Origin of the sequence: Kitasatospora sp. NPDC088264 (genome assembly GCF_040685715.1) — a bacterium.
Taxonomy (GTDB): domain Bacteria; phylum Actinomycetota; class Actinomycetes; order Streptomycetales; family Streptomycetaceae; genus Kitasatospora.
Window position 1 is genome coordinate 1 of record NZ_JBFBIR010000013.1, and the last position, 57012, is coordinate 57012.

At 72.4% G+C, this 57012-nt stretch carries 52 protein-coding genes, 6 tRNA genes and 1 pseudogene (1 of these 59 only partly in view); 43 read left to right on the forward strand and 16 right to left on the reverse strand.

The annotated features are described in order from the left end of the window. Positions 1–102 precede the first annotated feature (102 nt). The 4 genes from AB0O82_RS13015 to AB0O82_RS13030 all read right to left on the reverse strand — a co-directional run bounded on the left by AB0O82_RS13015 (position 103) and on the right by AB0O82_RS13030 (position 509). A tRNA-Val gene (locus AB0O82_RS13015) sits at positions 103–174 on the reverse strand. A 41-nt stretch (positions 175–215) separates the two neighbouring features. Further along, positions 216–287: transfer RNA gene (locus AB0O82_RS13020), tRNA-Val, on the reverse strand. Positions 288–325: 38 nt separating this feature from the next. Further along, positions 326–396: transfer RNA gene (locus tag AB0O82_RS13025), tRNA-Cys, on the reverse strand. 40 nt (positions 397–436) lie between these two features. Further along, positions 437–509 (reverse strand) — tRNA-Gly (locus tag AB0O82_RS13030). 321 nt (positions 510–830) lie between these two features. Between AB0O82_RS13030 and AB0O82_RS13035 the strand changes: the two genes are divergently transcribed. Genes AB0O82_RS13035 through AB0O82_RS13045 form a run of 3 tightly spaced genes read left to right on the forward strand, consistent with a single transcriptional unit; the run spans position 831 to position 3659 of the window. After that, positions 831–1892, forward strand: a complete 1062-nt coding sequence (locus tag AB0O82_RS13035) for a chorismate-binding protein (protein ID WP_363583033.1) — start codon at positions 831–833, stop codon at positions 1890–1892. Positions 1893–1930: 38 nt separating this feature from the next. Further along, positions 1931–2761 (forward strand): aminodeoxychorismate lyase, encoded by an 831-nt coding sequence (locus tag AB0O82_RS13040; protein ID WP_363583035.1) that lies wholly within the window; start codon positions 1931–1933, stop codon positions 2759–2761. 55 nt (positions 2762–2816) lie between these two features. Then, the gene (locus AB0O82_RS13045) at positions 2817–3659 is read left to right on the forward strand and encodes a GNAT family N-acetyltransferase (protein WP_363583037.1); all 843 of its coding nucleotides are present in this window, start codon (positions 2817–2819) and stop codon (positions 3657–3659) included. 12 nt (positions 3660–3671) lie between these two features. Here the strand turns inward: AB0O82_RS13045 and AB0O82_RS13050 are convergent, their stop codons facing one another. Continuing rightward, on the reverse strand, positions 3672–4172 hold the full coding sequence (locus AB0O82_RS13050) for a DsbA family protein (protein WP_363583038.1): 501 nt from the start codon (positions 4170–4172) through the stop codon (positions 3672–3674). Between the two features lie 110 nt (positions 4173–4282). Between AB0O82_RS13050 and AB0O82_RS13055 the strand changes: the two genes are divergently transcribed. Beyond that, positions 4283–4747 (forward strand): hypothetical protein, encoded by a 465-nt coding sequence (locus tag AB0O82_RS13055; protein WP_363583040.1) that lies wholly within the window; start codon positions 4283–4285, stop codon positions 4745–4747. Between the two features lie 43 nt (positions 4748–4790). On the opposite strand, the gene AB0O82_RS13060 is transcribed toward AB0O82_RS13055, so the two are convergent. Beyond that, positions 4791–5360: a CGNR zinc finger domain-containing protein gene (locus tag AB0O82_RS13060; protein ID WP_063346822.1), complete on the reverse strand. Its 570-nt coding sequence runs from the start codon at positions 5358–5360 to the stop codon at positions 4791–4793. Between the two features lie 404 nt (positions 5361–5764). Continuing rightward, positions 5765–6178, reverse strand: a complete 414-nt coding sequence (locus AB0O82_RS13065) for an SsgA family sporulation/cell division regulator (protein ID WP_030056266.1) — start codon at positions 6176–6178, stop codon at positions 5765–5767. Between the two features lie 195 nt (positions 6179–6373). Here AB0O82_RS13065 and AB0O82_RS13070 point away from each other — a divergent pair, with 195 nt between their 5' ends. The 3 genes from AB0O82_RS13070 (at position 6374) to AB0O82_RS13080 (ending at position 7243) form a co-directional block, all read left to right on the forward strand. Continuing rightward, positions 6374–6811 carry a TIGR02611 family protein gene (locus AB0O82_RS13070; protein WP_363583042.1) on the forward strand — a complete coding sequence of 146 codons (438 nt, stop codon included), beginning with the start codon at positions 6374–6376 and terminating at the stop codon, positions 6809–6811. A 78-nt stretch (positions 6812–6889) separates the two neighbouring features. Further along, a tRNA-Val gene (locus AB0O82_RS13075) sits at positions 6890–6961 on the forward strand. 210 nt (positions 6962–7171) lie between these two features. Continuing rightward, positions 7172–7243, forward strand: a tRNA-Val gene (locus AB0O82_RS13080). Positions 7244–7321: 78 nt separating this feature from the next. Here AB0O82_RS13080 and AB0O82_RS13085 read toward each other — a convergent pair. Then, on the reverse strand, positions 7322–8089 hold the full coding sequence (locus tag AB0O82_RS13085) for an exonuclease domain-containing protein (protein WP_363583044.1): 768 nt from the start codon (positions 8087–8089) through the stop codon (positions 7322–7324). Between the two features lie 151 nt (positions 8090–8240). On the opposite strand from AB0O82_RS13085, the gene AB0O82_RS13090 reads away from it, so the two are divergent. From AB0O82_RS13090 to AB0O82_RS13105, 4 genes are all read left to right on the forward strand, one after another. Next, positions 8241–8795 carry a DUF4365 domain-containing protein gene (locus tag AB0O82_RS13090; protein WP_363583046.1) on the forward strand — a complete coding sequence of 185 codons (555 nt, stop codon included), beginning with the start codon at positions 8241–8243 and terminating at the stop codon, positions 8793–8795. Between the two features lie 44 nt (positions 8796–8839). Continuing rightward, positions 8840–10027, forward strand: a complete 1188-nt coding sequence (locus AB0O82_RS13095) for a hypothetical protein (protein WP_363583048.1) — start codon at positions 8840–8842, stop codon at positions 10025–10027. Positions 10028–10114: 87 nt separating this feature from the next. After that, a complete protein-coding gene (gene thrS, locus AB0O82_RS13100; protein WP_363583050.1) occupies positions 10115–12094 on the forward strand; it encodes a threonine--tRNA ligase in 1980 nt (659 codons plus the stop codon). 78 nt (positions 12095–12172) lie between these two features. After that, on the forward strand, positions 12173–12733 hold the full coding sequence (locus tag AB0O82_RS13105; RefSeq protein ID WP_363583052.1) for an HIT domain-containing protein: 561 nt from the start codon (positions 12173–12175) through the stop codon (positions 12731–12733). A 69-nt stretch (positions 12734–12802) separates the two neighbouring features. Here AB0O82_RS13105 and AB0O82_RS13110 read toward each other — a convergent pair whose 3' ends face one another. Beyond that, on the reverse strand, positions 12803–14443 hold the full coding sequence (locus AB0O82_RS13110) for a hypothetical protein (protein WP_363583054.1): 1641 nt from the start codon (positions 14441–14443) through the stop codon (positions 12803–12805). A 206-nt stretch (positions 14444–14649) separates the two neighbouring features. Between AB0O82_RS13110 and AB0O82_RS13115 the strand changes: the two genes are divergently transcribed. After that, positions 14650–15075 carry a DUF393 domain-containing protein gene (locus tag AB0O82_RS13115; RefSeq protein WP_363583056.1) on the forward strand — a complete coding sequence of 142 codons (426 nt, stop codon included), beginning with the start codon at positions 14650–14652 and terminating at the stop codon, positions 15073–15075. Here AB0O82_RS13115 and AB0O82_RS13120 read toward each other — a convergent pair. Continuing rightward, positions 15063–17111 (reverse strand): elongation factor G-like protein EF-G2, encoded by a 2049-nt coding sequence (locus tag AB0O82_RS13120; protein WP_363583058.1) that lies wholly within the window; start codon positions 17109–17111, stop codon positions 15063–15065. The two genes, AB0O82_RS13115 and AB0O82_RS13120, sit on opposite strands and share 13 nt — an antisense overlap. Positions 17112–17366: 255 nt before the next feature. Between AB0O82_RS13120 and pgsA the strand changes: the two genes are divergently transcribed. The 16 genes and pseudogenes from pgsA to AB0O82_RS13200 form a co-directional block, all read left to right on the forward strand. After that, a complete protein-coding gene (pgsA, locus tag AB0O82_RS13125) occupies positions 17367–18014 on the forward strand; it encodes a phosphatidylinositol phosphate synthase (protein ID WP_363583060.1) in 648 nt (215 codons plus the stop codon). Between the two features lie 16 nt (positions 18015–18030). Beyond that, positions 18031–19017, forward strand: coding sequence for a phosphatidylinositol mannoside acyltransferase (locus AB0O82_RS13130; protein ID WP_363583062.1), 987 nt, complete (start codon positions 18031–18033; stop codon positions 19015–19017). Positions 19018–19057: 40 nt separating this feature from the next. Further along, positions 19058–20242 (forward strand): glycosyltransferase family 4 protein, encoded by a 1185-nt coding sequence (locus AB0O82_RS13135; RefSeq protein WP_363583064.1) that lies wholly within the window; start codon positions 19058–19060, stop codon positions 20240–20242. Positions 20243–20326: 84 nt separating this feature from the next. Beyond that, complete coding sequence (locus tag AB0O82_RS13140) at positions 20327–20692, forward strand: isomerase (RefSeq protein ID WP_363583066.1); 366 nt, start codon at positions 20327–20329, stop codon at positions 20690–20692. A gap of 74 nt (positions 20693–20766) precedes the next feature. Next, the gene (locus AB0O82_RS13145) at positions 20767–21267 is read left to right on the forward strand and encodes a hypothetical protein (protein ID WP_063350972.1); all 501 of its coding nucleotides are present in this window, start codon (positions 20767–20769) and stop codon (positions 21265–21267) included. A 128-nt stretch (positions 21268–21395) separates the two neighbouring features. Further along, on the forward strand, positions 21396–22307 hold the full coding sequence (gene pdxS, locus AB0O82_RS13150; protein ID WP_063346811.1) for a pyridoxal 5'-phosphate synthase lyase subunit PdxS: 912 nt from the start codon (positions 21396–21398) through the stop codon (positions 22305–22307). A 90-nt stretch (positions 22308–22397) separates the two neighbouring features. Beyond that, the gene (gene pdxT, locus AB0O82_RS13155; protein WP_363583068.1) at positions 22398–23015 is read left to right on the forward strand and encodes a pyridoxal 5'-phosphate synthase glutaminase subunit PdxT; all 618 of its coding nucleotides are present in this window, start codon (positions 22398–22400) and stop codon (positions 23013–23015) included. Between the two features lie 80 nt (positions 23016–23095). Then, on the forward strand, positions 23096–23854 hold the full coding sequence (locus AB0O82_RS13160; protein ID WP_363583070.1) for a YebC/PmpR family DNA-binding transcriptional regulator: 759 nt from the start codon (positions 23096–23098) through the stop codon (positions 23852–23854). Positions 23855–24019: 165 nt separating this feature from the next. Next, complete coding sequence (ruvC, locus tag AB0O82_RS13165; RefSeq protein WP_363583072.1) at positions 24020–24562, forward strand: crossover junction endodeoxyribonuclease RuvC; 543 nt, start codon at positions 24020–24022, stop codon at positions 24560–24562. Continuing rightward, entirely contained in the window at positions 24559–25170 is a 612-nt protein-coding gene (gene ruvA / locus AB0O82_RS13170; protein ID WP_063346808.1) for a Holliday junction branch migration protein RuvA, read from the forward strand. Before ruvC ends, ruvA begins: the two co-directional genes overlap by 4 nt. Before the next feature lie 46 nt (positions 25171–25216). Further along, positions 25217–26293, forward strand: coding sequence for a Holliday junction branch migration DNA helicase RuvB (ruvB, locus tag AB0O82_RS13175; protein WP_363583074.1), 1077 nt, complete (start codon positions 25217–25219; stop codon positions 26291–26293). A 259-nt stretch (positions 26294–26552) separates the two neighbouring features. Continuing rightward, positions 26553–26960, forward strand: coding sequence for a preprotein translocase subunit YajC (yajC, locus tag AB0O82_RS13180; protein WP_363583076.1), 408 nt, complete (start codon positions 26553–26555; stop codon positions 26958–26960). 236 nt (positions 26961–27196) lie between these two features. Continuing rightward, on the forward strand, positions 27197–28897 hold the full coding sequence (gene secD / locus AB0O82_RS13185) for a protein translocase subunit SecD (RefSeq protein WP_363583270.1): 1701 nt from the start codon (positions 27197–27199) through the stop codon (positions 28895–28897). Between the two features lie 4 nt (positions 28898–28901). After that, positions 28902–29999: a protein translocase subunit SecF gene (gene secF / locus AB0O82_RS13190; protein ID WP_363583078.1), complete on the forward strand. Its 1098-nt coding sequence runs from the start codon at positions 28902–28904 to the stop codon at positions 29997–29999. A 25-nt stretch (positions 30000–30024) separates the two neighbouring features. Further along, positions 30025–30576 carry an adenine phosphoribosyltransferase gene (locus AB0O82_RS13195; RefSeq protein WP_363583080.1) on the forward strand — a complete coding sequence of 184 codons (552 nt, stop codon included), beginning with the start codon at positions 30025–30027 and terminating at the stop codon, positions 30574–30576. A gap of 304 nt (positions 30577–30880) precedes the next feature. Beyond that, positions 30881–33184 (forward strand): annotated as a pseudogene (locus AB0O82_RS13200) (bifunctional (p)ppGpp synthetase/guanosine-3',5'-bis(diphosphate) 3'-pyrophosphohydrolase); the annotation flags it as partial. A gap of 62 nt (positions 33185–33246) precedes the next feature. Here AB0O82_RS13200 and AB0O82_RS13205 read toward each other — a convergent pair. Together AB0O82_RS13205 and AB0O82_RS13210 are read right to left on the reverse strand one after the other, a co-directional pair. Continuing rightward, the gene (locus AB0O82_RS13205; protein ID WP_363583082.1) at positions 33247–34476 is read right to left on the reverse strand and encodes a DUF349 domain-containing protein; all 1230 of its coding nucleotides are present in this window, start codon (positions 34474–34476) and stop codon (positions 33247–33249) included. Positions 34477–34741: 265 nt separating this feature from the next. Next, entirely contained in the window at positions 34742–35584 is an 843-nt protein-coding gene (locus AB0O82_RS13210) for a peptidylprolyl isomerase (RefSeq protein ID WP_363583084.1), read from the reverse strand. Positions 35585–35858: 274 nt separating this feature from the next. Here AB0O82_RS13210 and AB0O82_RS13215 point away from each other — a divergent pair, with 274 nt between their 5' ends. The 4 genes from AB0O82_RS13215 (at position 35859) to AB0O82_RS13230 (ending at position 40220) form a co-directional block, all read left to right on the forward strand. Further along, the gene (locus tag AB0O82_RS13215) at positions 35859–36566 is read left to right on the forward strand and encodes an MBL fold metallo-hydrolase (RefSeq protein WP_363583086.1); all 708 of its coding nucleotides are present in this window, start codon (positions 35859–35861) and stop codon (positions 36564–36566) included. A gap of 11 nt (positions 36567–36577) precedes the next feature. Further along, positions 36578–37840: a histidine--tRNA ligase gene (gene hisS / locus AB0O82_RS13220; protein ID WP_063346798.1), complete on the forward strand. Its 1263-nt coding sequence runs from the start codon at positions 36578–36580 to the stop codon at positions 37838–37840. After that, positions 37837–39618 (forward strand): aspartate--tRNA ligase, encoded by a 1782-nt coding sequence (gene aspS / locus AB0O82_RS13225; protein WP_363583088.1) that lies wholly within the window; start codon positions 37837–37839, stop codon positions 39616–39618. The genes hisS and aspS overlap by 4 nt, the downstream gene beginning before the upstream one ends. A gap of 92 nt (positions 39619–39710) precedes the next feature. Beyond that, positions 39711–40220, forward strand: coding sequence for an N-acetyltransferase (locus AB0O82_RS13230; protein WP_363583090.1), 510 nt, complete (start codon positions 39711–39713; stop codon positions 40218–40220). Positions 40221–40224: 4 nt separating this feature from the next. On the opposite strand, the gene AB0O82_RS13235 is transcribed toward AB0O82_RS13230, so the two are convergent. Continuing rightward, positions 40225–41241 carry a LysR family transcriptional regulator gene (locus AB0O82_RS13235; RefSeq protein WP_363583092.1) on the reverse strand — a complete coding sequence of 339 codons (1017 nt, stop codon included), beginning with the start codon at positions 41239–41241 and terminating at the stop codon, positions 40225–40227. 209 nt (positions 41242–41450) lie between these two features. Here AB0O82_RS13235 and ppk2 point away from each other — a divergent pair, with 209 nt between their 5' ends. The 3 genes from ppk2 (at position 41451) to rpsD (ending at position 44629) form a co-directional block, all read left to right on the forward strand. Then, positions 41451–42290 carry a polyphosphate kinase 2 gene (ppk2, locus tag AB0O82_RS13240; protein WP_363583094.1) on the forward strand — a complete coding sequence of 280 codons (840 nt, stop codon included), beginning with the start codon at positions 41451–41453 and terminating at the stop codon, positions 42288–42290. 50 nt (positions 42291–42340) lie between these two features. Beyond that, positions 42341–43690, forward strand: a complete 1350-nt coding sequence (locus AB0O82_RS13245; protein ID WP_363583096.1) for a replication-associated recombination protein A — start codon at positions 42341–42343, stop codon at positions 43688–43690. A 324-nt stretch (positions 43691–44014) separates the two neighbouring features. Continuing rightward, entirely contained in the window at positions 44015–44629 is a 615-nt protein-coding gene (gene rpsD, locus AB0O82_RS13250; RefSeq protein ID WP_063346792.1) for a 30S ribosomal protein S4, read from the forward strand. Between the two features lie 110 nt (positions 44630–44739). Here the strand turns inward: rpsD and AB0O82_RS13255 are convergent, their stop codons facing one another. Beyond that, complete coding sequence (locus AB0O82_RS13255; RefSeq protein WP_063346791.1) at positions 44740–45066, reverse strand: tetratricopeptide repeat protein; 327 nt, start codon at positions 45064–45066, stop codon at positions 44740–44742. A 50-nt stretch (positions 45067–45116) separates the two neighbouring features. Beyond that, on the reverse strand, positions 45117–47345 hold the full coding sequence (locus tag AB0O82_RS13260; RefSeq protein ID WP_363583098.1) for a regulator: 2229 nt from the start codon (positions 47343–47345) through the stop codon (positions 45117–45119). Between the two features lie 252 nt (positions 47346–47597). Here AB0O82_RS13260 and AB0O82_RS13265 point away from each other — a divergent pair, with 252 nt between their 5' ends. The 5 genes from AB0O82_RS13265 to mltG (AB0O82_RS13285) all read left to right on the forward strand — a co-directional run bounded on the left by AB0O82_RS13265 (position 47598) and on the right by mltG (AB0O82_RS13285) (position 53038). Further along, complete coding sequence (locus AB0O82_RS13265; protein WP_363583100.1) at positions 47598–48077, forward strand: DUF948 domain-containing protein; 480 nt, start codon at positions 47598–47600, stop codon at positions 48075–48077. A gap of 4 nt (positions 48078–48081) precedes the next feature. Continuing rightward, a complete protein-coding gene (locus tag AB0O82_RS13270; protein ID WP_363583102.1) occupies positions 48082–48525 on the forward strand; it encodes a DUF6167 family protein in 444 nt (147 codons plus the stop codon). Beyond that, positions 48525–51194 (forward strand): alanine--tRNA ligase, encoded by a 2670-nt coding sequence (gene alaS / locus AB0O82_RS13275; RefSeq protein ID WP_363583104.1) that lies wholly within the window; start codon positions 48525–48527, stop codon positions 51192–51194. The genes AB0O82_RS13270 and alaS overlap by 1 nt, the downstream gene beginning before the upstream one ends. Positions 51195–51211: 17 nt before the next feature. Next, positions 51212–51682 (forward strand): Holliday junction resolvase RuvX, encoded by a 471-nt coding sequence (ruvX, locus tag AB0O82_RS13280; RefSeq protein ID WP_244293307.1) that lies wholly within the window; start codon positions 51212–51214, stop codon positions 51680–51682. Between the two features lie 93 nt (positions 51683–51775). Beyond that, a complete protein-coding gene (gene mltG / locus AB0O82_RS13285) occupies positions 51776–53038 on the forward strand; it encodes an endolytic transglycosylase MltG (protein ID WP_363583106.1) in 1263 nt (420 codons plus the stop codon). 160 nt (positions 53039–53198) lie between these two features. Here the strand turns inward: mltG (AB0O82_RS13285) and AB0O82_RS13290 are convergent, their stop codons facing one another. After that, on the reverse strand, positions 53199–53690 hold the full coding sequence (locus tag AB0O82_RS13290) for a hypothetical protein (RefSeq protein WP_363583108.1): 492 nt from the start codon (positions 53688–53690) through the stop codon (positions 53199–53201). Between AB0O82_RS13290 and mltG (AB0O82_RS13295) the strand changes: the two genes are divergently transcribed. The 3 genes from mltG (AB0O82_RS13295) to aroC form a co-directional block, all read left to right on the forward strand. After that, a complete protein-coding gene (gene mltG, locus AB0O82_RS13295) occupies positions 53679–55172 on the forward strand; it encodes an endolytic transglycosylase MltG (RefSeq protein ID WP_363583110.1) in 1494 nt (497 codons plus the stop codon). The two genes, AB0O82_RS13290 and mltG (AB0O82_RS13295), sit on opposite strands and share 12 nt — an antisense overlap. A gap of 34 nt (positions 55173–55206) precedes the next feature. After that, a complete protein-coding gene (locus AB0O82_RS13300; RefSeq protein WP_363583112.1) occupies positions 55207–56037 on the forward strand; it encodes a shikimate dehydrogenase in 831 nt (276 codons plus the stop codon). A 209-nt stretch (positions 56038–56246) separates the two neighbouring features. Beyond that, positions 56247–57012, forward strand: the 5' portion of a protein-coding gene (gene aroC, locus AB0O82_RS13305; protein ID WP_350877858.1) for a chorismate synthase. 419 nt of this gene lie beyond the right edge of the window; only the first 766 of its 1185 coding nucleotides appear in the window; the start codon lies at positions 56247–56249; its stop codon lies beyond the right edge, outside the window.

Genomic DNA, 57012 nt, shown 5'->3' on the forward strand with positions numbered 1-57012 from the left:
GGGATTGAACCAGTGACCCCTACCGTGTCAAGGTAGTGCTCTCCCGCTGAGCTAATCGCGCCTGGTGTGGCGGTCCTGCAGCAGACCCCGAAGGACCCGACGTGCGCGATACTGGGATTGAACCAGTGACCCCTACCGTGTCAAGGTAGTGCTCTCCCGCTGAGCTAATCGCGCCTGGTGTGGCGGTCCTGCAGCAGACCCCGAAGGATCCGACGTGCGCGATACTGGGATTGAACCAGTGACCCCTACCGTGTCAAGGTAGTGCTCTCCCGCTGAGCTAATCGCGCGGGGAGGTCTTCCGGTCGGAACCGGTCGAACCTCTCGGAGGTGGAGACGGGATTTGAACCCGTGTACACGGCTTTGCAGGCCGTTGCCTCGCCTCTCGGCCACTCCACCAGGCAACACACGAAGAACGATCTTACACTGTTCTCCATCGAGCGGACGACGAGATTCGAACTCGCGACCCTCACCTTGGCAAGGTGATGCTCTACCAACTGAGCCACGTCCGCCTGTCTCCCGGGACCTTCACCGCTTTTCTTCGGCTGCGCTCCCTGGCGACGTGTTGAACTCTAGCGGATTCCCGGGCCAGCTAAAAATCCGTTCCCGCAGCGTGCCGATGGGATGCCCACCGAGCGCCTCCCCGCCGACCCCTCGGCCCGGCCACCGGCCGCCACCTGCGGCGCTTCCGGACGATCATCCGCAGGCCACCCGGCGCACACCCGCGCGACGCCGGGCGCTGCTCACGCCCCTGCGTCACACCCCCGCGCCGGGCCCGCACCCCGGACCTACACTTCAGGCACCGCCGCCCAGCACCACCGCGCAGGAGAACCGTGTCCGGCCCCACCGAACCCAGCACCCCGCTCGCCCGCTTCGGCGGCCGCCTGGCCACCGGGCTGCGCGACGTCACCTCGGACCCGGCCGCCCTGGACTCCACCGGCTACTGGGCCGTCGCCTACGACTTCGAGGGCCGGCTGACCTGCGCCCGCTTCGACGACGTCCGCCCCGCCCCCGCGCCGCCCTCGGGCGCCGGCTGGCGCGGACCGGGGGCCGGCGACTGGCACAGCTCCCTGGACCGCTCCGCCTACACCGCGGGCGTACGCCGCATCCGTGAACACATAGCCGCCGGCGAGGTCTACCAGGCGAACCTCTGCCGCGTGCTGTCCGCACCGCTGCCCGACCCGGCCCGCAGCGACGTCGACGCCCTCACCGGCCTCCTCGCCCACGGCAACCCCGCCCCCTACGCCGGCACCATCCGCCTGCCCGCGTACGGTGTCGAGATCGCCACCGCCTCGCCCGAGCTGTACCTGCGCCGCGCCGGCCGCACCGTCTCCTCCGGCCCGATCAAGGGCACCGGCCGCACCGAGGACGACCTCCTCGACAAGGACCACGCCGAGAACGTGATGATCGTGGACCTGGTCCGCAACGACCTCGGGCAGGTCTGCGCGACCGGCAGCGTCACCGTCCCCGACCTGTGCGCCGTCGAGAAGCACCCCGGCCTGGTCCACCTGGTGTCCACCGTCGAGGGCACCCTGCGCGAGGGCGCCGGCTGGCCCGAGCTGCTCGCCGCCACCTTCCCGCCCGGCTCCGTCACCGGCGCCCCCAAGTCCAGCGCCCTGCGGATCATCGACGCCCTGGAGACCGCCCCGCGCGGCCCGTACTGCGGCGCCGTCGGCTGGGTCGACGCCGACCGCGGCGAGGGCGAACTCGCCGTCGGCATCCGCACCTTCTGGCTCGACCGGACCGACCCCGAGGCGCCCGTGCTGCGCTTCGGCACCGGCGCCGGCATCACCTGGGGCTCCGACCCCGACCGCGAGTGGGCGGAAACCGAACTGAAGGCCGCCCGCCTGGTCGCGATAGCGTCGGGCAGCGATATCGACCCGACGGGCGCATGAACCGCCCCGCCCCCACCTCGTCCTAGGAGCAGCCCTCGATGCAGAACCCGACCACGAGCTGGGTCAACGGGGCGCTCGTCGACTCCGCCGACGCCGCCGTCTCGGTCCTCGACCACGGACTCACCACCGGCGACGGGGTGTTCGAGACCATGAAGGCCACCGACGGCCGGGCCTTCGCGGTCACCCGGCACCTCGACCGGCTCACCCGCTCCGCCCGCGGCCTCGGCCTGCCCGACCCGGACCACGACCTGGTCCGCGAGGCCTGCGCCCAGGTCCTCGCCGCCAACCCGGCCCCGCTCGGCCGCCTGCGCGTCACCTACACCGGCGGCACCTCACCGCTCGGCTCCGAGCGCGGCACCGCAGGCCCCACCCTCGTCGTCGCCCTCGGCGCGATCAACCGCCGCCCCGACGAGACCGCCGCCGCCGTCGTCCCGTGGCGCCGCAACGAGCACAGCGCTGTCGCAGGCCTCAAGACCACCTCGTACGCCGAGAACGTCGTCGCCCTGGCCGCCGCCCACCGCGCCGGCGCCTCGGAGGCCCTGCTCGCCAACACCGCCGGCCTGCTCTGCGAGGGCACCGGCTCCAACGTCTTCGTCGTCCTCGGCGGTCGCCTGCTCACCCCCACCCTCGGCTCCGGCTGCCTGGCCGGCATCACCCGTCAGCTGGTCGTCGACTGGTGCGGTGCCGAGGAGAACGACCTGCCGCTCAGCGCCCTCCGGGACGCCGACGAGGTCTTCCTCACCTCCACCACCCGTGACGTCCAGGCCGTGACCCGGGTGGACGACCGCGAGCTGCCCGGCATCGGCCCCGTCACCGCCAAGGCCATGGCCGTCTTCGCCGAACGCAGCGGCGACGACCTCGACCCGTGATCCCCGAAGCGGCAACCAGGGCATAGGGGCCCGGGCGCGGGGAAGGGACCACCACATGACCACGACGCTGCGCCCCGAGGGCCCGGAGACACCCACCGACGCCGGCGGCCGCACCAGGCGCTGGCAGATCTGCGCCAACGGCCGCCAGGTCGGCGCGCTGCGCACCACCGCCATCCCGCACGGCAGCCAACTCTGGGGCGAGATATCGGAGTTGGAGGTCAGGGAAGGCCGCGGTCGGGGCCGCGGCACGTTCGGCGCGCTGGCCGCGGAGGAGGTGCTGCGCAACTGGGACTGCACCCGGGTGGACGCCAACATCCCCGAGACGGCGCGGATCGCCCGGGGGCTCGCCACCACCCTCGGCTACACCGAGCGGATGCGGAACCTGGCCAAGCGGCTGACCACCGCCCCCGCCCTGCCCGCCGGCATCACCGCCGACCGGATCGAGCCCCCGGAGTTCCAGGCCTGGCTCGACCGGGCCGCCCGGGGTTACCTCCGCTCGCTCGTGGAGTCCGGACTCAGCGAGGAGCAGGCCCGCGCCAGGTCCCACCTGGACCACCAGCGCCAGCTCCCGCAGGGCGCCGACAGCCCGGGCGTCGCTCTGCGCCGCCTGCGCGCGGACGGTGAAGCCGAGCCGCTCGGCTCGCTCTGGGTGGACTTCCACCGGCGCGACCTGCCGAACGGCGGGCCGCTCGCCTGGGTGATGACCGTCGAGGTGTCCCCGGCCCACCGGGGCCGGGGCCACGGCCGCACGCTGATGCTGTTCGCCGAGCGCGAGTGCCTGGCCGCCGGCGTGCGCGACCTCGGCCTCAACGTGTTCGCCGGGAACGAGGTCGCGATCCGCCTCTACGCCTCGCTCGGTTACCGGGTCACCAACCGCATCTACGGAAAGCCGCTGTGACCCGACATGACGTCAGGAAGCCGCCGCCGCCTCGATGGCGGCCACGATGCGGTCCCGCAGGCCGTCCTGGCTCTGCCCGCCGTCCAGCCGCTGCCCGCCGATCACGTACGTCGGCGTACCGGTGACCCCGATCGCCCGGCCCTCGGCCTGGTCGGCGTCCACGGTGAGCATGTGCCGGCCGTCGATCAGCGCGGTGTCGACCTCCTCGACGTCCACCCCGACCGCCCGGGCCACCTCCAGCAGCACCTGCTGCCCGCGGGCGTCCAACTCCTCGACCCGGGCCAGCAGCGCCTCCACGAACGGCCAGCCCAGCCCCTGCGCGAACGCCTCCTCGGCGGCCTCCGCGGCCGCGTAGGCGTGCTTGTGCTTCTCCAGCGGGAAGTGGCGGACCTCGACGGGCAGCGCGTCGCCGTACCGCGCGCGCAGCGCCCGTACGTCGTCCAGCGCGGTGCGGCAGTCCGGACACTGGAGGTCGCACCAGAACTCGAGCCGGGGGAGGGAACCATCGATCATTCCCCCAGTGTTTCACTAGTGGGCGCCCGCTCCGGCCGACGGTGCGCCCCTGCGAAGGCCGACAGGGAGGCAGTGATGACCAGGACGACCGGAAGCGAAGGAGTACTGCCGTGCTGACGGCGGCGACCAGCTTCGCGCTCACGGCGGGCGGGGTGGCCGTGGCCGGCCTGCGGGCCTACCGGCGGCGGTTCCTGTCCGCGACCCGCTGGTTCGCGGTGGCCCTGGTGCCCGCCGGGCTCTACCTGACCGGCCTGTTCCCGGTGGCCCGGACGATCGGCAGCGAGTTCGCCGACTGGGCGACGAGGCTGGTGTTCGACCCCCGGGTCTGGACCGGCATCGTGCTGCTCGGCCTCTCCGCGCTCCTGCTGGTGACGACGCGCTGGGTGGGCCGCCGGGGCGCCGTGGACGCCGCCCCGGACCGCCCGGCGGCCGCCGGTGCCGCGCCCGAGCGCCCGGCGGTGGCGGCCACCCCGCCGAAGAAGCCGGCGACGGGCAAACCCGCGGCGGGCAAGCGGGACGACGGCCTCGGCGACTTCTCCGACATCGAGGAGATCCTCCGCAAGCGCGGCATCTGAGCGGCATCCGAACGCGGCATCCGAACCCCCGCGGGGGTCGGCGTCAGGCGGAGGGCACGGCCTCCGCCGAGCGCTGCCGTGCCCGGTAGGCGGCGACGTGCAGCCGGTTGCCGCAGGTGCGGCTGTCGCAGTAGCGCCGGGAGCGGTTGCGGGAGAGGTCCACGAAGACCCGGGCACAGTCCGGCGCCTCGCACCGGCGCAACCGCTCCCGCTCGCCCGCCATCAGGATGAAGGCCAGCGCCATGCCCAGCTCGGCGGCGAGGTGGTCGCCGAGCGCGGCGTGCGGCGCGAAGTAGTGGATGTGCCAGTCGTGGTGGTCGTGGTTGGTCAGCCGCGGCGTCGTACCGGCGGCCGCGACGATCCGGTTGACCAGTTCGGCGGCCTCGGCGGTGGACTCCGTCCCGAACACCTCCCGCAGCCGGGTGCGCAGCTCGTGCACCTTGCGCAGGTCGTTCTCGGTGAGCGAGTCGATCTCGCTGATCTCCTGGCCGACCACGAAGGCGTCCAGCGCGGCCACGTCCGGCAGCCGCTCGGTGCCGCACACCTCGGGCGCGGTGTTGAGCAGCTCGACGAGGATGCTCAGCGCGCACTCGGTGTCATGGGTGATCAGCACGTTGGGGACTCCTCGCGCAGGGGGACTCCGGAACCCCGCGTCCACGGTTACCCCAGACCATACCGGGCCGTGCGGCGGAAGGGCGGCGGGTTCTTTCGAAGGCGTGTACGGATTCCGTCAGAGTGCCGTGAAGCGGACGGCGTCCGGGCGGCCGGGCCCGCGAAGGACCCCCCGAAATGCCGAGGGCGCCCGGCAGCGAGGCCGGCCACCCGTATGGATGGCCGGCCTCGTTGCCGGGCGCCTGCAGTGTCGCGGACCCGATCCGGTGGGATCGGGCCGTCCACCGGCCCCGAGGCCGCGTCGCGCGCGGCTGAGTTGCTGCCGTGCCCCCGAGTAGGACGGCAGCGGTGACGGCAGGAGGTACCACCCCGCCGATGGCGGGGCGTGACCGCCTCCGGGCGGGATCAGCTTTCGGCGAGGATGTGGGACAGCTCCCGGTCGAGGTCGAAGTGGCGGTGTTCGGTGCCGGGGGGCACCGCGGCGTCCGTCCGCTTGAGAAATGACTCAAGCGCCCGGGCCGGGGCTTCGAGCAGGGCTTCTCCTTCCGGAGAGCTCAGCGCGATGCAGACCACCCCTTGCCCGTGGCTGCGGGACGGCCAGACCCGGACGTCGCCGGTACCGGTCGGTCGGTGCAGCCCCTCCGCGAGGAGATCTCGGGCGAACACCCACTCCACGGTCTCGTCGGCGCCCGTGTGGAACGTGGCGTGCACGGCGTAGGGGTCGGCGGTGTCGTAGCGCAGGCCCGCGGGGACGGGCAGTGAGGACTCGCTGGACACGATGAGGCGCAGGTGCAGCTCGCAGCTGACCGTGGTGTTCATAAGCGCCATGGCCTTTCGCTCAGTGTGCGCTCGGGGAATCGCACGTCGGCGAACGGACCATCCCACCCCCAAGCCCGATGTAAACCCCTCTGTCCCGATTCGGGCGCGAGTCGTACCCCTTACGGCGCATTGCGGAATCATCCCGGAGTGGCCCGGTCGGGCATTACCGGGCCGCTTCTTGGTTAGTTTCCTGGCATGACTGTGCGAAACGACAAGACGGCCAAGAACACGGGATCGGGTGAACCGGTCACGGCGGATGACGCGGCCGGCTCCCGCGCCCCGGCGTTCGTCCGCCGCTCGCGGCCGCTGCACCTCACCTGGCAGGTGGCGATCTTCCTGGCCGGCCTCGCCGTGGTCGTCCTCGGCGTGATCATGCTGCCGCTGCCCGGCCCCGGCTGGGTGGTGATCTTCCTGGGCATGGGGGTCTGGGCCACCGAGTTCGACTGGGCCCGGCTGGTGCTGCGGTGGAGCCGCCGCAAGGTCGCCGAGGCCGCCCACCGCGCCCTGGACCCGCGGGTGCGCCGCCGCAACCTCACCGTCACCGCCATCGGCCTCGCCGCGGTCGTCGGGATCGGCGGCTGGTACTTCACCCGCTACGGCCTGGCCGTCCCCTGGACGGCGGGCGAGAGCTGAGCGGCCCGGGGCCGGGGGCTGCCGTGACCAGGGTGTTCGGACCACCCTCCGGGATGCGGTAATGTTTTCCCTGCACCCGGGCGATTAGCTCAGCGGGAGAGCACTTCGTTCACACCGAAGGGGTCACTGGTTCGATCCCAGTATCGCCCACCGGAATGCATTGTGATACGTGAGGCCCAGCCGATTATCGGCTGGGCCTCACGTGTATTTCCGGAATCCATCCGAAGAACCATCCGGAATGCGACTGAGGCTCAGTCATCTTCCGCGTGGAGCGCGAGTTCTGCGGATGCGCCAGCAGTACCCGGAAGGGACGAGTTGTACGACGACCGCCAAATGGTGCTACAGTTCTTCTCGTTGCCCGGGCGATTAGCTCAGCGGGAGAGCACTTCGTTCACACCGAAGGGGTCACTGGTTCGATCCCAGTATCGCCCACCGGACAGCACGCAGGCCCTGACCAGGAAACCGGTCAGGGCCTGCGGCGCGTTCGGGACCGGCGCCTGCCGGCCGCCGCTACGCCGCCGCCTCGCAGCCGTGCTCGGGCTCCAGCCGGCGGCCGCAGCCGCACCGGGCCGGCCGCAGCGGCCAGGAGGGGTCCACCCGCTCCGGCGTCCCCGACCGGTCGAACCAGTTCTGCAGCCCCCGCGCCTGCGCCGCGTGCCAGACCGCCTGCCGCAGGTGTAGCTCCGCCGCCGTCAGTTCGCCCAGCGCCGCCGGGTAGCGGGCGCCTATCCGCCGGGTCAGCGCCAGCGCCGCCGTCGCGTCCGCCGCCGCGTCGTGCGCCCCGGCCAGCTCCACGCCGTAGTGCGCGCACAGGTCGGTCAGCGTTCGACGGCCCTTGCGGTAGCGGTCCACGTGCTTGTCCAGCACCCGCGGATCCAGCACCACCAGCCCGGCCGTGCCCACCCCGCCGGTCAGCGTCAGCCCGTGATGGCGGCGCAGCTCCCGGTCCAGCAGCGTCAGGTCGTACGGCGCGTTCATCACCACCACCGGGCGCCCGGCCCGCGCCTGGTCCGCCAGCGCGCGGGTGACCTCCGCCACCACCGCGCCGACCGGGCGGCCGTGCGTCCGGGCGTGCTCGTCGGTGATGCCGTGCACCGCCCGGGCGCCGTCCGGGATCGGGACGCCCGGATCGGCGAGCCAGGTGGTGGTCTGCACCGGCCGACCCGGGGCGAGTTGGACGACCAGGGCGGCCGAGACGATCCGATCGGACTCGACGTCCACGCCGGTGGTCTCGGTGTCGAAGGAGGCGAGTGGGCCGGTGTACCAGTGCTGCTGCATGACTGCCCCTCAGGCGAGCGTTCCGCGCGCCCGGTTGATACCCGGTTCTGACACCCGTTCAACCGTTTGGCGCAAGCCCGACCGGGGATCCTGCCCGTGGGCCCGCCGTTCCGATCCGGACGGGCCCGGAGCAGGGGGAGGCCACGGGGCGATGGCACTGACGCAGCCGCAGCCCGAGGAGGCGGCGGCCGTTCTACGGGGAAACCTGGCGGTCACCGCCTGCATGGAGACGCTGCAGGTCGGCTACCTGCACGCGGTCGCCGCTGCGGCCGGCTGCTCGCTCTCCCAGCCGTTCCCGGACAACGGGATCGACTGGCAGGTCAGCCACGGCTCCCGGGCGCACGAGGTGGACGACGAGGTCACCATCAAGATCCAGCTGAAGGCCACCCAGCAGATCGCGGCCGATCCGACCGGGCCGTTCTTCAGCTTCACCCTCGACAACGACCACCTGCGCAAGCTCGCCCGGGCGAGGGTCGCCGTGCCGCGCATCCTGGTCGTGATGCTGCTGCCGCGGCGGGTCGACCGCTGGCTGCACGCCCGCCCGGACGCGCTGGAACTGCGGCACTGCTGTTACTGGGTCAACCTGGCCGGCCACCCGGTCACCGGACAGCGGCGCACCAACGTGCGGGTCCCCACCGGCAAGGTCTTCGACGACCGCGCGCTCTGCGACATCATGGCCCGGGTCGGCGCGGGTGGCAGCCCGTGACCGCCCGCCCCGGTCCCGGCCCCCGGCAGCGAGGAGCAGCACCCATGACACCGCCGCACGCACCCGGCGAGCCGGTCCAGGCCCTGCCCGACCCCGCCGCCGTCGACCCGGCGGTGCTCGCCACCCTGCTCGCCCGGCACGGCTGGGTCCGGCGAGGCGGCCCCGCCGCCCGCTACGGCCGCTGGACGCCGCCCGACGACGAGTCCGGCACCAGCGTCCTCGTCCCCGCCGGGGACGGCTTCGACGACGCCGTCGACCTCCTCGCCGACGCCGTCACCGCGCTGTCCCGCTCCTCCACCCCGTCCGCCCGAGCCATCCTGCTCGCACTGGCCGTCCCCGGCGACGAACTGCGTTGGCACCGGGAGCCGGCCGGCCCCGCCGAGGCCGCCACCTGGGACGACGCCGAGCAGCTCCAGCGGGCGGCCCGCGCGATGCTCGCCGCCGGGGCCAAGGCCGGCCGGGCCACGGCCGCCTACTTCGGCGCCCGGCTGGACGCGCACGCCGGGGACTTCCTGGACCGCGTCCTGGTCGTCGAGCAGGGCGCCGCCCTCACCGCCTACACCCCCGCGCCCGAGGGCCGGGCCGCCGTCACCACCCTGGTCCGCGCCCTGGAGGCACTGCGCGACGCCGTCGACTACCGCCGGGTCAGCGGGGGGCCCGAGGCCTTCGAGAACGCCGTCCAGGCCGGAGTCAGCCGGGAACTCGTCCAGTCCGTGGAGGACCTGGTCCGCGGCGCGACGGCGGCCCGGTTGACCGTCGCCTGGTCCGCCGCCGCGGGGACCCCGGGCGGCTTCGGGGACCGCCGGGTCGTCCTCGACTTCTCGCCCGGCGACCTGCCCGCCCTGACCGAGGCCGCCGAACTGCTCGAACGGATCGAGCCCGCCGTCGCCGTCACCGTCGTCGGCGTGGTCGTCCGGCTCAAGCGCGCCGACCCGGCCGGACCGGGCGCGGTGCGGCTGCGCGTCCTCGGCGGCGCCGAAGTCCGCGAACTCAAGCTCCGCCTGCCCGACCCCGACTACCGGCTCGCCGCCGAGGCCCACCTCGCGGGCCTGCCGGTCCGGGTCGCCGGCCGGCTGGAGAGCCGCGGCGGCTTCCGCCGGCTCACCCGGCCGCAGGGCCTGGAACTGTGCGGCTGGGAGGACGCCGACCGCGAGCGGCTGCTGAAGTCCCTCGGCGAGGGACTAGGGGAAGAGCTCGACGGAGGCCTCGGGGAAGGGGGAGAGGGGGCGTAGGTGCGCGGCCGGGTCGGCGCGCTCGGTACCATCGTCACGCGCAGCGCAGTGTTGCGTCCTCTGAATCCAGCACGTCAGGAGAGACCGGTGACGGACGTCCGGGTAATCATCAACCGCGAACCCGATCGGGAAGAGCGCGTGGTGACCACGGGCACTACGGCCGCCGAGCTCTTCGCCGACGACCGCTCGATCATCGCCGCCCGCGTCGGCGGCCAGCTCAAGGACCTCGCGTACGCCGTCCAGGACGGCGACGAGGTCGAGCCGGTCGCGATCGGCAGCAAGGACGGCCTGGACATCCTGCGCCACTCCACCGCGCACGTCATGGCGCAGGCCGTGCAGCAGCTCTACCCCGAGGCCAAGCTCGGCATCGGCCCGCCGGTCAAGGACGGCTTCTACTACGACTTCGACGTCGAGAAGCCCTTCCACCCCGATGACCTCAAGGCCATCGAGAAGCGGATGCAGGAGATCATCAAGCGCGGGCAGAAGTTCTCCCGCCGCGTGGTCACCGACGAGTCCGCCCGCGAGGAGCTGGCCGCCGAGCCGTACAAGCTGGAGCTGATCGGCCTCAAGGGCTCCGCCGCCACCGCCGGCGAGGGCGCCGACGTCGAGGTCGGCGCCGGCGAGCTCACCATCTACGACAACCTGGACGCCAAGACCGGCGAGCAGTGCTGGGGCGACCTCTGCCGCGGCCCGCACCTGCCCAGCACCCGGTACATCCCGGCGTTCAAGCTGATGCGCAACGCGGCCGCCTACTGGCGCGGCAGCGAGAAGAACCCGATGCTGCAGCGCATCTACGGGACCGCCTGGCCCACCAAGGACGAGCTCAAGGCCCACCTCGACTTCCTGGTCGAGGCCGAGAAGCGCGACCACCGCAAGCTCGGCAACGAGCTCGACCTCTTCTCCATCCCCGAGGAGATCGGCTCCGGCCTCGCCGTCTTCCACCCCAAGGGCGGCATCATCCGCCGGGCGATGGAGGACTACTCGCGCAAGCGGCACGAGGAGGAGGGCTACGAGTTCGTCTACACCCCGCACGCCACCAAGGGGAAGCTCTTCGAGAAGAGCGGCCACCTCGACTGGTACGCGGACGGTATGTACCCGCCCATGCAGCTCGACGAGGGCGTGGACTACTACCTCAAGCCGATGAACTGCCCGATGCACAACCTGATCTTCGACGCGCGCGGCCGCTCGTACCGTGAACTGCCGCTGCGCCTCTTCGAGTTCGGGACGGTGTACCGCTACGAGAAGTCCGGCGTGGTGCACGGCCTGACCCGCGCCCGCGGCTTCACGCAGGACGACGCGCACATCTACTGCACCCGCGAGCAGATGGCGGAGGAGCTCGACTCGACGCTGACCTTCGTGCTCAACCTGCTGCGCGACTACGGTCTGACCGACTTCTACCTGGAGCTGTCGACCAAGGACCCGGTCAAGTACGTCGGCTCGGACGAGACCTGGGAGGAGGCCACCGCCGTCCTCGCCAGCGTGGCCGAGAAGCAGGGGCTGCCGCTGGTGCCGGACCCGGGCGGCGCGGCCTTCTACGGCCCGAAGATCTCGGTCCAGGCGCGCGACGCGATCGGCCGGACCTGGCAGATGTCGACGATCCAGCTCGACTTCAACCTCCCCGAGCGTTTCGATCTCGAGTACACGGCGGCGGACGGCTCGCGCCAGCGGCCGGTCATGATCCACCGCGCGCTGTTCGGCAGCATCGAGCGGTTCTTCGCGGTGCTGCTGGAGCACTACGCCGGCGCCATGCCGCCGTGGCTGGCCCCGGTCACCGTGACCGGCATCCCGATCACCGACGAGCACGTGCCGTACCTGCTGGAGGTCGCGGCCGGGCTGAAGAAGCACGGGATCCGGGTCGAGGTGGACACCTCGGACGACCGCATGCAGAAGAAGATCAGGAACGCTCAGAAGAGCAAGGTTCCGTACATGCTGATCGCCGGCAACGACGACGTCGAGGCGGGCGCGGTGTCCTTCCGGTACCGCAACGGCGAGCAGAAGAACGGCGTGCCGGTGGCGGACGCCGTCGCCGAGATCGTGGACGCGGTGAGGAACCGCGTCCAGGTGTGACGCCTTCGGACCACCACGCGCGGGGCGGGCTCTCGATGAGTCCGCCCCGCGCGGCTTTGCAAGCAGCGTTGGGCGAATATGCTGATCAGCATGACGACTGAGCCGGAACTGCAGCGGGGCGTCGGGGAGCCGGACGGCTTCCGCCGCCTGTGGACCCCCCATCGGATGGCCTACATCCAGGGTGAGAACAAGCCCACCGGTCCGGCTCCGGACGACGGTTGTCCATTCTGCTCGATCCCCGCGCTGAGCGACGAGGACGGGCTGGTCATCGCCCGGGGCGGCGCCGTGTTCGCGGTGCTGAACCTGTACCCGTACAACGGCGGCCACTTGATGGTGGTCCCGTACCGGCACGTCGCGGACTACACCGACCTGGACGAGGCGGAGACGGCCGAGCTGGCCGACTTCACCAAGCGGGCGATGACCGCGCTGCGGGCGGCCTCGGGGGCGCACGGGTTCAACATCGGGATGAACCAGGGCGCGGCGGCCGGTGCCGGGATCGCGGCGCACCTGCACCAGCACGTGGTGCCGCGCTGGGGCGGGGACACCAACTTCATGCCGGTGGTCGGCCACACCAAGGTGCTGCCGCAACTGCTGGCGGACACCCGGAAGATGCTGGCCGAGGCCTGGCCGCAGGACTGATCGGGAACGCCGGAGGGGCCCGTCACCGCTGAGTCGGTGGCGGGCCCCTCCGGCGTGCGCGGGCCGTGGTCACTCGAACTGGTCGACCTTGTACGGGCGGGTGCCCTGGGCCTCGGACTTGATGATCGAGGCGCGGTTCTTGAAGCGGTCGGTGTCCAGGTCGTGCTCCTCCAGGAACTCCAGGGTGGCGGCGTGCACGGCGCCGAGGACCGGGACGGAGGCGTTGAGCGCGTTGTCGGTCATGAACCGGCTGCCCCACGGCGGGCTCGCCCAGGCGTGCCGGAAGCCGAACGGCTCGGGCAGGCCCAGGCCGCCGCCGAGCCAGGAGAGCAGCCCGGGGGCGCGGGTGAGCGGCGCGCGCAGGGCCTGGCGGACCACCTCGTCGTTGTCGATCAGGGGGAGCTTGACGGTGCGCTCCTCCCAGAACTTGCCGGTCTTCTGGACGGTCTTCTCCTTGGCCGAGGGCTTGTCGGAGAAGACGCCGTTGACCGGGCCGAGCGCGTAGCCGGCGACGGTGACGGTGAGGGTGTTGGCGAGCAGGGTGACGGTGACGGTGAAGGTGATGATCAGCTTGCCGTCGAAGGTGATGAACTGGGTGGCGAGGTAGTGCCGGGGGCCGCCGCCGGCGAAGGTCTGCTTGTCGGCGATGGTCTGGAGGGCGAAGTCGCGCATCCGGTCGCCGTCCATGTCGGCGTTGCCGGGGCGGGAGATCTCATCGGCGTTCTCGCCGATTTCGAGGACCGCCCACTGCTTGACCGTGATGTTGGTCATCCCGCTGTTGGCGACCTCGCTGACGGCGAGCCCCTTGAGGTGCGAGGAGATCTTCCGGACGAGGTCCCAGGGGTGGAAGGCGCGGAAGTCGGAGTGGCCCGCGGCGGGGCGCATCACGTCGACCAGGCGCCATTCGCCCCAGCGCTTGCCGACGCCGAGGATGCCCTTGGGACCGGCGTAGTGCTGGACGTTGGTCTCCTGCTCGGCCTCCATGCGGGCGAGCTTGTCGCGCAGGTCGACGGCCTTCTTGTCGAGGTCGTCGCGGGGGACGGCCTTGGAGACGGTGGCGGCGACGGAGCTGCCCTCGGCGAGGGCGAGCCAGCGCTCGCGGAGCTCCTTGGTGGAGCGCAGCACGATGCGTCGGGCGAGGATCCCGCCGATGATGGGCGGGATCATGGCGACGCGCAGGTAGACGCCGAGCGGGCCGTGGGCGGGGGGCTTGACGAGGAACAGGACGGAGACCACGGCTGCGGCCAGGAGCGCGAGGGCGCCGTAGAGCTCGTCCTGGAGGGCCTTGCCCTTCATGAGGTAGATGCGCAGGTAGAACGCACCGATCCAGATCAGGGTGCCGGGCAGGGCGAGCAGGCCGAAGAGCACGGTGACCACGGTGAGCTTGCGGTCCCGCGCGGCCCGCAACTCCTGTGCGGCCAGGCAGTGTTCGACGATCTGGCGGGTGTCGGTGCCGAACGAGGGCACGATCGGCTTGCGCCCGGCACCGACGGTGCGGGAGATGACGGCGGCGCTGAACGCCTCGCCGAGGTTCGCCTCGAAGAGTTTGAACCGGGGCTTCTTGTGGGTCGCGGCGGTGACCTTGCCGACGAAGTCCTCGATCTTGCCGTCGCGGTACGCGACCGAGGAGAGCGCCGGGGTGACTCCGGTTTGCGGCCCGGCGTCGGTGCGGGGTATCTGCGCACCCGGAGTCATGTCGAGTGTGGTCACGGTGGCGTCCCCTCCTCCCCTTGTCAGCGGCAGGTTATCGTGCCGCGGTGTCGCCGCGCGCATGATCGTCTGAAGTGCCGTCACGATCGGGCCGCGCCTGGGCTTGAGAGGCATGATGCCCAGCTTCGGGCTGGTCGATACCCGGTCGGCGGCGGTCGTCGGGGTGGTGCAGGATGGCCGTGACGGCCAGGAAGGGAGCCCGGGCGATGGATCCGGTGTTGGTGTTCGACGGGGACTGTTCGTTCTGTTCGTCCTGCGTGCGGTGGGCGGAGCGCTATCTGCGGCAGACGCTGGCCTCGGGGGGCTGGGACGCGGTGCCGTTCCAGTTCGAGGACCTGGCGGCGCTGGACGCGCGCGCGGGCGGGCTGGGCGAGGTGACCGCGGAGCGGGCGGAGCGCGAGGTGCTGTGGGTGACGCCGACGGGCCGGGTGTACGGGGGTGCGCAGGCGGTGGCGCGGCTGCTGATGCGTTCGGGCGGGGCGTGGGCGTACCTGGGGGCGGTGCTGGCGTCGGCGCCGGTGCGGCCGGTGGCGGGCCTGGCGTACCGCTGGGTGGCGCGCAACCGGCACCGGATGCCGGGGGGTACGGCGGCGTGCGCGCTGCCGCGGCGGCAGGGCGCTCAGTCGGTGTAGCGGGTGGCCAGGGCGGTCGGCATGGGTTCGTGGCGCAGGTAGGCGCGGGAGAACTCGGCGGTGCCGTGGGTGAGTGAGCGCAGGTCGACCGGGTAGCGGACGAGTTCGAGTTCGGGGACCTCGGCGCGCAGCAGGGTCAGGCCGGGGCCGCCGGTCTCGGTGCCGAGGACGCGGCCGCGGCGGGCGGAGAGGTCGCCGAGTACGGCGCCGAGGTAGTCGTCGGGCAGCAGGACGGCGACGGCGGCGACGGGTTCGAGCAGCCGGATGACGGCGTGTTCGGCGGCGTCGCGCAGGGCGAGGGCGGCGGCGGCCTGGAAGGACGCGTCGGAGGAGTCCACGGAGTGGGCCTTGCCGTCGGTGAGGGTGACCCGGACGTCGACGAGCGGGTGGCCGGTGGCGACGCCCTTGGCGAGCTGGGCGCGCAGGCCCTTCTCGACGGAGGGGATGAAGTGCTTGGGGACGGCGCCGCCGACGACGTGCTCCTGGAACTCGAAGCCGGAGCCGGCCGGGAGGGGTTCGACCTCCAGGTCGCAGATGGCGTACTGGCCGTGGCCGCCGGACTGCTTGACGAGCCGGCCGTGGCCGGCGGCGGCGGTGCCGAAGGTCTCGCGGAGGGCGACCTGGGGTTCGACGGTGTCGACGTGGACGCCGTGCCGGGTGCGCAGGCGGTCGAGGACGACCTCGGCGTGGGCCTCGCCGGTGCACCAGAGGACGAGCTGGTGGGTGTCGGGGTTCTGTTCGAGGCGTAGGGCCGGGTCCTCGGCGGTGAGGCGGGTGAGGGCCTGGGAGAGCTTGTCGTCGTCGGCCTTGCTGTGGGCTTCGACGGCGATCGGGAGCAGGGGCTCGGGGAGGGCCCAGCCGGCGAGGTCGACGGGGTGGCCGGGGTCGTGGACGGTGTCGCCGGCGCGGGCGGTGGTGAGCTTGGCGATGCAGACGAGGTCGCCGGCGACGGCGTGCGGGACGGGCCGCTGGAGCTTGCCGAAGGGGCTGCTGAGGGCGGTGACGCGTTCGTCGCCGTTCTGGTCGGCGCTGTGGGTGGGGCCGGCGAGGTGGATGCGGGTGTCGGGACGCAGGGTGCCGGCGTACAGGCGCAGCAGGCTGATCCGGCCGACGTAGGTGTCGCCGGTGACGCAGACGACCTGGGCGGCGAGCGGGGCGTCGGGGTCGCAGTCGGGGGCGGGGCGGGTGCGTTCGCCGGGGTCGGGGAAGGTGTGGACGATCAGGTCGAGGAGTTCGGTGGCGCCGAGGCCGTTCTCGCTGGTGGGGACGGCGGGGTGGAGGGCGCAGCTGAGGACTTCGCGGCGCAGGCCGGCTTCGAGGGCGTCGGTGTCGAGGGTGTCGCCGGAGAGGTAGCGCTCCATGAGCGTGTCGTCCTGGCCGGAGATGGCCTCGACGAGGCTGTCGTGGGCCGGCCCGGTGTCGGGCAGCGGGGCGGCCCGGCCGTAGGTGTCGCCGGTGAGCAGGTCGACGCTGCCGTCGGGGCGGCCGTCGTGGAGGACGGGCAGGAAGAGCGGGCGGAGGGTGTCGGGGCCCAGGTCGAAGGCGTCGTGGCAGGCGGTGAGGATGTCGTCGAAGCCGGTGCGGGCGAGGTCGAGTTTGGCGACGGCGATGGCGCGCGGGATGCCTTCGGCGGCGCACTCGCGCCAGAGTGCGCGGGTGGGGGCGGTGACGGGGTCGGTGGCGGAGACGACGAAGACGGCGGCGTCGGCGGCGTGCAGGGCGGCGCGCAGGTCGGCGGTGAAGTCGGGGTGGCCGGGCGGGTCGATCAGGTTGATCTTGACGCCCTTCCATTCGAGCGGGAGCAGCGAGAGCTGGACGGAGCGCTGCTGGTGGTGCTCGATGTCCTCGTGGTCGGAGACGGTGGTGCCGTCGGTGACGCGACCGGCCCGGCCGGTGGCGCCGGCGGCGAGGGCGAGGGATTCGGCGAGCATGGTCTTGCCCACACCGCTGGAGCCGATGAGGACGACGTTGCGCAGGTCCCGGGGGGCGGTGACGGCGGGTGCCTGGGCGGCTCGTGCCGTGCTGCGGTCGGGCATCGGGGTCTCCTCCCGTCGCGCCGGGGCTGTCCTTCGAAAGTGTAGGTGCGGGTGCTGCGGCGGCGCGTGTCGTACGGGTGGGCGGTGACCGTCCGTGTGTGGGACGTGGCCGGGGTGTCGTCGGGCGGTGCGTGCGACGGAGCGTGCCTCCGGCCTGGCTACGATGGGTGGGCCGGACGGGCTGATCCGTCCGGCCGTCTGCCGCGCGTGTTGCGCCAGGCGGGTACCAGGGAGATCGGAGCGGTCGGGAAGGCCATGCTCAACAAATACGCGCGTGCCTTCTTCACACGTGTTCTGACCCCGTTCGCCGCGTTCCTGATCCGGCTGGGCGTGAGCCCGGACGCCGTGACGCTGATCGGTACGGCCGGTTCGGTGGCCGGTGCGCTGGTGTTCTTCCCCCGCGGGGAGTTCTTCTGGGGCACCATCACGATCACGCTGTTCATCTTCTCGGACCTGGTGGACGGGAACATGGCCCGCCAGCTGGGCCGGAGCACCAGGTGGGGGGCGTTCCTGGACTCCACGCTGGACCGGGTCGCGGATGCGGCGATCTTCGGTGGTCTGGCGATGTGGTACGCGGGCAAGGGTGACGACAACCTGCTGTGCGCGGTGGCGATCTGCTGCCTGGCGAGCGGGCTGGTGGTGTCGTACACCAAGGCGCGGGCGCAGAGCCAGGGGCTGCCGTGCGACGTGTCGGGGCTGGTGGAGCGGGCCGAGCGGCTGGTGGCCAGCCTGGTGGCGGCCGGGGTCGCGGGTCTGCACAAGTTCGGGGTGCCGTACGTGGAGTGGCTGCTGCCGGTGGCGCTGTGGCTGGTGGCGGTGGGCAGTCTGGTGACGGTGTTCCAGCGCATGCTGACCGTGCGCCGGGAGGCGTTCGAGGCCGACCGAGCGGCGGCCGGGAGCTGATGGGGGGCGTCCTGCGGTGACGGACCGACTGGTGTACTGGGCGTACGCGCTGGGCTGGGCGGTGCTGAAGCACCTGCCGGAGCGGGTGGCGCGGGGCCTGTTCGACCGGCTGGCGGACCACGCCTGGCGCCGGCGGGGCAAGCGGGTGCTCCAGTTGGAGGCGAACCTGCGCCGGGTCCGTCCGGGACTGGACGAGGCGGGCCTGCGGGCGCTGTCCCGGGCCGGGATGCGTTCGTACCTGCGGTACTGGATGGAGTCGTTCCGGCTGCCGGTCTGGAGCAGGGAGCGGGTGGCCCGGGATGTCCGGTCGGAAGGCCTGGAGAACCTGCGCGCGCCGATCGAGGCCGGTCGGGGCGCGGTGATCGCGCTGCCGCACATGGGCAACTGGGACCTGGCGGGCACCTGGGTGGCGCAGCTGGGCTTCCCGTTCACCACGGTCGCGGAGCGGTTGAAGCCGGAGCGGCTGTTCGACCGGTTCGTGGAGTTCCGGGAGGGCCAGGGCATGGAGGTCCTGGCGTTGACCGGGGGCGGGATGAACGTGATCGGCACGCTGGCGCGACGGCTGCGCGAGGGCCGGCTGGTCTGCCTGGTGGGGGACCGGGACCTCTCGGAGGCGGGCGTGGAGGTGTCGTTCTTCGGGGAGGCGACCCGGATGCCGGCCGGTCCGGCGGCGCTGTGCCAGCGCACCGGGGCGGCGCTGCTGCCGGTGACGCTCTGGTACGACGGCCCGGTGATGCGGGCGCGGATCCACCCCGAGGTGCCGGTGCCGCAGGAGGGCGACCGCAAGGAGCGGACGCAGGTGATGACGCAGGCGCTGGCGCAGGTGTGGGAGGAGGCGATCCGCGAGCACCCCGAGGACTGGCACATGCTGCAGCGGTTCTGGCTGGCCGACCTCCCGGTCCGTGAGACGGTGGAGGAGGCGGCCGCGCCGCACTCCGAGGCGGCCCGGGCGGCCGCGCCGGAGCCGGCCGGCGAGCCGGCGGCCGAGGCCTCCGGGTCCTGATCCCGGCCAGCAGGAGTACCCGAAGGAGCATGAGGAACCCGTGAAGATCGGCATCGTCTGCCCGTACGACTGGGACGTCCCCGGTGGGGTGCAGTTCCACATCCGGGACCTGGCCGAGCACCTGATCGGTCTGGGCCACGAGGTCTCGGTGCTGTCGCCGGCCGAGGACGAGGAGGCGCTGCCGCCGTACGTGGTCGGCGCCGGGCGGGCGGTGGCGGTGCCGTACAACGGGTCGGTGGCGCGGCTGAGCTTCGGCGTCCTGTCGGCGGCGCGGACGCGGCGGTGGTTGCACGAGGGCCGGTTCGACATCCTGCACGTGCACGAGCCGGCCGCGCCGAGCGTGTCGATGCTGGCCGCCTGGTCGGCGTCCGGGCCGATGGTGGGGACGTTCCACACCTCCAACCCGCGCTCGCGGGCGATGATCGCGGCCTCGCCGATCCTGCAGCCCGGCCTGGAGAAGATGCGGGCCCGGATCGCGGTGTCGGAGTACGCCCGGCGGACGCTGGTGGAGCACCTGGGCGGCGACGCGGTGGTGATCCCGAACGGCGTGGACGTCGGCTTCTTCGCGGACGCCGAGCCGGATGAGCGCTGGTGCGGCGGTGCGGCGGCCGGGGAGCCGGGCACGATCGGCTTCGTCGGCCGCATCAACGAGCCGCGCAAGGGCCTGCCGACGCTGCTGGCGGCGCTGCCGAAGATCCTGGCCGAGCGGCCGGGCGTGCGGCTGCTGGTGGCGGGCAAGGGGGACGAGGAGGAGGCCGTCGCCGGCCTGGCGCCGGAGGTCCGCCGTCAGGTGGAGTTCCTCGGCATGGTGAGCGACCGCGACAAGGCCCGGCTGCTGCGCAGCGTGGACCTGTACGTGGCGCCGAACACCGGTGGCGAGAGCTTCGGGATCATCCTGGTCGAGGCGATGTCGGCGGGCGCCCCGGTGCTGGCCAGCGACCTGGACGCGTTCAAGCAGGTGCTGGACGGCGGGGACGCGGGCGAGCTGTTCCCGGTGGAGGACGCGGACGCGCTGGCCGCTGCGGCGCTGCGGCTGCTGGGCGATCCGGGGCGGCTGGGGGAGCTGAGCAAGGCCGCCTCGCGGTACGTGCGGCGGTTCGACTGGTCGACGGTCGGCGCGGACATCCTGGCGGTGTACGAGACGGTGGCGGCGGGGGCCGCGGCGGTGGTCGAGGAGGACGTGCGCGGCGGCCGGCGCGGCCGGTTCGGGCTGGCCCGGGACTGAGGCCGGCGGGCCCGGGACTTTTCCGGGGTGTCGGCGGCGTTAGGGTCGGTCGACCGTATTCGGGCACGACGCATGGGGGCACCGATGCCGCAGATCTCCGTCGACTACTCGCCGAGCCTGGCCGGCTCCTTCGACCGCCGGGCGCTGGGCGTGGCGATCAACCGGCTCGCGGTGGGGACGATCGACGCGAAGCCGGAGGCGTGCAAGACGCTGTTCCGGCAGAACGACGACTTCGTGGTGGGGGAGGGCGAGGGGGCCGCCGCGCAGGTGTACGTCGAGTTCCAGATCTTCCCGGGCCGTACGCCGGAGGCGAAGGCGGCGCTCAGCGAGGGCGTGCTGGCGCTGCTGGCGGAGCACGTCGCGCCGGCGCCGGGCACCCGGCTGCACACCGCGGTGAACGTCTCCGACATCGACCGCGGGTCCTACCGGAGCGCGAGCGCGGAGGGCTGAGCCGGTGACACCCGGTAGCGTTGCGCCCCGTGACTACCTGGATCTGGGCCGGCGTGGCCGTGGTGCTCTTCGGCATGTACCTGAGTTGGACGGCCGGTCGGTTGGACCGGCTGCACGCCAGGATCGACGCGGCGCGGGCCGCGTTGGACGCGCAGCTGGTCCGTCGGGCCTCGGTGGCGATGGAGCTGGCCACGTCCTCGCTGCTGGACCCGGCGGCCTCGCTGCTGCTGCTGGACGCGGCGCACGCGGCCCGGCAGGCCGAGGACGACCAGCGTGAGGTGGCGGAGAGCCAGCTGAGCCTGGCGCTGCGGGCGGTCTTCGCCGAGCCGGAGCAGGTGGCGGCGCTGGTGGCGGAGCCGGGCGGGGAGGACGCGGTGCGCGACCTGACGGCGGCGGTGCGCCGGGCGCCGATGGCGCGCCGGTTCCACAACGACGCGGTGCGGGCGGCGCGGGCGGTGCGCGAACACCGTCTGGTGCGGTACTTCCGGTTGGCGGGGAAGGCCCCGTTCCCGCTGGCGTTCGAGATGGACGATGCCCCGCCGCCCGCGCTCACGCCCGAAGGGGCACCCGCCTAGGCTGTGCTCGGATACGGCCCGTTTGTCGCATCCCGTCGTCCGGGCTGGACTTGGTGGCGCATGGTTGCGTCACCCGTTCCGCCTACCATAGGGCGATAGCACTGGTTCATCTTCGAGTGAGGTCTCACGTGTCCACCACCCCCACCACCGCAGACCAGCCGCAGATCGGTACCGCCCGGGTGAAGCGCGGCATGGCCGAGCAGCTCAAGGGCGGTGTGATCATGGACGTGGTCAACGCCGAGCAGGCCAAGATCGCCGAGGACGCCGGCGCGGTGGCCGTCATGGCGCTGGAGCGGGTTCCGGCCGACATCCGCAAGGACGGCGGCGTGGCCCGGATGTCCGACCCGAACATGATCGAGGAGATCATCGAGGCGGTCTCCATCCCGGTGATGGCCAAGTCGCGGATCGGTCACTTCGTCGAGGCCCAGGTCCTCCAGTCGCTCGGCGTCGACTACATCGACGAGTCCGAGGTGCTGACCCCGGCCGACGAGGTCAACCACTCCGACAAGTGGGCCTTCACCACCCCCTTCGTCTGTGGCGCCACCAACCTGGGCGAGGCCCTGCGCCGCATCGCCGAGGGCGCGGCCATGATCCGCTCGAAGGGCGAGGCCGGCACCGGCAACGTCGTCGAGGCCGTCCGCCACCTGCGCCAGATCAAGAACGAGATCGCCAAGCTGCGCGGCTTCGACAACAACGAGCTGTACGCCGCCGCCAAGGAGCTGCGCGCCCCGTACGAGCTCGTCAAGGAGGTCGCCGAGCTCGGCAAGCTGCCGGTCGTGCTGTTCTCCGCCGGTGGCGTGGCCACCCCGGCCGACGCCGCGCTGATGCGCCAGCTCGGCGCCGAGGGCGTCTTCGTCGGTTCGGGCATCTTCAAGTCGGGCGACCCGGCCAAGCGCGCCGCCGCCATCGTGAAGGCCACCACCTTCTTCGATGACCCGAAGATCATCGCGGACGCCTCCCGCAACCTCGGCGAGGCCATGGTCGGCATCAACTGCGACACCCTGCCGGAGACCGAGCGCTACGCCAACCGCGGCTGGTAGTCGCCCCTTGTGCCGGCCCGTCGCAGCGCCTCGGCGCGCGGCGGGCCGCGTCACGTACATCCGTAGAACGATCTAACGAGGTTGAAGACCGTGAGCACTCCAGTCATCGGCGTCCTCGCCCTCCAGGGTGACGTCCGCGAGCACCTGGTCGCGCTGGCCGAGGCCGACGCGCTCGCCCGCCCGGTGCGCCGTGCCGAGGAGCTGGCCGAGGTCGACGCGCTGGTGATCCCCGGCGGGGAGTCCACCACCATGTCCAAGCTGGCGCTGCTGTTCGGCGTGATGGACCCGCTGCGCGAGCGGGTCGCCGCCGGGATGCCGGTGTACGGCACCTGCGCGGGAATGATCATGCTGGCCGACAAGATCCTGGACGGCCGGGACGACCAGGAGACCGTCGGCGGCATCGACATGACCGTGCGCCGCAACGCCTTCGGCCGCCAGAACGAGTCCTTCGAGTCCGGTGTCGCCTTCGAGGGCCTGGGCGACGCGCCGGTGCACGGCGTCTTCATCCGGGCCCCCTGGGTCGAGGGCGTCGGCGCGGGTGTCGAGGTGCTGGCCGAGCTGCCCGCCGCGGACGGTCCGGAGAGCCGGATCGTGGCCGTGCGCCAGGGCAACCTGCTGGCGACCTCCTTCCACCCGGAGCTCACCGGCGACCACCGCGTGCACGCCTACTTCGTCGCGATGGTCGAGGAGTACCTGGGGCGGCGCTGACCGTGTGCGCCTTTCCGGTGACGACACCGGTAAGATCTCATCTGTTTCATTTCCCTTTGGCGACGTAAAGGAGCTGGCGAATGTCCGGCCACTCTAAGTGGGCTACCACCAAGCACAAGAAGGCCGTGATCGACGCCAAGCGCGGCAAGCTCTTCGCCAAGATGATCAAGAACATCGAGGTGGCGGCGCGCACCGGCGGTCCCGACCCGGCCGGCAACCCGACCCTCTACGACGCCATCCAGAAGGCGAAGAAGAGCTCGGTCCCGATCGACAACATCAACCGCGCCGTCAAGCGCGGTGGCGGTCTGGAGGCCGGCGGCGCCGACTACCAGACCATCATGTACGAGGGCTACGGCCCGAACGGCGTCGCCGTCCTGATCGAGTGCCTCACCGACAACCGCAACCGCGCCGCCTCCGACGTGCGCGTCGCGATGACCCGCAACGGCGGCTCGATGGCCGACCCGGGCTCGGTGTCGTACCTGTTCACCCGCAAGGGCGTCGTGATCGTCCCCAAGGCTGACGGCGTGGACGAGGACAAGCTCTTCGAGGTCGTCCTCGACCAGGAGCCCGAGGAGATCAACGACCTCGGCGACTCGTTCGAGATCGTCTCCGAGGCCGCCAAGATGGTCGCCGTGCGCACCGCGCTGGTGGACGCCGGCGTCGACTACGACTCGGCCGAGGCCAACTTCCTCCCGAGCATGCAGGTCGAGCTGGACGTCGACGGCGCCCGCAAGATCCTCAAGCTGATCGACGTGCTGGAGGACAGCGACGACGTGCAGAACGTCTTCGCCAACTTCGACATCTCCGACGAGGTCGGTGCGCAGCTCGACGCCGAGTGATCGTTCTCACTCCCCGGCCCGGCGGTCTTCCGACCGCCGGGCCGGTGTCTTTGCGGGCGCTGTCGGACCCGGACGGTAGCCTTCGCAGGTCGCCCGCCGTGGGCCGGAGGGCGTGCCCGGGCCGGAGCGCCCGGAGGCGGGCGGCGACCAACGAGAGGCGGGGCTGTGGTACGGGTACTGGGCGTGGACCCGGGGCTGACCAGGTGCGGGATCGGCGTGGTCGAGGGTGCGCCGGGGCGGCCGCTGCGGATGGTCGGGGTCGGCGTGGTGCGCACCCCCGCCGAGGACGAGATCGGGCGGCGGCTGCTGCTGGTGGAGCAGGGCATGGAGGCCTGGCTCGACGAGCACGAGCCGGAGCTGGTCGCCGTCGAGCGGGTGTTCGCCCAGCACAACGTCCGGACGGTGATGGGCACCGCCCAGGCCAGCGCGGTCGCGATGCTCTGCGCCACCCGGCGCGGCATCCCGGTCACCCTGCACACCCCGAGCGAGGTCAAGGCCGCCGTCACCGGCTCCGGCCGGGCCGACAAGGCGCAGGTCACGGCCATGGTGCAGCGCCTGCTGCGGCTGGACGCCCCGCCCAAGCCCGCCGACGCCGCCGACGCGCTGGCGCTGGCCATCTGCCACATCTGGCGCGGCAGGGCGGTCAACCGCCTGGAGGCCGCGGTACGGGCGGCCCGCGCCACCCCCCTGAAAGGAAGCAGCCGGTGATCGCCTTCGTGCAAGGGCCCGTGGCGGCCATCTCCTCCGGACTCGCCGTGGTCGAGGTCGGCGGGGTCGGCATGGCCGTGCAGTGCACGCCGAACACGCTGGCCGGGCTCCGGCTGGGTGAGCCCGCCCGGCTCGCGACCTCGCTGGTGGTCCGGGAGGACTCGCTGACCCTGTTCGGCTTCGCGGACGACGACGAGCGCGCCGTCTTCGAGATCCTCCAGGCCGCGCCGGGCGTCGGCCCGAAGCTGGCGCAGGCGATCCTCGGGGTGCACAGCCCCGACGCGCTGCGGGCCGCGGTGGCCGGCGGCGACGAGAAGGCGCTGGTGGCCGTGCCCGGCATCGGGAAGGCGAAGGCCGCCAAGCTGCTGCTGGAGTACAAGGACAAGCTGGGAGCCCCGCACGGCGCGGTGCCGGCGCAGAAGCCGATCGCGAGCGGTCCGGCCCCCTGGAGCGAGCAGCTGCACTCGGCGCTGACCGGTCTCGGCTACGCTCCGCGCGAGGCGGACGAGGCGGTCGTGGCCGTCACCCCCGAGGCGGAGGCCCAGCAGACGCCGGACGTCGGCGCACTGCTCCGGCTCGCCCTGCGCGGCCTCAACCGATCCCGCTAAAGCCATCTGGCGATCTGTCCTCTTGTCGACTTTGGAGCATGTGCTGATGAGTCCGTACGACTCGGACCCGGGCGACCGGCTGGTGACGGCCGCCGCCGACGGGGAGGACCAGGCGGTCGAGGCGGCGCTGCGCCCCAAGGTGCTGGACGAGTTCATCGGTCAGGAGCGGGTGCGCGAGCAGCTGTCCCTGGTGCTCCAGGCGGCCCGCAAGCGCGGCAGCGCGCCCGACCACGTGCTGCTCAGCGGGCCGCCCGGGCTGGGCAAGACCACCCTGTCCATGATCATCGCCGCCGAGCTGGGCGCCCCGATCCGGATCACCTCCGGTCCGGCGATCCAGCACGCGGGGGACCTCGCGGCGATCCTCTCCTCGCTCGCCGAGGGCGAGGTGCTCTTCCTCGACGAGATCCACCGGATGTCCCGTCCGGCCGAGGAGATGCTCTACATGGCGATGGAGGACTTCCGGGTCGACGTGATCGTCGGCAAGGGCCCGGGCGCCACCGCCATCCCGCTGGAACTGCCGCCCTTCACCCTGGTCGGCGCCACCACCCGGGCCGGCCTGCTGCCGCCCCCGCTGCGCGACCGCTTCGGCTTCACCGGGCACATGGAGTTCTACGCCCCGGCCGAGCTCGAACGGGTGGTGCGCCGCTCGGCCACCCTGCTGGACGTGGAGATCGACCCGGCCGGCGCCGCCGAGATCGCCGGCCGCTCGCGGGGGACGCCGCGCATCGCCAACCGGCTGCTGCGCCGGGTCCGCGACTTCGCGCAGGTGCGGCACGACGGCCAGGTCACCGCGGAGATCGCCGCCCGGGCGCTGGACGTCTACGAGGTGGACGCCCGCGGTCTGGACCGGCTGGACCGCGCGGTGCTGACCGCGCTGCTGCGGCTGTTCGGCGGCGGGCCGGTCGGTTTGTCGACTCTCGCGGTCGCGGTGGGGGAGGAGTCCGAGACGGTCGAGGAGGTGGCGGAGCCCTTCCTGGTCCGCGAGGGCCTGCTCGCCCGGACCCCGCGCGGCCGGATCGCCACCGCGGCGGCCTGGCAGCACCTCGGGCTGACCCCGCCGGTCCAGGCCAACCGGGGCGCCGTGCCCGCGCAATCCGAACTCCTCCGGGCCGACGAGGGCTGAACGGGTGATCGCCGCCCGCCGGTTCCCGGGAGGCGTCCGATGCGCCACCCCGGTGAGTGGCCCGCGTGCGAGCCGGGGGCGAAGTCCGGGGAAACTGTGCAGGCGGAGGGTCGCCACTTTTGGCGGCAGGATGCGATGCTTGGCGTTGTCCGATCAGTTCGGGGTCGCCTAGACTCCGCCGGACCGCCCCGCTCACCTGACGGGCCGACCAATACCACACAGGCCGCCGGTCGGCGGCCCGTAAAGGACCCTGGCTGCAGTGAACTTCATCATCCTTCTCCTCCCGATCATCGCGATCGTGCTCATGTTCCGGTCGCAGAAGAAGCGCCAGTCGCAGATGCAGCAGATGCAGACCTCGCTGGAGCCAGGGGCGGGGGTGCGCACCATCGGCGGCCTGTACGCCCAGGTGAAGGCGGTCAACGAGGAGACCATCGAGCTGGAGATCGCGCCCGGCGTGGTCACCCACTTCACCAAGAGCGCGATCGCCGCTGTCCTGGACCCCCAGGAGTACGACGCGATCATCAACGGCCGCCCCGCCGATGACGAGCTGGCCGAGCCGGAGGCCGAGGACGCCGACGCCGAGCCGGTCGAGGACAAGCCGCTGACGCTCACCAAGGACGGCGGCGCCAAGGGCGACGTCGAGGGCGGGGCTCCCGCGAGCAAGTAGTACGGTCGGGCACCAGCCCGGCCGCGCGGCCCAGTGCCGCGAGCCCACAGGACCTCAGGGCCGCAGAACCGCCATGCCCCCGTCCCGCCACAAGCCGGACGGGGGTCCGGTTGGGGGAGTGGCATGGACAGGGAGAAACGAGCAAGGTGGCAACACCCAAGTCGCGCCCGCGCGACGGCTACCCAGGGCGGGCGCTGGCCCTCATCCTGGTCGTCACCGTCGGACTGGTCGCCCTCATGTTCGGGACGGGCCACACCAAGCCCCGGCTCGGAATCGACCTCGCCGGTGGCACCAGCATCACGCTGACCGCGAAGTCGACAGACCCCAAGGCGATCACCAAGTCCAACATGGACATCGCCACCGGGATCATCGAGCGCCGCGTCAACGGCATGGGTGTCTCCGAGGCGGAGGTGCAGACCCAGGGCGACAACACGATCATCGTGAACATCCCCAAGGGCGGCAACCAGCAGAACGCGGCGGACCAGGTGGGTACCACCGCCAAGCTGTTCTTCCGCCCGGTCCTGGCGGTGGCGCCCAGCGGCTTCACGCCGCCGGCGCCCACCGGCTCCCCCTCGGCCACCGGCACCCCGAGCGCGGCCCCGTCCGCCGGGTCCACCGCCTCGGCCGGCGCGAGCGCGTCCGGCACGCCCAGCGCGAGCGGCAGCAAGCAGGGCCGCCCGGCCGGTGAGGCGCTGGCCGCCGACGCCAGCCCGAGCGCCGCCGCGACGGGCGCGAGCACCGCCCCGAGCGCCGCCACCACGCCGTCCGCGCCCGCCACCCCGCCCAGCGCCGCGGACGTCAGCGCCGCGATGACCCAGGGCACCGTGCCGCCGGAGCTGGCCACGGCCTTCACCAACCTCGACTGCACCAAGCCGGAGGCCCGCGCGGCCCAGACCGGCCCCGAGGACAAGGCCGTCGTCGCCTGCTCGCAGAAGCCCGAGAACGGCTACTACGAGAAGCTCGTCCTCGGCCCCGTCGCCGTGAAGGGCTCGGACGTCTCCAAGGCCCAGCCGAGCCTCGACACCCAGACGGGTGCCGGCTGGCAGGTCCAGCTGCAGTTCAACGGCGCCGGCACCGACGCCTTCACCAAGGTCACCGGCCAGCTCGCCACCCAGGCCCCGCCGAACAACCAGTTCGCGATCGTGCTGGACAACCAGGTCGTCTCGCACCCCGAGGTCAAGAACGTGATCCCCGGCGGCAGTGCCGTGATCACCGGCCGCTTCAGCCAGGCCGAGGCGCAGGACCTGTCCAACGTGCTGGGCTACGGCGCCCTGCCGCTGGAATTCAGCAAGGGCGAGATCACCACCGTCTCCCCGGCGCTCGGCGGCGACCAGCTCATGGCCGGTCTGGTCGCAGGCGTGATCGGCATGCTGCTGGTGGTGCTCTACTCGCTGGTCTACTACCGCGGCCTCGGCCTGGTCTCGATCGCCGGTCTGCTCGTCTCGGCGGCCCTGACCTACTCGATCATGAGCCTGCTCGGCGCCGGGATCGGCTTCGCGCTGAACCTGCCCGCGGTCTGCGGTGCGATCGTCGCGATCGGCATCACCGCCGACTCCTTCATCGTCTACTTCGAGCGCATCCGCGACGAGGTCCGCGAGGGCGCCCCGCTGCGCCCGGCGGTCCAGCGGGCCTGGCCGCGCGCCCGGCGCACCATCCTGGTGTCGGACTTCGTGTCCTTCCTCTGTGCCGCCGTGCTCTACGTGGTCTCGGTCGGCAAGGTCCAGGGCTTCGCGTTCACCCTGGGGCTGACCACCGCGCTGGACGTCGTGGTGATCTTCCTCTTCACCAAGCCGGTGATCACGCTGCTGGCCCGGCGCAAGTTCTTCGCCAACGGTCACCCGTGGTCCGGCCTGGACCCGAAGCGGCTGGGCGCCCGCCCGCCGCTGCGCAGCAGCCGTCGCCGTAGCCCCTCCTCTGCCGCCGTGAAGGAGGCCTGACACCGTGTCACGCTTCTCCAATCTGGGACACCGGCTCTACCAGGGCGAGGTCAGCTTCGACTTCGTCGGGCGCCGTAAGCTCTGGTACTCCATCTCCGGCGTGATCGTGCTGATCGCGGCGATCGGTCTGGCGATGGGCCTGCACCTGGGCATCGAGTTCAAGGGCGGCTCGGTCTACACCGTGACCAAGCCGGGGCTGACCGTCTCGCAGGCGCAGGAGACGTCCGACAAGATCGTCTCCTCGCACCCGCTGGTGCAGTCGACCGACAACGGCAAGATCCGCATCCAGGTCAGCACCGAGGAGCCGAAGAGCTCGGACGAGATCCGCGCTCAGCTCTCCGAGAAGCTGGCCGTGCCGCTGGACACCGTCGAGGCCCAGGTGATCGGCCCCAGCTGGGGCAAGCAGATCTCCTCGAAGGCGCTCACCGGCCTGATCATCTTCATGGTCCTGGTGACGGTCTACCTGGCGATCGCCTTCGAGTGGCGGATGGCGGTGGCGGCCCTGGTCGCCCTCATCCACGACCTCCTGATCACCATCGGCGTGTACGCCCTGGTGGGCTTCGAGGTCACCCCCGGTACGGTGATCGGCTTCCTGACCATCCTCGGGTACTCGCTCTACGACACGGTCGTCGTCTTCGACACCGTGAAGGAGAACACCAAGGACCTCACCAAGCAGAACAAGCTCACCTACAGCGAGGCGGCCAACGCGGGCCTCAACCAGACCCTGGTGCGTTCGCTCAACACCACCGTGGTCGCCCTGCTCCCGGTCGCCGCGCTGCTGTTCATCGGCGGTGGCCTCCTGGGTGCCGGCACGCTGAACGACATCTCGCTGGCGCTGTTCATCGGCCTCGCGGCCGGTGCCTACTCGTCGATCTGCGTCGCCACTCCGCTGCTGGCGCAGCTCAAGGAGGAGCAGCCGGAGATGAAGGCGCTGCGCAAGCGGGTCCTGCAGCACCGGGCCGCGGCCGCTGCCAAGGCCGCCGGCGAGGTGCCGGCGGACGAGGAGATCGCGGACGAGGACCTGCCTGCGGGTATGGTCGGTCAGCGCGGCCGGGCGGCCGGCACCACGCGTGCCAAGGGCCGTCCGTCCACCAAGCGCTGAACCGACCCGATCGTAAGGACACGCCGTGACCACCGCCGACACCGCACTGGCCGATCTGTTGAACAGCCGGATCCGGGACGTCCCGGACTACCCGAAGCCGGGTGTGCTGTTCAAGGACATCGCGCCGCTGCTGGCCGACGCCGAGGCCTTCGGCGCCCTCACCAGGGCGCTGGCGGACCGGGCGCGGGAGCTCGGGGCGACCAAGGTGGTGGGCCTGGAGGCGCGCGGCTTCGTGCTGGCGGCTCCGGCGGCCTTCGCGGCCGGGCTCGGCTTCGTGCCGATCCGCAAGCAGGGCAAGCTGCCCGGTGAGGTGTTCCGGCGCTCGTACGAGCTGGAGTACGGCTCGGCGACGCTGGAGGTGCAGTGCGACGCCTTCGCGCCCGGTGAGCGGGTGCTGGTGGTGGACGACGTGCTGGCCACCGGTGGCACCATCGGCGCCTCGCTGGACCTGGTGAAGGAGGCCGGCGCCGAGCTGGTGGGCGTCGTGGTGCTGATGGAGCTGGGCTTCCTGGACGGCCGGGAACGGCTGTCCGGGCACCTGAACGGCGCCCCGCTGGAGACGCTGGTCACGGTCTGAGGGACCTGAACGAAGGGCGGCGGTCGGATCATCCGACCGCCGCCCTTCCGTTTCCGGCCCGGGTGGATGAACGCCGGGGCGCCCGGCTCGGTACCATGAAGATTCACCCCCTCCCGGTTGCGTCCGACCGTACGGGCCGCGGCAGGGGTCGGCCCCGGTGCCCCGAGGAGAGTCCTTGCCCGACGAGGTTGTGCCCACGGCAGAAGCGGCCGCCCCCGACAACCGTCCCACGCCCTCGGGGGCCACCCCGGCACGCCCGGCGCCGACCTCCTCGCGACCGACCGGCCCCACCGGGCGCGGCTCCTCCTCGGGTGGCATGCGCGCCCGCCTGGCCCGCCTCGGCGGCCAGCGCTCCAGCGTGCTCAACCCCGTGCTGGAGCCGCTGTTCCGGTCGATCCGGGCGAACGACCCGAAGGCCGACCCGGCGCTGCTGCGGGACATCGAGCGGGCCTACGCCGTCGCCGAGAAGTGGCACCGCGGGCAGAAGCGCAAGAGCGGCGACCCGTACATCACCCACCCGCTGGCGGTGGCCACCATCCTGGCCGAGCTGGGGATGGACGCCCCGACCCTGATGGCCGGGCTGCTGCACGACACCGTCGAGGACACCGACTACGGCCTGGAGACCCTGCGCAAGGACTTCGGCGACTCGGTGGCGCTGCTGGTGGACGGCGTCACCAAGCTGGACCGGGTCAAGTTCGGCGAGGCCGCGCAGGCCGAGACCGTCCGCAAGATGGTCGTCGCGATGGCCAAGGACCCGCGGGTCCTGGTGATCAAGCTGGCCGACCGCCTGCACAACATGCGCACGATGCGCTACCTCAAGCGGGAGAAGCAGGAGAAGAAGGCCCGCGAGACGCTGGAGATCTACGCCCCGCTGGCGCACCGGCTGGGCATGAACACCATCAAGTGGGAGCTGGAGGACCTCGCCTTCGCGATCCTCTACCCCAAGATGTACGACGAGATCGTCCGGCTGGTCGCCGAGCGCGCCCCCAAGCGGGACGAGTACCTGGCGACCGTCATCGACCAGGTCCAGGGGGACCTGCGCGGCGCCCGGATCACCGCCTCCGTCACCGGCCGGCCGAAGCACTACTACTCGGTCTACCAGAAGATGATCGTCCGGGGCCGGGACTTCGCCGAGATCTACGACCTGGTGGGCATCCGGGTCCTGGTCGACACCGTCCGCGACTGCTACGCGGCGCTGGGCACCATCCACGCGCGGTGGAACCCGGTGCCGGGGCGGTTCAAGGACTACATCGCGATGCCCAAGTTCAACATGTACCAGTCGCTGCACACGACGGTGATCGGCCCCGGCGGCAAGCCCGTCGAACTCCAGATCCGCACCTTCGACATGCACCGCCGGGCCGAGTACGGCATCGCCGCGCACTGGAAGTACAAGCAGCGCGCCGTGGCCGGCGCGTCCAAGGTCCGCACCGACACCCCGACCCAGGTCCGCAAGGACGACAAGGCCGGCGCCGTCAACGAGATGGCCTGGCTGCGGCAGCTGCTGGACTGGCAGAAGGAGACCGCCGACCCGGGCGAGTTCCTGGAGTCGCTGCGCTTCGACCTGGCCAGCAACGAGGTCTTCGTCTTCACGCCCAAGGGCGACGTGATAGCCCTGCCGGCCGGCGCGACCCCGGTCGACTTCGCCTTCGCGGTGCACACCGAGGTGGGCTACCGGACGATAGGGGCCCGGGTCAACGGGCGGCTGGTGCCGCTGGAGTCGACGCTGGAGAACGGCGACGCCGTCGAGGTGTTCACCTCCAAGGCGGAGAACGCCGGACCGTCCCGGGACTGGCTGGGCTTCGTCAAGTCGCCGCGCGCCCGCAACAAGATCCGCGCCTGGTTCTCCAAGGAGCGCCGCGAGGAGGCGATCGAGCACGGCAAGGAGGCGATCGTCCGGGCGATGCGCAAGCAGGGCCTGCCGATCCAGCGGATCCTGACCGGCGACTCGCTGGTCACCCTGGCCCACGAGATGCGCTACCCCGACATCTCCTCGCTCTACGCCGCGATCGGCGAGGGCCACGTCACCGCGCAGAACATCGTGCAGAAGCTGGTCCAGGCGCTCGGCGGCGAGGAGGGCGCCACCGAGGACCTCGCCGAGACCGCGACCCCGACGCACGACAACCGCCGGGCGGCGCGCCGCCGGGCCAAGGGCGACCCGGGCGTGATCGTCAAGGGCGTCGAGGACGTCTGGGTCAAGCTGTCCCGCTGCTGCACCCCGGTGCCGGGCGACCCGATCGTCGGCTTCGTGACCCGCGGCAACGGCGTCTCGGTGCACCGCGCCGACTGCGTCAACGTCGAGTCGCTGAGCCAGCAGCCCGAGCGGATGATCGACGTCGAGTGGGCCGCCACCCAGTCCTCGGTGTTCCTGGTGGCCATCCAGGTCGAGGCGCTGGACCGCTCCCGGCTGCTCTCGGACGTCACCCGGGTGCTCTCAGACCAGCACGTCAACATCCTGTCGGCGGCGGTGCAGACCTCCCGCGACCGGGTCGCGATGAGCCGCTTCACCTTCGAGATGGGCGACCCGAAACACCTCGGCCACGTGCTCAAGGCCGTGCGCGGTGTCGAGGGCGTCTACGACGTCTACCGCGTCACCTCGGCCCGCAAGTAGCGCCCCGAGCGCGAGAGAGGGCCCCGGGAGATCCCGGGGCCCTCTCTCGCGCGTTCGGCGGATCAGCCGCTGAACTCCTCCTGGCTGCGGTGCGCCTGCTCCAGCAGGGTCTGCACGCCGGCCAGCTCGTTCTCCAGCTTGGCGATCCGGCCGGCGTTGCCGGCGGCGCGGGCCTTGTCCAGATCGGCCCGGATCTTGTCGGCCTTCGCCTCGAACAGGCCGACCATGCCGGCGGCGCGCGCCTTGGCCTCCGGGTTGGAGCGCCTCCACTCGGCGTCCTCGGCCTCGCGGATGGCCCGCTCGACCGTGTTCAGCCGGCCGTCCAGCTTCGGACGGGCGTCGCGCGGCACGTGCCCGATCGCCTCCCAGCGCTCGTTGACCTCGCGCAGCGCCGCCTTGGCGGCCTTCAGGTCGGTGATCGGCAGGATCGCCTCGGCCTCGGTGGCCAGTGCCTCCTTGAGCTTCTGGTTGGCCACCTGCTCGGCGTCCCGCTCGCTGAACACCGCGGAACGGGCCTGGAAGAAGACGTCCTGCGCGCCGCGGAACCGCGCCCACAGCTCGTCCTCGATGTCCCGCTGGGCCCGGCCGGCGGACTTCCAGCGCGCCATCAGGTCGCGGTAGGCGGCCGCGGTGTCGCCCCACTCGGTGGACGAGGACAGCGCCTCGGCCTCGGCGACCAGCGCCTCCTTGGTCTGCCGGGCCTGCTCGCGCTCGGCGTCCAGGGTCGCGAAGTGCGCCTTGCGGTGCTTGGAGAAGACCGAGCGGGCGTGCGAGAAGCGGTGCCACAGCTCGTCGTCGCTCTTGCGGTCCAGCCGGGGCAGGCCCTTCCAGGTGTCCACCAGGGCGCGCAGCCGGTCCCCGGCCTCCCGCCACTGGGTGGACTCGGCGAGCTGCTCGGCCTCGGAGACCAGCGTCTCCTTGGCGGTGCGGGTCTCGTCCTGGGCCTTGGCGCGGGCGGCCTTGCGCTCCTCGCGCCGGCTCTCGATCTCGCCGGCGAGCGTGTCCAGCCGCTTGGCCAGGGCGGCCAGGTCGCCGACCGCGTGCCCCTCGGTCACCTGGGCGCGCAGGTGGTCCAGCGCGGCCTGGGCGTCCTTGGCGGCCAGGTCGGTGGTGCGCACCCGCTTCTCCAGCAGGCCGATCTCCACCTCGATGCCCTGGTACTTGCGCTCGAAGTAGGCGAGGGCCTCCTCGGGCGAGCCGGCCTGCCAGGAACCCACGACGTGTTCGCCGTCGGCCGTCCTGACGTAGACCGTGCCCTGCTCGTCGACACGGCCCCACGGGTCGCTGCTCATAGCGCGTCCTCCACATGACGTCGCGCCCGCGCCGGGGCGGCGCGCGTCCGTCGTCCACAGTTGATGTGCGGCGGACCGATGAGTCCGCCGTCCCCGTCCGCCGTGACTTGCTGCCGAGGGTGACGGCCAGGCGGGTGCGGGCACCCTGATACAACGCCAACATAGGCGACCAGCCCCGGTGCTGTCCGCATCCGGGCCGGGCGATTTCGGGCCGGGGCCGCGCCGAGGCGCTTCGGGCGCCCCTTGCGGGCGGCCCCGGGAGATGTCAACTCTTCGCGGTGGTCACCGAGTTGAAGGTGACGTCGGCCATCGGGTGGCCGTCCGGGGCACCCTCCAGGGTGCCCGCGGCGGCGATCTTCTGCACCGCGTCCAGGCCCCCGGTGATCTTGCCGAAGGGGGTGTAGTTCGGGGGCAGCTGGGTGTCCTTGTAGACCAGGAAGAACTGGCTCCCGTTCGTGCCGGGGCCGGAGTTGGCCATCGCCACGGTGCCCGCCGGGTAGGTCGCGCCGGTCAGGTTCTCGTCCGCGAACTTGTAACCGGGGCCGCCGGTGCCGCCCGGGACGGTCGCGCTGGCGGTCGGGTCGCCGCACTGGAGCACGAAGATGCCGTCGGTGGTGAGGCGGTGGCACTTGGTGTGGTCGAAGTACTTCTCCCCGGCCAGGAAGACGAAGGAGTTCACCGTGTGCGGGGCCTTGGCCGCGTCGAGCGCGAGCGTCACCTTGCCGCAGTTGGTGTCCAGCGTCGCGGTGTACGAGCCGCCCGCGTCGATCGCCATGGCCGGCTCGGCCTGCCACTGCTTGCCGTTCGGCGCGCCCGGCGCCGGATCGGCGCAGCCCTCGACCGGCTTGCGGGTCGGGGTGGTCGGCTCGGCGCTCTGGCTCGGCGCGGCCTGGGCGGAGGAGGCGGCCGAAGCCGACTTGTCCTTGTCCGAGCCGAACGCGCCGGTGCCGACCAGCGCACCGCCGCCGGCCAGCACCACGACGGCGAGCGCGGCGCCCAGGATCGTGTTGCGGCGCCTGCGCGCGGACCGCGCGGCGACCCGCCGCTCCATCTGGCGCTCGTACTTCTCTCGGGCGAGCTGCCGCCGCCGCTGTTCGCTGCTGACCACCGGCCGTGTCTCCTACGGATGTGCTGGGAAAGTGGATGGGTACCGAAGCGGATCATCGCATCCATCGGCGGCCAAGTGTAGGGACCGGGCCTGTAAGAACGCGGTGAACCTGTCAGTGCGAACCGCGCGCGCCACCCCTATCTGGTTCGCAACCGCACCCGCACCGCCGGTAGGCTGCCTTTACCTCACTGGTTTGCTGCATGACTGGTGGCTGCATCCGACCCGGCCGCCGCGACCGTAGCCGCCACTGCCGACCGCATCACGAAGGACGCGCGTGTTCATCGCCGGATTCCCCGCTGGAGCCTGGGGCACCAACTGCTACCTGGTCGCCCCGGCGGCGGGCGAGGAGTGCGTCATCGTCGATCCCGGCCACCAGGCGGCGCGCGGTGTCGAGGAGGTGGTCCGCGAGCACGGGCTCAAGCCCGTCGCCGTGGTGCTCACGCACGGCCACATCGACCACGTGGCCTCGGTGGTCCCGGTCTGCGGCGCCCGCGGCGTCCCGGCCTGGATCCACCCCGAGGACCGGTACATGATGTCCGACCCGGAGAAGGCCCTCGGCCGCGCCCTGGGCACCCAGCTGATGGGCGAGCTCACCGTCGGCGAGCCCGACGACGTGCGCGAGCTCACCGACGGCGCCGTGCTGGAGCTCGCCGGCCTGCAGCTCACCGTGGACCACGCCCCGGGCCATACCGGGGGGTCGGTGACCTTCCGGACGCCCGGTGCCGAGGACCTCCCCCCGGTGCTGTTCTCGGGCGACCTGCTGTTCGCCGGCTCCATCGGGCGTACCGACCTCCCGGGCGGGGACAGCGAGGCGATCATGCGGTCGCTGGCCCGGGTGTGCCTGCCCCTCGACGACACCACCGTGGTCCTCTCCGGCCACGGCGGACAGACCACCATCGGCCACGAGCGCGCCACCAACCCCTACCTCCGACAGGCAGCAGGGGCGGCCGGCGCCCAGGCTTTCCCGCGACGAGGAATGTGACGGAAGAGAAGTTGAGCACCTTCACCGCCCCCAAGGGCACCTACGACCTGCTGCCCCCCAGCTCCGCGACCTTCCTGGCGATCCGCGAGCGCATCGCCGCGCCCGCCCGCCGGGCCGGCTACGGCTACGTCGAGACCCCGGTCTTCGAGGACGTGAAGCTCTTCTCCCGCGGCGTCGGCGAGTCCACCGACATCGTCAGCAAGGAGATGTACAACCTCACCACCCGCGGCGGCGACGAGCTCGCGCTGCGCCCGGAGGGCACCGCCTCGGTGCTGCGCGCCGCCCTCCAGGCCAACCTGCACAAGCAGGGCAACCTGCCGGTCAAGCTCTGGTACTCCGGCTCGTACTACCGCTACGAGCGCGCCCAGAAGGGCCGCTACCGCCAGTTCTCCCAGGTCGGCGCCGAGGCGATCGGGGCCGAGGACCCGGCCCTGGACGCCGAGCTGATCATCCTCGCCGACGACGCCTTCCGCTCGCTGGGCGTGCGCGACTACTCGCTGCTGCTCAACAGCCTCGGCGACAAGCAGTGCCGCCCGGTCTACCGCGCCGCCCTGGTCGAGTTCCTCGCCGGCCTGGACCTGGACGAGGACACCCGCCGCCGCGCCGACATCAACCCGCTGCGCGTCCTGGACGACAAGCGCGAGTCGGTGCAGGCCCAGCTGGTCGACGCGCCCAAGCTGCGCGACTACCTGTGCGAGGAGTGCAAGGCGTACGACGAGAAGGTCCGCGAGCTGCTCACCGCGAACGGCGTGGCCTTCGTCGACGACCCGAAGCTGGTCCGCGGCCTGGACTACTACACCCGCACCACCTTCGAGTTCGTGCACAACGGCCTCGGCGCCCAGTCCGCGATCGGCGGCGGCGGCCGCTACGACGGCCTGTCCGAGATGATCGGCGGCCCGGCGCTGCCGTCCGTCGGCTGGGCCCTCGGCGTGGACCGCACCTTCCTGGCGATGGAGGCCGAGGGCATCGTCCTCGACCTGCCCGCCGCGACCTCCGTGTACGCCGTCGCGCTCGGCGAGGAGGCCAAGAACGTCCTGTTCGCCAAGGTGGTCGAGCTGCGCCGGGCCGGCGTCGCCACCGACCTCGCCTTCGGCGTCAAGAGCATCAAGAACGCCATGAAGTCCGCCGACCGGTCCGGCGCCCGCTTCGCCCTCGTGGCCGGGGACCGGGACCTCGCCGACGGCGTCGTCCAGCTCAAGGACCTGACCACCGGCGAGCAGAACCCCGTCGCCCTCGACGCACTCGTCACCACCCTGAAGGAGAAGCAGCTGTGATCCGCACGCACGACGCGGGCACGCTCCGCCCGGAGCACGCAGGCACCACCGTCACCCTGGCCGGCTGGGTCGCCCGCCGCCGCGACCACGGCGGTGTCGCCTTCATCGATCTGCGCGACGCCTCCGGCACCGTGCAGATCGTGGTCCGCGACCTCGACTCGGTGCACGGCCTTCGCGCCGAGTACTGCGTCAAGGTCGTCGGCGACGTCCGGGTGCGCCCCGACGGCAACGAGAACCCGGACATCCCGACCGGCGCGGTCGAGGTCGTCGTCAGCGAGATCGAGGTCCTCTCCGAGGCCGCCCCGCTGCCCTTCCCGGTCGCCGAGTACGAGCCGGGCACGGTCAACGAGGAGGTCCGGCTGCGCTACCGCTACCTGGACCTGCGCCGCGAGGGCCCGGCCAAGGGCCTGCGGCTGCGCTCGAAGGTCAACAACATCATCCGCCGGGTGATGGAGGAGAACGACTACCTCGACATCGAGACGCCGTACCTCACCCGCTCCACCCCCGAGGGCGCCCGCGACTTCCTCGTCCCGGTCCGCCTGCAGCCCGGCCACTGGTACGCGCTGCCGCAGTCGCCCCAGCTGTTCAAGCAGCTGCTGATGGTGGCCGGCATGGAGCGCTACTACCAGATCGCCCGCTGCTTCCGCGACGAGGACTTCCGCGCCGACCGGCAGCCGGAGTTCACCCAGCTCGACATCGAGGCCTCGTTCGTCGACCAGGAGGACATCCTGGCCCTCGGCGAGAAGATCGTCGGCTCGATCTGGCGCGAGGTGCACGGCTACGAGCTCCCCAACCCGCTGCCCCGGATGACCTACGCGGACGCCATGGCCCGCTACGGCTCCGACAAGCCGGACGTCCGCTTCGGACAGGAACTCACCGACCTCACCGAGTACTTCAAGGGCACCGAGTTCCGCGTCTTCCAGGCCCCGTACGTCGGCGCCGTGGTGATGCCCGGCGGCGCCTCGCAGCCCCGCAAGGCGCTCGACGCCTGGCAGGACTGGGCCAAGGCGCGCGGCGCCCGCGGCCTGGCCTACGTCGTCATCGACGCCGAGACCGGCGAGCTGCGCGGCCCGGTCGCCAAGAACCTGTCCGAGGAGCACCTGGCCGGCCTGGCCGCCGCCGCGGGTGCCAGGAACGGCGACGCGATCTTCTTCGCGGCCGGCAAGCAGCGCCCCTCGCAGGAGCTGCTGGGCGCCGCCCGTCTGGAGATCGGCCGCCGCTGCGAGCTGATCGACGCGTCGCAGTGGGCCTTCCTCTGGGTCGTCGACTTCCCGATGTTCGAGCCGATCGAGGACGACAAGGGCGAGTTCCAGGGCTGGCACGCGGTGCACCACCCGTTCACCGCCCCGACCGCCGAGTCGCTCGCCACCTTCGACACCGACCCGGGCTCGGCCCTGTCCAACGCCTACGACCTGGTCCTCAACGGCTCGGAGCTGGGCGGCGGTTCGATCCGTATCCACCAGCGCGACGTGCAGAAGCGGGCGTTCGACGCGATCGGCCTCTCCGAGGAGGAGGCGGCCTCGCAGTTCGGCTTCCTGCTGGACGCCTTCAACTACGGCCCGCCGCCGCACGGTGGCGTCGCCTTCGGCCTCGACCGCATCGTCACCCTGCTCGGCGGGTACGACACCATCCGCGACGTCATCGCCTTCCCGAAGACGTCCACCGGCGGTGACCCGCTGACCGGCGCCCCGACCCCGATCACCCCGGCCCAGCGCCGGGAGGCCGGCGTGGACGCCAAGCCGAAGCTGCGCGAGGACGCCGCGAAGTCCGAGGCCTGACACCGGATCCGCTAACCTTCAACGGCCCCGGACGGTCCACCCACCGTCCGGGGCCGGTCCACAATGACGTGTGACACAAGGAGGGTTGACTCATGCAGGTGATCACAAGGGTCGAGTGTCCGGATGACGCCCCGGCGACCAGACGCGTCCACATGGCCGCGTTCCCCGGCCCCGACGAGGCGGACCTGGTCGACGCACTGCGCCGCGATCCGGCCTGGCTGCCCGGGCTGTCGCTGGTCGCGGTCGACGAGACCGGGCTGGTGATCGGGCACGCGCTGCTGACCCGGCTGCGGGTCGGCGAGGACGGCGCGGGCCTCGCGCTCGCGCCGGTCGCCGTCGCGCCCGAGTGGCAGCGCAAGGGCGTCGGCGAACTCGTCGTCCGGGCCGCGCTGTCGGCGGCCGAGGAGGCGGGGGAGAAGCTCGTGGTCGTCCTCGGCGACCCGGAGTACTACGGGCGGTTCGGCTTCAGCGCGGCCGGTCGGCACGAGGTCAGCGGGCCGTTCGAGGTGCCGGACGCCTACTTCCAGGCGCTGCCGCTGCCCGGGTACGACGGCGCTCCGCGCGGGCTCTGCCGCTACCCCGAGGCCTTCGTGGCGGTGTAGACCGTCAGGTCGGCTCCACCGACCGCGTTCCCACCCGGGGCTCCGTCCCACCCGACGTTCCCACCCGGGGCTCCGTTCCACCCGACGTTCCCACCCGGGGCTCCGTCCCACCCGACGATCCCAGCCGGCCGAAGGGGACCGTGACCCGGCAGCTGCGCACGAACGCGGCCATCGCCGGCGTGAGTTCGCGGTCCTTCGGCCAGTACAGCCCGACCAGGCTCGGGCTGAGCCCCCGCACCGGCCGGTACGCGACGTCATCCCGTACGGCCAGCCGGCTCATCGTCTCCGGTGCGAAGCCGACGCCCTGACCGCACACCACCGCGGCCAGCCACTCGTCGGTGTTGTGCGCCACCGCGCCGATCCGCACCGGACGCCCGTCCCGCTCCCGGCCCGCCAGCCAGTACTCGCGCCAGTGCCCGGCCTCGTGCGGTATCGCCACGAACGGCTCGTCCAGCAGGTCCTCGACGGACAGCTCGGCCCGGTCCGCCAGCCGGTGCCCGGTCGGCAGCGCCACGACCCGCGCCTCCTCGCCGAGCACGGCGACGTTGTAGTGCTCGACCAGCCACGCCGGGCCGTGCCAGAGCGTCAGGTCGATCTCGCCGGTGGCCAGGCCCGAGGTCGGGTCGAACCAGTTGTTCTGCCGCAGCTCCACCTGCCAGCCGGGCATCCGCCGGGCGAAGTCGGCGACGGTGCTGCGGGTCATCAGGTTGATGATGCCGCCCTCGAACCCCACGCGCAGCACCGAGCCCTGCTCGGCGGCGGCCGCCCGGGTGGCACGCAGCGCGTCCTCCCAGCCGGCCAGCATCGCCCCGGCGTAGTCCGCCAGCGCCCGCCCGGCCGGGGTGGGCGCCATGCCGCGCCGCGAGCGCTCGAACAGCGCGACCCCGAGCAGCGATTCCAGCTGGCGGATCTGCTTGGTGAGCGTCGGCTGGGAGACGAACAGCCGGGCCGCGGCGGCGGTCAGCTGACCCTCCTCGCAGACCGCGGCGAAGCTGCGCAGCAGGCGGGTGTCGACATCCATGCCCCAAGGTTATGGAACCGGATATTGGACCCGTCCGGCAGGTGTGGGTCAAGGTTGGTCGTTCGGCGTTCACGCCGACCGGACGGGGGAGCGCGGCAGCGGCGGTTCAGGGGGCCGCCGCTGCCGCCCACCCGTCCGCCGACCTGCGGGGGCGGCCTCCAGCGCCTACGGTGAGTGCTCATCAGCAGCAGCCGGACGGAGGACCCCAGGTGGCCGAGGAGCAGCGGACCGCGAAGCCGGAACGACTCGCGAGGAAGCCGTACGAGCGGGAACTGCTGCGGCTCCAGCAGGAACTGGTGAAGCTCCAGGAGTGGGTGCGGGTCGAGGGCGCCCGGCTGGTGGTGGTCTTCGAGGGGCGCGACGCCGCCGGCAAGGGCGGCGCGATCAAGCGGGTGACGGAGTACCTGAACCCGCGCATCGCCCGGGTCGTGGCGCTGCCGACCCCGACCGAGCGGCAGAAGACCCAGTGGTACTTCCAGCGGTACGTCGAGCAGCTGCCGGCCGCGGGGGAGATCGTGCTGTTCGACCGCAGCTGGTACAACCGGGCCGGCGTCGAGCGGGTCATGGGCTTCTGCACGGACGAGCAGTACTGGCAGTTCCTGCACCAGTGCCCGACCTTCGAGCGGATGCTGATCGAGGAGGGCGTCCTGCTGCGCAAGTACTGGTTCTCGGTGAGCGACACCGAGCAGGAACGGCGCTTCCGGGACCGGCTGGAGGATCCGATGAAGCGTTGGAAGCTCTCCCCGATGGACGTCGAGTCGATCACCCGTTGGGAGGACTACTCGCGGGCCAAGGACGAGATGTTCGTCTACACCGACACCCCGGACTCGCCCTGGCACGTGGTGGAGAGCGACGACAAGCGGCGGGCCCGGATCAACATGATCGCCCACCTGCTCTCCACCGTGCCGTACCGCGAGATCACCGCCCCGCAGATCGACCTGCCGCCCCGCCCGGCCCCGCGCGGCTACCAGCGGCCCCCGCGCGACCTGCAGAAGTACGTCCCGGACCACGCGGCCCGCCTCGATCGGCGGGCGGCCCGGGCGCGATGAGGCCGGCTCGCTCCGGCGGGTGTGTCGGCGGCCTCGCATAGGCTTCCGGTGTGGACGAACCGGACCTCTTCACCGCCGCCGCCGAGGAACGCCAGAGCAGGGAGCCCGGCCGGGCGCCGCTGGCCGTACGGATGCGTCCGCGCACCCTGGACGAGGTGGCCGGGCAGCGGCAGCTGCTGAAGCCCGGGTCGCCGCTGCGGCGGCTGGTCTCGGGCTCGCGCGGGCCGGCGGCGACCAGCTCGGTGATCCTCTGGGGCCCGCCCGGCACCGGCAAGACCACCCTCGCGCACGTGATCAGCCAGGCCGTGGAGGGCCGCTTCGTCGAGCTGTCCGCGATCACCGCCGGGGTCAAGGAGGTCCGGGCGGTGATCGACGGCGCCCGGCGGGCGGTCGGCATGTCCGGCCGGGAGACGGTGCTGTTCCTGGACGAGATCCACCGCTTCTCCAAGGCCCAGCAGGACTCGCTGCTGCCGGCCGTGGAGAACCGCTGGGTCACCCTGATCGCGGCGACCACGGAGAACCCGTACTTCTCGGTGATCTCCCCGCTGCTGTCCCGCTCGCTGCTGCTCACCCTGGAGTCGCTGACCGACGAGGACGTCCGCGCCCTGCTGCGCCGCGCGGTGGCCGACGAACGCGGCCTGGGGGGCGCGTTGGACCTGACGGCGGAGGCCGAGGACCACCTGGTGCGCCTCGCCGGCGGTGACGCCCGGCGGGCGCTCACCACGCTGGAGGCCGCGGCCGGGGCGGCGCTGGAGAAGGGCGAGGCGAGCATCACGCTGGCCACCACGGAGACGGCCGTCAACCAGGCGGCGGTGCGCTACGACAAGGACGGCGACCAGCACTACGACGTGGCGAGCGCGCTGATCAAGTCGATCCGGGGCAGCGACGTGGACGCCACCCTGCACTACCTGGCCCGGATGATCGAGGCGGGGGAGGACCCGCGGTTCATCGCCCGCCGGCTGATGATCTCGGCCAGCGAGGACGTCGGCCTGGCCGACCCGACGGCGCTCCAGACGGCGGTCGCGGCGGCCCAGGCGGTGGCCCTGATCGGCTTCCCGGAGGCGCGGATCATCCTCTCCCAGGCGGCGATCGCGCTGGCCCTGGCGCCCAAGTCCAACGCGGCCTACCTGGCGATCGACGCGGCGCTGGCGGACGTCCGGCAGGGGCTCGCGGGCGCGGTGCCGCCGCACCTGCGGGACGCGCACTACGGCGGCGCGGGCAAGCTCGGCCACGGCCGGGGCTACCAGTACCCGCACGACCTGCCGGAGGGCATCGCGGCCCAGCAGTACGCGCCGGACGCGGTGCACGGCAAGGACTACTACCAGCCGACCCGGCGCGGCGGCGAGGCCCGCTACGCGGACGTCGTGGAGTGGACGCGGGGCCGGCTCAGGGGCGAGTGAGAAGGGGCGGTCGAGCACCCGGTACAATCGGTCGGAGTGCCACGTCCCGGGACGGCGGCGGGGGAGACCCCACCGACCGGCCACACCAGCGGGGCATCGGCCGTAGGCCTCCTCCGGGAGGCCCGCACCAGGAGCGTCGCGCACCGTTTCGGTGTCGCGGACGGCCCGGGTTTCCGGGCTGTTCCGTGTGACCAGCACTTTTGTGCCCGGCTCCGGAGAGCGGCTGACCGCATCGCCTCGGCGATGGGTTGTCTCCGGGTCGCGAGATGCGACCTCCGTCAACACCTGGTGAAGCCGTATTCGTAAGCAAGGAAGGTTTGGTTCATGGCGAACCAGAAGCGTCCCAAGGTCAAGATCGCGCGTGCGCTCGGCGTGCCGCTGACCCCGAAGTCCGTCAAGTACTTCGAGGCCCGCCCGTACCCGCCCGGCCAGCACGGCCGTGGTCGCAAGCAGAACTCGGACTACAAGGTCCGTCTGCTCGAGAAGCAGCGTCTGCGCGCCCAGTACGACCTGAGCGAGAAGCAGATGGCGCGCGCGTTCGACCGCGCGAAGAAGGCCGAGGGCAAGACCGGTGAGGCGCTCGTCGCCGAGCTGGAGACCCGTCTGGACTCGCTGGTGCTGCGTTCGGGCATTGCCCGCACCATCTACCAGGCCCGCCAGATGGTCGTCCACGGCCACATCGAGGTCAACGGTGGCAAGGTCAACAAGCCGTCGTACCAGATGAAGCCGGGCTTCGTGGTGACCGTCCGCGAGCGCAGCAAGGAGAAGGTCCCGTTCCAGGTCGCCCGTGAGGGTGGCTACGCGGGCGAGGGCCAGACCCCGAAGTACCTCGAGGTCAACCTGAAGGCCCTGGCCTTCCGCCTGGACCGTGCGCCGCAGCGCAAGGAGGTCCCGGTGATCTGTGACGAGCAGCTGGTGGTCGAGTACTACTCGCGCTGACCCGCGGCGGTTCCGCATCTGCGGTACCTCAGCGAGCCCCCGTCGCCTTTCGAGGCGGCGGGGGCTCGCCCCTTTTCCGGTGGCAGCTCCTGGTGCCGGCCGGACAGGACCTAGCGGTTCTCGCCGGTCATCGCCGCGGCCAGCCGCAGGTGCGGGCGGGCCTCCTCGGCGCGGCCCTGGCGCTCCAGGGTGCGGCCGAGCATCAGCCGGGCGTAGTCCTCGGCCGGGTCGGTGTCCAGGATCCGGAGCAACTCGGCTTCGGCGCGCCCGAGTTGGGCGGAGTGGTAGTAGCTGCGGGCCAGCAGCAGCCGGACCGAGAGGTTGGCCGGTTCCTCGGCCAGCACGCCCTCCAGCATGCGGGCGGCGTCGGCGTAGGCCTTGGACTCGAAGTGGAACGTCGCGAGGCGGTACTCGTCGGCGGCGGTGGTCACGGCCACGGGGTGCTCCTTCCGGGTGGTTCCTTGCCTCCTCAAGCAATCGGCAAGTTTCAGCTATTCCTGGCCGGTGCGGGCGTCGGTGCGGACGGCACCGAGCAGGGCCCGGACCCGGGCTCCGGGCCGCCCGCCGGCCCGCTGCCGCCCAGCGCCCGGGAGACCGCCGCGTCCAGGTCGAGCCGGGCCCCGGCCTGGTAGCACCGCTCGTACTCCTGCGCGGTCAGCCCCGCCCGGGCCCGCTCCGCGCACTCCTGGTGCGGGCCGAAGAAGGACCGCGAGCCCAGGAAGGGCAGGCCGACCGCGCCCCAGATCCGGTGCGCGGCGCCCTGCAGCACCCGGGCCCCGCCCAGGTCGCCCGGCGCGCCCGGCTCGGTCTCCAGCAGCGCCAGCAGGTCGATCGCCAGCGCGATGCCCAGCAGGTCGTGGAACAGGTGGTTCAGCCGCAGGCCCTCCCGGGCCAGGGCGCGGGCCGCCCGGACTGCGCCGTCCATCCAGTGCGCGTACGCCATCGCGTACAGCACGTACGCGTACGCCCACTGCTCGCCGTGCTCCTCGCACAGCTCGCGGGCCTGGCCGAACCAGAGCTCCCCGCTCTCCGGATCCCCCTGGAAGAGGTACGCGAGGCCCAGCTCGACCATGGCCAGCACGACGTTGCTGTTGAGCTCGCCGATCGTCCGGTAGTGCCAGAGCGCCTCCTCGAACAGCTCGGCGGCGCGGTCCGGCTCGTCGCCGATCAGGGCCGCGCTGCCCTGCCGGTGGACGGCGTAGGCCAGCGCCCGGTCGTCGCCGGTGTCCAGGGCCTGGCGGCGGCACTCCTCCAGTGCCGGGCGGGCCGTCTCCAGGTCGCCTTGCAGGGTGGCCAGATGGCCGGTCACCCAGAGGGCCTTGGCGCGGGCCTCGGTCGGCTCGCGGTCCAGGGCGAGCGCGCGGTCCAGCCAGTGCCGCCCCTCGCCGAGGTGGCCGCAGCCGACCCAGTAGAACCACAGCGTGCCCGCCAGCAGCAGGGCGATCTGCTCCTCGCCGGGCTCGGCGAGGCAGAACTCCAGCGCCGCGCGGAGGTTGGGGTGGGCGAGTTCGGTGCGCTCGGCGGTCTCGGCCTGCCGGGGCCCGAACCACTCGACCTCGCCCCAGGTGGCCACGCCCAGGTACCAGTCGCGGTGGCGGCGCAGCAGCCGCTGCTCCTGGCCGGCGGCCCGCAGCCACTGGCCGCCGTAGTCGCGCAGGGTGTCCAGCAGCCGGAAGCGGACGCCGAAGGCGCTGTCCTCGCCCAGCACCACGGACTTGCCGACCAGTTCGTCGAGCAGGTCGAGCACGTCCTCGGCCTCCAGGCCGTCACCGGCGCAGACGTACTCGGCGGCCTCCAGGTCGAAACTGCCGGCGAAGACCGACAGGCGGGCCCAGAGTAAACGTTCCTGCACGGTGCAGAGCTCATGGCTCCAACCGATCGTGGTGCGCAGCGCCCGGTGCCGCGGCAGGGCCGTCCGGGAGCCGCCGGTGAGCAGCCGGAACCGGTCGTCCAGCCGGGCGGTGATCTGCTCCACCGACAGCGCGCGCAGCCGCCCGGCCGCCAGCTCCACCGCCAGCGGGAGGCCGTCCAGACGGCGGCAGAGCAGGCTCACCGCCTCGGCGTCGGCCTCGGTCAGCGCGAAGGAGGGCAGCACCGCCCGGGCCCGCTCGGCGAACAGCCGCACCGCGTCCGGCAGTCCGCCCGGATCGCTCGGACCGCCCGGATCGCTCGGCCGCGGGTCGACCGGCAGCGGGGCCAGGGTGAGCAGGTGCTCGCCCGAGGCCCGCAGCGCGGCGCGGCTGGTGGTCAGCACCCGGAGGCTGGGCAGCGCCCGCAGCAGCGCGTCCGCCAGTTCGGCGCAGGCCTGCACCAGGTGCTCGCAGCCGTCCAGCACCAGCAGCGTGCACCGGCCGGACAGCCGCTCGGTGAGCAGGTCGAGCGGCGGGCGGGCGGTGCCGTCGGTCAGCCGCAGCGCCTCCAGCACCGCGCGGCCGAGCAGCAGCGGGTCCTGCACCGGGGCCAGCTCGACCAGCCAGGTGCCGTCCGGGAAGGCGCCGGCCGCCCGGGCGGCGGCGCGCAGGGCCAGTCGGCTCTTGCCCACCCCGCCCGGCCCGGTCACCGTCACCAGCCGGGCGCCGGCCAGCAGGCCCGCCAGCTCGGCCAGCTCCCGCTGCCGCCCGACGAAGCCCGTCACCTCGGCCGGCAGCCGACCGGGCTCCGGCTCGCGCGGCCGCGCCGCGGGTTCCCCGGACTGTGCTCTCCAGTCGCCGGCCAAGCGCTGCTCCCCGTGTTCCTGGCCCGGACCGTCGGGGCCCGGACGTTCGTCGGGCCGTACGGGCGACGGCCCGCCTGGCAGAACGAGGTGACCGGCCGGTAGGTTACGCGCGCGGTTCGCACATCCGACCGGTTCGGCCGGGGGCCGACGCGACGGCGGACCCCGGGGCCCGGCGACAACCCGGTCCGGAAACCGGGCGTGGGCGCGATAGGGTTCCGTTTGGAGAACAGCAAGGCGAGGGAGCGCGCAAAGGTGTCCGTGGGAGAGCTGGCCGGGTTGCTCGTCGCCGTGTTCTGGGCGGTCCTGGTCACCCTGCTCGCCGTGGTGCTGGTCCGCCTCTCGCGAGTGCTGAAGGAGGCCACTGTCCTCGTCTCCGCCGTCACCGAGCAGGCCGTCCCGCTGCTGAGCGACGCGGGCGCCGCCGTGCGCAGTGCCAACCAGCAGCTGGAGCGGGTGGACGAGATCACCGCCAACGTGCAGGACGCCGCCGCCAACGCCAACGCGCTCTCCTCCACCGTCGCCGCCACCCTGGGCGGGCCGCTGGTGAAGGTCGCGGCCTTCAGTTACGGCGTCCGCAAGGCCGTCGCCAAGCAGCAGGGCGGCCAGCCGTCCGTGCCGTCGCAGAGCGGCGAGCGCGAGGAGCTGGCCCGGCTGATCCGGGCCGAGGTGCGCGCCGCGACCGCGCCCAGGAACGGCCTGTTCTCCCGGGTCCGGCGCGCGGTGAGGGGCTGACGGCATGGTGCGACGCGTCTTCTGGATGGCGGTCGGCGCCGGTGCGACCGTGTGGGCCATGAACAAGGCCAACGAGGCCGTGCACCGGCTCACCCCGGACAGCCTCTCCGGCACCGCCACGCGCGGTGCGCTGCACCTGGGCGACCTGGCCAAGCAGTTCGCCCAGGACGTGCGGGCCGGCATGGCCGAGCGCGAGGAGCAGCTGAAGGACGACCTCGGACTGCACGGCACCGCCGTCGTCGAGCCCGGGAGCACCCGCCGGGTCCTGCGCGGCGAGCCGCAGTACCGAGCTATCTCGGCGGCGCCCGGCAGCCCGGCCGCCGCCCTGCCCCCGTCCGGCCCCCGCCCCGTATCCCGTGGGGCCCGCACCACCACCCGAGCCATTGAAGAAACGCCCCGCCGCGCCCTGCCGCAGCGGGGCGGCACCCCGAACCGGAAGGACCAATAATGGAGTCGGCTGAGATCCGCCGCCGCTGGCTGCGCTTCTTCGAGGAGCGCGGCCACACCGTCGTTCCGTCGGCGTCCCTGGTCGCCGACGACCCCACCCTGCTGCTGGTCAACGCCGGCATGGTGCCGTTCAAGCCCTACTTCCTGGGCGAGGTCAAGCCGCAGTTCTCGCGCGCCACCAGCGTCCAGAAGTGCGTGCGCACCCTGGACATCGAGGAGGTCGGGAAGACCACCCGGCACGGCTCCTTCTTCCAGATGTGCGGCAACTTCTCCTTCGGCGACTACTTCAAGGAAGGCGCCATCAAGTTCGCGTGGGAGCTGCTCACCAGCTCCGTCGCGGACGGTGGCTACGGCCTGGAGAAGGAGAAGCTCTGGATCACCGTCTACCAGGACGACGACGAGGCCGAGCTGATCTGGCGTGACGTCATCGGCGTCCCGTCCGAGCGCATCCAGCGCCTCGGCATGAAGGACAACTTCTGGTCGATGGGCGTCCCCGGCCCCTGCGGCCCGTGCTCGGAGATCAACTACGACCGCGGCTCCGCGTACGGCGAGGAGGGCGGCCCGGCCGTCAACGGCGAGCGCTACCTGGAGATCTGGAACCTGGTCTTCATGCAGTACGAGCGCGGCCACGGCGACGGCAAGGACGGCTTCGAGATCCTCGGCGACCTGCCGAGCAAGAACATCGACACCGGCCTCGGCCTGGAGCGCCTCGCCGCCATCCTCCAGGGCGTCGACAACCTCTTCGAGATCGACACCAGTCGGATGATCCTCGACCGCGCCGCCGAGCTCACCGGCCACACCTACGGCGCCGACCACAAGTCGGACGTCTCGCTGCGCGTGGTCACCGACCACATCCGCACCGCGCTGATGCTGATCGGCGACGGCGTCACCCCCGGCAACGAGGGCCGCGGCTACGTGCTGCGCCGCATCCTGCGCCGCGCCATCCGCAACATGCGCCTGCTGGGCGCCACCGGCGTGGTGGCCAAGGACCTCACCGACATCGCCATCAAGGCGATGGCTCCGCAGTACCCGGAGCTGGAGAGCGACCGCAAGCGCATCGAGACGGTCGTCGTCGGCGAGGAGGCGGCCTTCCTGCAGACCCTCAAGGCCGGCACCAGCCTGCTGGACGCCGCGGTCACCGAGACCAAGCAGGCCGGCGGCGCGGTCCTCTCCGGGGACCAGGCCTTCAAGCTGCACGACACCTACGGCTTCCCGATCGACCTCACCCTGGAGATGGCCGAGGAGCAGGGCCTCCAGGTGGACGAGGCCGGCTTCCGCCGTCTGATGCAGGAGCAGCGCAACCGCGCCAAGGCGGACGCCAAGGCCAAGAAGATGGGCCACGCCGACGTCGCCGCGTACCGCGAGGTCGCCGACAAGTCCGGCGCGAGCGTCTTCACCGGCTACAACCTCACCGAGGGCGAGGCCAGCGTCGTCGGCCTGCTGGTGGACGGCGTTCCGGCGCCGGCCGCCTCCGAGGGCGACGAGGTCGAGATCATCCTCGACCGCACCCCGTTCTACGCCGAGGGCGGCGGCCAGCTCGCCGACCACGGCCGGATCCGGCTGGAGTCCGGCGCGGTGGTGGAGATCCGCGACGTGCAGCAGCCCGTCCCGGGTGTCATCGTGCACTCCGGCGGGGTGCTGTTCGGCGAGGTCGTGCTCGGCGCCTCGGCGTACGCCACGATCGACACCGAGCGCCGCCGGGCGATCGCCCGCGCCCACTCGGCCACCCATCTGACCCACCAGGCGCTGCGTGACGCGCTCGGCCCGACGGCCGCCCAGGCCGGTTCCGAGAACGCCCCCGGCCGCTTCCGCTTCGACTTCGGCTCGCCCGCCGCCGTCCCGGGCACCGTGCTGGTCGACGTCGAGCAGAAGATCAACGACGTGCTGGGTCGCGAACTCGACGTCACCGCCGAGGTCATGACGATGGATCAGGCCCGCAAGGCCGGCGCCATCGCGATGTTCGGCGAGAAGTACGGCGACGAGGTCCGGGTCGTCACCATCGGTGACTTCTCCAAGGAGCTGTGCGGTGGCACGCACGTCGGCAACACCGCCCAGCTGGGCCTGGTCAAGCTGCTCGGCGAGTCCTCGATCGGCTCCGGCGTGCGTCGCGTCGAGGCGCTGGTCGGCGTCGACGCGTACAAGTTCCTGGCCCGCGAGCACACCGTGGTCTCCCAGCTGACCGAGCTGGTCAAGGGGCGCCCGGAGGAGCTGCCGGAGAAGATCTCGGGCATGCTCGCCAAGCTCAAGGACGCCGAGAAGGAGATCGAGCGCTTCCGCGCCGAGAAGGTGCTGGCCGCCGCGGCGGGTCTGGCCGACTCGGCCGAGGACGTGCACGGCATCTCGGTGGTCGCCGCGCAGGTCGCCGACGGCGTGGGCGCGGACGAGCTGCGCAAGCTGGTGCTGGACGTGCGAGGCCGCCTCGGCTCGCGCCCGGCCGTGGTCGCCGCCTTCACCGTGGCGAACGACCGCCCGCTGACCGTGATCGCCACCAACGAGGACGCCCGCGCCCGCGGCATCAAGGCCGGCGAGCTGGTCCGGGTCGCCGCCAAGACCCTCGGCGGCGGCGGTGGCGGCAAGGACGACGTCGCCCAGGGCGGCGGCTCCAACCCGGCCGCGGTCGGCGAGGCCGTCGCCGCGGTGCGCGGCCTGGTCGCGGAGCGCGCCAGCTGATGGTCGAGGAGCCTCAGGTGGAGCGGCCCTTCCGACGGGGGCGGCGGATCGCCGTCGACGTCGGTGACGCCCGGATCGGGGTCGCGTCCTGCGACCCCGACGGGGTGCTCGCCACGCCCGTGGAGACCGTTCCGGCCGGGGTGAAGTCGCAGGCCAGGATCGCCGCCATCGTCGAGGAGTACGACGCGGTGGAGGTGATCGTCGGGCTGCCCCGCTCGCTGAGCGGCAAGGAGGGCCCGGCGGCGGAGAAGGTCCGCGCCTACGCGACGCGGCTGGCCAACCGGCTGTACCCGGTGCCGGTCCGGCTGGTCGACGAGCGGATGTCGACCGTCACCGCCACCCACGGGCTGCGCGCCTCGGGCGTCAAGGCGAAGAAGGGCCGCTCGGTGGTCGACCAGGCCGCCGCGGTGGTGATCCTGCAGACCGCCCTTGAGTCCGAACGGGTGAGCGGGAACCCGCCTGGTGAGAGCGTCGAGGCGGTCGGCTGACCGGCCTGATCTAACGTCCCGTCGAGGGGTCCGTGCGGACGCGTCCGCACGGACCCCTTCGAACGTTTCGGCACTGCCGAGGGGACGCGAGCCATGACCGACCAGGACTTCCACCCGGGGCTCACGCCCGGGCACCTGGGTGCGCCGGTGCTGGAGCCGGAGGGCCGGCCGCCGGGCGCGCCCCGCATGCGCCCCGATGCACCCGATCCGCACCGACGGCGTAACGGACTGGCCTGCGCGCTCACCGCGCTCGCCCTGGTCGCGGTGTTCGGCGGGGCGGGCCTCGCCGGGTACACCTGGTTCCAGGGACAGCGCACACCCCCGGCCGCCGCCGACTACGCGGGGCAGGGCACCGGCAGCGTCCAGGTCTCGGTGCCGGAGGGCGCGGGCCTGTCCCAGATCGCGTCCGCCCTGGTCCGCAACGGGGTGGTGGCCAGCTCGCTCGCCTTCACCCGGGCGGCCAAGGGCAGCGCCGCGGCTGCCGGGCGGATCCAGCCCGGCACCTACACCCTGAAGCAGCGGATGTCGGCCGCGGCCGCGCTGACCGTGCTGATCGACCCGGCCAACGCCAACGGCCTGACCATCCCCGAGGGCTGGCGCGGCTACCAGATCTACGTGGCCATCGACCACAAGCTGCGCCTGCCGGAGGGCACCACCCAGCGCACCGCCCAGGAGCAGGGCGCCGAACTGGGTCTGCCGGACTTCGCCAAGGGCAGCCCCGAGGGCTACCTCTTCCCCGCGACGTACAGCGTCACCGACGGGACCACCGCGATCGACCTGCTGAAACAGATGGTGGAGCGGGCCGGCAAGGAGTTCAGCCGGGACGACGCGAACGTCGTCGCGCAGAACCTCGGGCAGAGCCTGTACGGGCTGGTCACCGTGGCCAGCATGGTCCAGGGCGAGGCCGACAACAACGAGGACATGGGCAAGGTGGCGCGGGTCATCTACAACCGGCTCGCCAAGGGCATGCCGCTGCAGCTCGACTCCACGATCAACTACGCGCTCGGCCGGTCGACCCTGAACACCACCGTCACCGACACCCGGCTGGACTCCCCGTACAACACCTACCTGCACCCCGGGCTGCCGCCCACGCCGATCTCCAACCCGGGGCGGCAGGCGATCATGGCGGCGCTGGACCCGGCGCAGGGGGACTGGCTCTACTTCGTCACCGTGAAACCGGGGGACACCCGCTTCACCGACAGCTTCGACGTGCAGCAGCGCAACGTCGCCGAGTTCAACGCCAACCGGGCGTCGGCGAAGCCGAGTGCCTCGGCCCTGCCGTCGGCTTCGGCCGGCGCGTCCGCCCCCGCCTCCGGGCCGCCGGCGCCGGCGCCCGAGCCGAGCGCGGGCGGGTGAGGTCGGACACTGACGGCACGTCCGCCCTGCCGGGGGCACGTGTGCGGTACGGTAACGTCTCCTCCCAGGCGCTGCGCTAGCACGCCGGTTCGAGAATCAGCCGGGACCGCGTCCCGGACGGCCGGTCCGATCCTCCGGCCGTCTTCGTCGGTTAAGGGGATCAATGACCGATCTGGGTCGGGGCTACGGCCCCCAGGGCTCTGAGCCGTGGCACCCCGGTGACCCCGGGTACGGCGGCCAGCAGCCGGTCCCCGGCCAGCAGGACGGCCAGTGGCAGCAGTATCCCCAGCAGGGCGAGCCGGTCCAGCAGTATCCCCAGCAGCAGGGCGAGCCGGTCCAGCAGCCGTACGGAGACATGCAGCAGCAGGGGTATCCGCAGCAACAGCAGCAGATGCAGCAGATGCCGCAGCAGGGGTACCCGCAGGGGTATCAGCAGCAGGGGTTCCCGGGCGGACAGCAGCAGTACCCGCAGCAGCAGGTGCCCCAGCAGCAGATGCAGCAGCAGGGCTACCCGCAGCAGGGGTATCCGCAGCAACAGCAGCAGATGCAGCAGATGCCGCAGCAGGGGTACCCGCAGGGGTATCAGCAGCAGGGGTTCCCGGACGGTCAGCAGCAGCCGGGTATGGCGCAGCAGCCGGGTATGGCGCAGCAACCGGGCATGGCGCAGCAGCAGGGGATGGCCCCGCAGCAGCCCCAACAGCTTCAGCAGCCCGGTGCGCAGCAGCAGCCGGGCATCCCGCAGCAGGGCGCGCAGCCCGGGCGGCGGCGTCGCGCGGCGCCGGAGCCCGAGCCGGTCGCGCCCGTCAGCGGCCCCGGCCCGGACGGCATCGACTGGGAGGCCGAGGCCGCCGCGCTGGAGGCCGGCGCCGACCCGGTCGGCGGGCACGCGCCCGAGACCGACGAGTGGGACGGCCACCCGGACGGCTTCCAGGAGGACGGCCACCACGAGGACGCCGAGCACCGCGACGAGGACGGCCACGCCGAGCAGGATGGCTTCCTCGGCGAGGAGGACTCCTCCCGCGACGCGCAGAAGAAGCGCAAGGAGAAGGGCAAGAAGTCCGGCCGCCGCAACGGCGGGGCCTGCTTGCTGGTCGCGCTGGTGCTGGTCGGCGCCCTGGGCGGGGCCGGCTGGTGGGGCTACGGCTTCTACCAGGACCACTTCGGCCCGCCGCCGGACTTCACGGGCGAGGGCGGCAGCCCCGTCCAGGTCGAGGTCAAGTCGGGTGCGGTCGGCGGTCAGATCGGCCTGGCGCTGAAGAACGCCGGCGTGGTCAAGAGCGTCGACGCCTTCGGCAAGGTCTGTTCCGCCGAGCCGAAGTGCACGACCATCCAGCCGGGCTTCTACTCGCTGAAGAAGGAGCTGCCGGCCGCCACCGCGCTGAGCGAGCTGCTCAACGGGGCCGGCGGTGCGGCGCTGGTCATCCCCGAGGGCAAGACCGCCGCGGACATCTACACCCTGATCGACGGGAAGCTGAAGCTGCCGCAGGGCACCACGGCGGGTGTCGCCAAGGCCCAGGTCGGCAGCCTCGGCCTGCCGGCGTACGCGAACGGCAACGTCGAGGGCTTCCTCTGGCCGACCCGGTACAACATCGCCGACGGCATGAAGCCCGAGGACCTGCTCAAGCAGATGGTGAAGAACGCCACCGACAAGTACGCGACGCTGGACGCCGACGCGTCCAAGGCGGGCCTCAAGAACGCGTACGAGGTGGTCATCGAGGCGAGCATCCTGCAGCGCGAGGGCAACAACGTCGAGGACTTCGGCAAGATGGCCAGGACCATCCAGAACCGGCTGGCGAGCGATGCCGTGCGCCACACGCTCGGCATGGACACCACGCTGCAGTACTCGCTGGGCCGCAAGGACCTGGACAAGAAGGACATCAACGACGGGTCCAACAAGTACAACACCTACATCAACCCGGGTCTGCCGCCGACGCCGATCTCCAACCCCGGCGACGACGCGCTCAAGGCGGTGCTCAACCCGGCGGACGGCAAGTGGCTGTACTTCATCGCGATGTCCCCGATCAAGACCCTCTTCGCCGAGACGGACAAGGAGCACGCGGCCAACGTCGAGGCGTACTGCCGGGCGGCGGGCCAGGGCTTCGACAAGGTCGGTCTCCACTGCACCACCAAGTAGCCGCCACCGCACCGCCGTTCACGGAGGAGCAGCGTTGACCAGCAAGCACCGGGCCGCCGTCCTCGGCTCGCCGATCGCCCACTCGCTCTCGCCGGACCTGCACCGGGCCGCCTTCGCGGCGCTCGGGCTGGACGGCTGGCGCTACGACCGCTTCGAGGTCGACGAGGCCGGCCTGCCCGGCTTCCTCGCCGGGCTGGACGAGGCCGAGTGGGCCGGGTTGTCGCTGACCATGCCGCTGAAGCGGGCGATCATCCCGCTGCTGGACGAGGTCAGCGCGACGGCCCGCGCGGTGGACGCGGTGAACACCGTGGTGTTCACCGCCGACGGGCGGCGCACCGGGGACAACACCGACGTCCCCGGGCTGGTGAACGCGCTGCGCGAGCGGGGCATCACCGAGGTGCCGGCCGCGGCCGTGCTGGGTGCCGGGGCCACCGCCTCCTCGGCGCTGGCGGCGCTGGCCCAGGTCTGCACCGGCGAGGTGACCGTCTACGTGCGCAGCGCGGAGCGGGCCCGGGAGATGGCCGAGCTGGGCGAGCGGCTGGGCGTCGCCGTGCGCACCGCCGACTGGGAGCGCGGCGCGGAGGCGCTGGCGCGGCCGCTGACCGTCTCGACCACGCCGGTCGGTGCGACCGACGCCTTCGCCGGGGCACTGCCCGCCGCGCCGGGGGCGCTGTTCGACGTGCTGTACCACCCGTGGCCGACGGCGCTGGCCGAGGCCTGCGCCGCGCGCGGGGCGACCGTCCTGGGCGGGCTGGACCTGCTGGTGCACCAGGCGGTGCTGCAGAGCGAGGCCTTCACCGGGCGGGCGCCGGGGCCGCTGGCGGCGATGCGCGAGGCGGGCGAGAAGGCCCTCGCCGGGCGCTGAGGCCGGGCCGGTGGCCGGATCGCGCCGACCACCGCCCGGCCGGGTGGCCGGAATCGTGCCGACCACCGTCCCGCCGACTGGCCGGTTGCCGTCCGTCACGCGGACTGGGCCTCCGGGTGCCGCCGGGACGTGAAAGGATTCAGGGGAAAAGGCACGCCCGGGCGGGCCCCGGCAGGTGCCGAGGCCGGTCCGCTGATGAAGGAGCTCCGTTGGGTACGTTGCGCTGGCTGACGGCGGGGGAGTCGCACGGCCCCGCACTCGTCGCGACGCTGGAAGGCCTGCCCGCCGGTGTACCGGTCACCACCGCGGTGGTGGCCGACGCGCTGGCGCGCCGCCGGCTCGGTTACGGTCGCGGCGCACGGATGAAGTTCGAGCAGGACGAGGTGACGTTCCTCGGCGGCGTCCGGCACGGCGAGACCATGGGCAGCCCGGTGGCGGTCATGGTCGGTAACACCGAGTGGCCGAAGTGGGAGCAGGTCATGTCGGCCGACCCGGTCGACCCCGAGGTGCTGGCCGGTCTGGCCCGCAACGAGGCGCTCACCCGCCCCCGCCCCGGCCACGCCGACCTGGCCGGCATGCAGAAGTACTCGATCGACGAGGCCCGTCCGATCCTGGAGCGCGCCAGCGCCCGTGAGACGGCCGCCCGGGTCGCGCTCGGTGCCGTCGCCCGCGCGTACCTGAAGGAGACCTGCGGGATCGAGATCGTCAGCCACGTGGTCGAGCTGGCCGCCGCCAAGGCCCCGGCCGGTGTGCTGCCGCTGCCCTCGGACGAGGCGCGGCTGGACGCCGACCCGGTCCGCTGCCTGGACGCCGACGCCTCGAAGGCGATGGTCGCCGAGATCGACCAGGCCCACAAGGACGGCGACACCCTCGGCGGCGTGGTCGAGGTGCTCGCGTACGGCGTGCCGGTGGGTCTGGGCTCGCACGTGCACTGGGACCGCCGGCTGGACGCCCGGCTGGCCGCCGCGCTGATGG

Bases quoted from the DNA above. Each gene is read 5' to 3' on its own strand.
- AB0O82_RS13140 (WP_363583066.1), top strand. From the start codon at position 20,327: ATGCCGCAGATCTCCGTCGACTACTCGCCGAGCCTGGCCGGCTCCTTC.
- AB0O82_RS13045 (WP_363583037.1), top strand. From the start codon at position 2,817: ATGACCACGACGCTGCGCCCCGAGGGCCCGGAGACACCCACCGACGCC.
- AB0O82_RS13145 (WP_063350972.1), top strand. From the start codon at position 20,767: ATGTACCTGAGTTGGACGGCCGGTCGGTTGGACCGGCTGCACGCCAGG.
- AB0O82_RS13235 (WP_363583092.1), bottom strand. From the start codon at position 41,241: ATGGATGTCGACACCCGCCTGCTGCGCAGCTTCGCCGCGGTCTGCGAG.
- mltG (WP_363583110.1), top strand. From the start codon at position 53,679: ATGGCGCAGCAACCGGGCATGGCGCAGCAGCAGGGGATGGCCCCGCAG.
- rpsD (WP_063346792.1), top strand. From the start codon at position 44,015: ATGGCGAACCAGAAGCGTCCCAAGGTCAAGATCGCGCGTGCGCTCGGC.
- AB0O82_RS13160 (WP_363583070.1), top strand. From the start codon at position 23,096: ATGTCCGGCCACTCTAAGTGGGCTACCACCAAGCACAAGAAGGCCGTG.
- AB0O82_RS13085 (WP_363583044.1), bottom strand. From the start codon at position 8,089: ATGCAGCAGCACTGGTACACCGGCCCACTCGCCTCCTTCGACACCGAG.
- AB0O82_RS13090 (WP_363583046.1), top strand. From the start codon at position 8,241: ATGGCACTGACGCAGCCGCAGCCCGAGGAGGCGGCGGCCGTTCTACGG.
- mltG (WP_363583106.1), top strand. From the start codon at position 51,776: ATGACCGACCAGGACTTCCACCCGGGGCTCACGCCCGGGCACCTGGGT.
- AB0O82_RS13115 (WP_363583056.1), top strand. From the start codon at position 14,650: ATGGATCCGGTGTTGGTGTTCGACGGGGACTGTTCGTTCTGTTCGTCC.
- secD (WP_363583270.1), top strand. From the start codon at position 27,197: ATGTTCGGGACGGGCCACACCAAGCCCCGGCTCGGAATCGACCTCGCC.
- AB0O82_RS13095 (WP_363583048.1), top strand. From the start codon at position 8,840: ATGACACCGCCGCACGCACCCGGCGAGCCGGTCCAGGCCCTGCCCGAC.
- AB0O82_RS13065 (WP_030056266.1), bottom strand. From the start codon at position 6,178: ATGAACACCACGGTCAGCTGCGAGCTGCACCTGCGCCTCATCGTGTCC.
- AB0O82_RS13040 (WP_363583035.1), top strand. From the start codon at position 1,931: ATGCAGAACCCGACCACGAGCTGGGTCAACGGGGCGCTCGTCGACTCC.
- AB0O82_RS13120 (WP_363583058.1), bottom strand. From the start codon at position 17,111: ATGCCCGACCGCAGCACGGCACGAGCCGCCCAGGCACCCGCCGTCACC.
- alaS (WP_363583104.1), top strand. From the start codon at position 48,525: ATGGAGTCGGCTGAGATCCGCCGCCGCTGGCTGCGCTTCTTCGAGGAG.
- AB0O82_RS13270 (WP_363583102.1), top strand. From the start codon at position 48,082: ATGGTGCGACGCGTCTTCTGGATGGCGGTCGGCGCCGGTGCGACCGTG.
- AB0O82_RS13050 (WP_363583038.1), bottom strand. From the start codon at position 4,172: ATGATCGATGGTTCCCTCCCCCGGCTCGAGTTCTGGTGCGACCTCCAG.
- AB0O82_RS13105 (WP_363583052.1), top strand. From the start codon at position 12,173: ATGCTGATCAGCATGACGACTGAGCCGGAACTGCAGCGGGGCGTCGGG.
- AB0O82_RS13230 (WP_363583090.1), top strand. From the start codon at position 39,711: ATGCAGGTGATCACAAGGGTCGAGTGTCCGGATGACGCCCCGGCGACC.
- AB0O82_RS13205 (WP_363583082.1), bottom strand. From the start codon at position 34,476: ATGAGCAGCGACCCGTGGGGCCGTGTCGACGAGCAGGGCACGGTCTAC.
- ruvB (WP_363583074.1), top strand. From the start codon at position 25,217: ATGAGTCCGTACGACTCGGACCCGGGCGACCGGCTGGTGACGGCCGCC.
- pgsA (WP_363583060.1), top strand. From the start codon at position 17,367: ATGCTCAACAAATACGCGCGTGCCTTCTTCACACGTGTTCTGACCCCG.
- AB0O82_RS13070 (WP_363583042.1), top strand. From the start codon at position 6,374: ATGACTGTGCGAAACGACAAGACGGCCAAGAACACGGGATCGGGTGAA.